This window comes from Thalassovita mediterranea (assembly GCA_019448215.1).
Taxonomy (GTDB): domain Bacteria; phylum Pseudomonadota; class Alphaproteobacteria; order Caulobacterales; family Hyphomonadaceae; genus Henriciella.
This window is the reverse complement of sequence record CP080408.1, coordinates 2,598,900-2,656,440: the sequence shown is the minus strand read 5'-3', so window position 1 is coordinate 2,656,440 and position 57,541 is coordinate 2,598,900. Positions and strand designations below refer to the sequence as shown.

At 60.0% G+C, this 57,541-nt stretch carries 51 protein-coding genes and 2 tRNA genes (2 of these 53 only partly in view); 33 read left to right on the top strand and 20 right to left on the bottom strand.

Features of this window, described 5'->3' with window-relative positions; genetic code table 11:
* From KUV46_12975 to mazG, 8 genes are all read left to right on the top strand, one after another.
* Positions 1-921: the 3' portion of a septal ring lytic transglycosylase RlpA family protein gene (locus tag KUV46_12975; GenBank protein ID QYJ00242.1), read on the top strand. 159 nt of this gene lie to the left of the window's left edge; only the last 921 of its 1,080 coding nucleotides appear in the window; its start codon lies off the left edge, out of view; it ends in the stop codon at positions 919-921.
* Between the two features lie 168 nt (positions 922-1,089).
* Entirely contained in the window at positions 1,090-2,040 is a 951-nt protein-coding gene (locus tag KUV46_12970; GenBank protein ID QYJ00241.1) for an SPOR domain-containing protein, read from the top strand.
* Between the two features lie 90 nt (positions 2,041-2,130).
* On the top strand, positions 2,131-3,288 hold the full coding sequence (locus KUV46_12965) for a D-alanyl-D-alanine carboxypeptidase (GenBank protein ID QYJ00240.1): 1,158 nt from the start codon (positions 2,131-2,133) through the stop codon (positions 3,286-3,288).
* Positions 3,285-3,908 carry a dTMP kinase gene (gene tmk, locus KUV46_12960; protein QYJ00239.1) on the top strand — a complete coding sequence of 208 codons (624 nt, stop codon included), beginning with the start codon at positions 3,285-3,287 and terminating at the stop codon, positions 3,906-3,908. Before KUV46_12965 ends, tmk begins: the two co-directional genes overlap by 4 nt.
* Entirely contained in the window at positions 3,905-4,855 is a 951-nt protein-coding gene (locus KUV46_12955; protein QYJ00238.1) for a hypothetical protein, read from the top strand. The genes tmk and KUV46_12955 overlap by 4 nt, the downstream gene beginning before the upstream one ends.
* A gap of 10 nt (positions 4,856-4,865) precedes the next feature.
* A complete protein-coding gene (locus KUV46_12950) occupies positions 4,866-5,639 on the top strand; it encodes a TatD family hydrolase (GenBank protein ID QYJ00237.1) in 774 nt (257 codons plus the stop codon).
* On the top strand, positions 5,636-6,448 hold the full coding sequence (locus KUV46_12945) for an MBL fold metallo-hydrolase (protein QYJ00236.1): 813 nt from the start codon (positions 5,636-5,638) through the stop codon (positions 6,446-6,448). The genes KUV46_12950 and KUV46_12945 overlap by 4 nt, the downstream gene beginning before the upstream one ends.
* A gap of 282 nt (positions 6,449-6,730) precedes the next feature.
* Entirely contained in the window at positions 6,731-7,540 is an 810-nt protein-coding gene (gene mazG, locus KUV46_12940) for a nucleoside triphosphate pyrophosphohydrolase (GenBank protein ID QYJ00235.1), read from the top strand.
* 12 nt (positions 7,541-7,552) lie between these two features.
* Here the strand turns inward: mazG and KUV46_12935 are convergent, their stop codons facing one another.
* Positions 7,553-10,972, bottom strand: coding sequence for a DUF3971 domain-containing protein (locus tag KUV46_12935; GenBank protein QYJ00234.1), 3,420 nt, complete (start codon positions 10,970-10,972; stop codon positions 7,553-7,555).
* An 80-nt stretch (positions 10,973-11,052) separates the two neighbouring features.
* On the opposite strand from KUV46_12935, the gene KUV46_12930 reads away from it, so the two are divergent.
* The 3 genes from KUV46_12930 to KUV46_12920 all read left to right on the top strand — a co-directional run bounded on the left by KUV46_12930 (position 11,053) and on the right by KUV46_12920 (position 13,444).
* Positions 11,053-11,511: a peroxiredoxin gene (locus KUV46_12930; protein QYJ00233.1), complete on the top strand. Its 459-nt coding sequence runs from the start codon at positions 11,053-11,055 to the stop codon at positions 11,509-11,511.
* Between the two features lie 192 nt (positions 11,512-11,703).
* Positions 11,704-12,921 (top strand): M23 family metallopeptidase, encoded by a 1,218-nt coding sequence (locus tag KUV46_12925; protein QYJ00232.1) that lies wholly within the window; start codon positions 11,704-11,706, stop codon positions 12,919-12,921.
* Positions 12,905-13,444 (top strand): polymer-forming cytoskeletal protein, encoded by a 540-nt coding sequence (locus tag KUV46_12920; GenBank protein ID QYJ00231.1) that lies wholly within the window; start codon positions 12,905-12,907, stop codon positions 13,442-13,444. Before KUV46_12925 ends, KUV46_12920 begins: the two co-directional genes overlap by 17 nt.
* Before the next feature lie 54 nt (positions 13,445-13,498).
* Here KUV46_12920 and prfB read toward each other — a convergent pair.
* The 3 genes from prfB to KUV46_12905 form a co-directional block, all read right to left on the bottom strand.
* Positions 13,499-14,612, bottom strand: a protein-coding gene (prfB, locus tag KUV46_12915; protein ID QYJ00230.1) for a peptide chain release factor 2 whose coding sequence is annotated in 2 segments (ribosomal slippage) — positions 13,499-14,542 and positions 14,544-14,612 — 1,113 coding nt in all. Because the reading frame shifts where the segments join, the coding sequence is not laid out codon by codon here.
* A 62-nt stretch (positions 14,613-14,674) separates the two neighbouring features.
* Positions 14,675-17,257, bottom strand: coding sequence for a penicillin-binding protein 1A (locus tag KUV46_12910; protein QYJ00229.1), 2,583 nt, complete (start codon positions 17,255-17,257; stop codon positions 14,675-14,677).
* A gap of 104 nt (positions 17,258-17,361) precedes the next feature.
* Positions 17,362-18,537: an N-acetylmuramoyl-L-alanine amidase gene (locus KUV46_12905; GenBank protein ID QYJ00228.1), complete on the bottom strand. Its 1,176-nt coding sequence runs from the start codon at positions 18,535-18,537 to the stop codon at positions 17,362-17,364.
* A gap of 400 nt (positions 18,538-18,937) precedes the next feature.
* Here KUV46_12905 and KUV46_12900 point away from each other — a divergent pair, with 400 nt between their 5' ends.
* On the top strand, positions 18,938-21,478 hold the full coding sequence (locus KUV46_12900) for a ribonuclease E/G (protein ID QYJ00227.1): 2,541 nt from the start codon (positions 18,938-18,940) through the stop codon (positions 21,476-21,478).
* A gap of 89 nt (positions 21,479-21,567) precedes the next feature.
* On the opposite strand, the gene KUV46_12895 is transcribed toward KUV46_12900, so the two are convergent.
* The 3 genes from KUV46_12895 to KUV46_12885 form a co-directional block, all read right to left on the bottom strand.
* The gene (locus KUV46_12895; GenBank protein ID QYJ00226.1) at positions 21,568-22,614 is read right to left on the bottom strand and encodes an amino acid dehydrogenase; all 1,047 of its coding nucleotides are present in this window, start codon (positions 22,612-22,614) and stop codon (positions 21,568-21,570) included.
* Between the two features lie 64 nt (positions 22,615-22,678).
* Positions 22,679-23,668 (bottom strand): lysophospholipase, encoded by a 990-nt coding sequence (locus tag KUV46_12890; protein QYJ00225.1) that lies wholly within the window; start codon positions 23,666-23,668, stop codon positions 22,679-22,681.
* Positions 23,665-24,189 (bottom strand): uracil-DNA glycosylase family protein, encoded by a 525-nt coding sequence (locus KUV46_12885; GenBank protein QYJ02408.1) that lies wholly within the window; start codon positions 24,187-24,189, stop codon positions 23,665-23,667. Before KUV46_12885 ends, KUV46_12890 begins: the two co-directional genes overlap by 4 nt.
* Positions 24,190-24,299: 110 nt before the next feature.
* Here KUV46_12885 and KUV46_12880 point away from each other — a divergent pair, with 110 nt between their 5' ends.
* The 3 genes from KUV46_12880 to rlmJ all read left to right on the top strand — a co-directional run bounded on the left by KUV46_12880 (position 24,300) and on the right by rlmJ (position 27,878).
* Complete coding sequence (locus tag KUV46_12880) at positions 24,300-25,205, top strand: pirin family protein (protein QYJ00224.1); 906 nt, start codon at positions 24,300-24,302, stop codon at positions 25,203-25,205.
* 87 nt (positions 25,206-25,292) lie between these two features.
* On the top strand, positions 25,293-27,095 hold the full coding sequence (locus KUV46_12875; GenBank protein ID QYJ00223.1) for a M28 family peptidase: 1,803 nt from the start codon (positions 25,293-25,295) through the stop codon (positions 27,093-27,095).
* Between the two features lie 48 nt (positions 27,096-27,143).
* Positions 27,144-27,878 (top strand): 23S rRNA (adenine(2030)-N(6))-methyltransferase RlmJ, encoded by a 735-nt coding sequence (gene rlmJ, locus KUV46_12870; protein ID QYJ00222.1) that lies wholly within the window; start codon positions 27,144-27,146, stop codon positions 27,876-27,878.
* A 15-nt stretch (positions 27,879-27,893) separates the two neighbouring features.
* On the opposite strand, the gene KUV46_12865 is transcribed toward rlmJ, so the two are convergent.
* Entirely contained in the window at positions 27,894-29,522 is a 1,629-nt protein-coding gene (locus KUV46_12865) for a hypothetical protein (GenBank protein ID QYJ00221.1), read from the bottom strand.
* A 265-nt stretch (positions 29,523-29,787) separates the two neighbouring features.
* Between KUV46_12865 and KUV46_12860 the strand changes: the two genes are divergently transcribed.
* On the top strand, positions 29,788-31,050 hold the full coding sequence (locus KUV46_12860) for an FAD-dependent oxidoreductase (GenBank protein QYJ00220.1): 1,263 nt from the start codon (positions 29,788-29,790) through the stop codon (positions 31,048-31,050).
* Positions 31,051-31,069: 19 nt separating this feature from the next.
* The gene (locus tag KUV46_12855; protein ID QYJ00219.1) at positions 31,070-31,621 is read left to right on the top strand and encodes a thioesterase family protein; all 552 of its coding nucleotides are present in this window, start codon (positions 31,070-31,072) and stop codon (positions 31,619-31,621) included.
* A 180-nt stretch (positions 31,622-31,801) separates the two neighbouring features.
* Here KUV46_12855 and KUV46_12850 read toward each other — a convergent pair.
* The 6 genes from KUV46_12850 to KUV46_12825 all read right to left on the bottom strand — a co-directional run bounded on the left by KUV46_12850 (position 31,802) and on the right by KUV46_12825 (position 38,541).
* Positions 31,802-31,877, bottom strand: a tRNA-Val gene (locus tag KUV46_12850).
* Positions 31,878-31,977: 100 nt separating this feature from the next.
* Positions 31,978-34,386, bottom strand: coding sequence for an endopeptidase La (lon, locus tag KUV46_12845; protein QYJ00218.1), 2,409 nt, complete (start codon positions 34,384-34,386; stop codon positions 31,978-31,980).
* Between the two features lie 164 nt (positions 34,387-34,550).
* Complete coding sequence (clpX, locus tag KUV46_12840) at positions 34,551-35,816, bottom strand: ATP-dependent Clp protease ATP-binding subunit ClpX (protein QYJ00217.1); 1,266 nt, start codon at positions 35,814-35,816, stop codon at positions 34,551-34,553.
* A 120-nt stretch (positions 35,817-35,936) separates the two neighbouring features.
* Positions 35,937-36,563: an ATP-dependent Clp protease proteolytic subunit gene (locus tag KUV46_12835; protein QYJ00216.1), complete on the bottom strand. Its 627-nt coding sequence runs from the start codon at positions 36,561-36,563 to the stop codon at positions 35,937-35,939.
* A gap of 185 nt (positions 36,564-36,748) precedes the next feature.
* Positions 36,749-38,152, bottom strand: coding sequence for a type I glutamate--ammonia ligase (gene glnA, locus KUV46_12830; GenBank protein ID QYJ00215.1), 1,404 nt, complete (start codon positions 38,150-38,152; stop codon positions 36,749-36,751).
* 50 nt (positions 38,153-38,202) lie between these two features.
* Positions 38,203-38,541, bottom strand: coding sequence for a P-II family nitrogen regulator (locus KUV46_12825; GenBank protein QYJ00214.1), 339 nt, complete (start codon positions 38,539-38,541; stop codon positions 38,203-38,205).
* Positions 38,542-38,778: 237 nt separating this feature from the next.
* On the opposite strand from KUV46_12825, the gene KUV46_12820 reads away from it, so the two are divergent.
* The 5 genes from KUV46_12820 to tig all read left to right on the top strand — a co-directional run bounded on the left by KUV46_12820 (position 38,779) and on the right by tig (position 42,774).
* Entirely contained in the window at positions 38,779-39,549 is a 771-nt protein-coding gene (locus KUV46_12820; protein QYJ00213.1) for a hypothetical protein, read from the top strand.
* Positions 39,550-39,650: 101 nt separating this feature from the next.
* On the top strand, positions 39,651-40,190 hold the full coding sequence (locus KUV46_12815; GenBank protein QYJ00212.1) for a histidine phosphatase family protein: 540 nt from the start codon (positions 39,651-39,653) through the stop codon (positions 40,188-40,190).
* A 100-nt stretch (positions 40,191-40,290) separates the two neighbouring features.
* The gene (locus KUV46_12810; protein ID QYJ00211.1) at positions 40,291-41,136 is read left to right on the top strand and encodes an NAD(P)H-hydrate dehydratase; all 846 of its coding nucleotides are present in this window, start codon (positions 40,291-40,293) and stop codon (positions 41,134-41,136) included.
* A gap of 49 nt (positions 41,137-41,185) precedes the next feature.
* Positions 41,186-41,270, top strand: a tRNA-Leu gene (locus KUV46_12805).
* Positions 41,271-41,439: 169 nt separating this feature from the next.
* A complete protein-coding gene (tig, locus tag KUV46_12800) occupies positions 41,440-42,774 on the top strand; it encodes a trigger factor (protein QYJ00210.1) in 1,335 nt (444 codons plus the stop codon).
* A gap of 65 nt (positions 42,775-42,839) precedes the next feature.
* Here tig and KUV46_12795 read toward each other — a convergent pair whose 3' ends face one another.
* Complete coding sequence (locus KUV46_12795; GenBank protein ID QYJ00209.1) at positions 42,840-43,877, bottom strand: hypothetical protein; 1,038 nt, start codon at positions 43,875-43,877, stop codon at positions 42,840-42,842.
* 237 nt (positions 43,878-44,114) lie between these two features.
* On the opposite strand from KUV46_12795, the gene KUV46_12790 reads away from it, so the two are divergent.
* On the top strand, positions 44,115-44,681 hold the full coding sequence (locus KUV46_12790; GenBank protein QYJ00208.1) for a cytochrome c family protein: 567 nt from the start codon (positions 44,115-44,117) through the stop codon (positions 44,679-44,681).
* Here the strand turns inward: KUV46_12790 and KUV46_12785 are convergent.
* Complete coding sequence (locus tag KUV46_12785; protein QYJ00207.1) at positions 44,652-45,350, bottom strand: hypothetical protein; 699 nt, start codon at positions 45,348-45,350, stop codon at positions 44,652-44,654. The genes KUV46_12790 and KUV46_12785 overlap by 30 nt on opposite strands.
* A gap of 44 nt (positions 45,351-45,394) precedes the next feature.
* Positions 45,395-45,889, bottom strand: coding sequence for a MarR family transcriptional regulator (locus tag KUV46_12780; protein QYJ00206.1), 495 nt, complete (start codon positions 45,887-45,889; stop codon positions 45,395-45,397).
* 266 nt (positions 45,890-46,155) lie between these two features.
* Here KUV46_12780 and KUV46_12775 point away from each other — a divergent pair, with 266 nt between their 5' ends.
* The 4 genes from KUV46_12775 to dacB are packed head-to-tail and all read left to right on the top strand — an operon-like array spanning position 46,156 to position 49,537.
* Complete coding sequence (locus tag KUV46_12775) at positions 46,156-46,467, top strand: PilZ domain-containing protein (GenBank protein QYJ00205.1); 312 nt, start codon at positions 46,156-46,158, stop codon at positions 46,465-46,467.
* Positions 46,468-46,503: 36 nt separating this feature from the next.
* Positions 46,504-47,055 (top strand): GNAT family N-acetyltransferase, encoded by a 552-nt coding sequence (locus tag KUV46_12770; GenBank protein ID QYJ00204.1) that lies wholly within the window; start codon positions 46,504-46,506, stop codon positions 47,053-47,055.
* Between the two features lie 6 nt (positions 47,056-47,061).
* The gene (gene hemB, locus KUV46_12765; GenBank protein ID QYJ00203.1) at positions 47,062-48,066 is read left to right on the top strand and encodes a porphobilinogen synthase; all 1,005 of its coding nucleotides are present in this window, start codon (positions 47,062-47,064) and stop codon (positions 48,064-48,066) included.
* Positions 48,059-49,537, top strand: a complete 1,479-nt coding sequence (dacB, locus tag KUV46_12760) for a D-alanyl-D-alanine carboxypeptidase/D-alanyl-D-alanine-endopeptidase (GenBank protein QYJ00202.1) — start codon at positions 48,059-48,061, stop codon at positions 49,535-49,537. The genes hemB and dacB overlap by 8 nt, the downstream gene beginning before the upstream one ends.
* 30 nt (positions 49,538-49,567) lie before the next feature.
* Here the strand turns inward: dacB and KUV46_12755 are convergent, their stop codons facing one another.
* Genes KUV46_12755 through KUV46_12745 form a run of 3 tightly spaced genes read right to left on the bottom strand, consistent with a single transcriptional unit; the run spans position 49,568 to position 51,933 of the window.
* Positions 49,568-50,002, bottom strand: a complete 435-nt coding sequence (locus tag KUV46_12755) for a DUF1801 domain-containing protein (protein QYJ00201.1) — start codon at positions 50,000-50,002, stop codon at positions 49,568-49,570.
* 58 nt (positions 50,003-50,060) lie between these two features.
* The gene (locus tag KUV46_12750; GenBank protein QYJ00200.1) at positions 50,061-51,062 is read right to left on the bottom strand and encodes a TIGR00341 family protein; all 1,002 of its coding nucleotides are present in this window, start codon (positions 51,060-51,062) and stop codon (positions 50,061-50,063) included.
* A 1-nt stretch (position 51,063) separates the two neighbouring features.
* On the bottom strand, positions 51,064-51,933 hold the full coding sequence (locus KUV46_12745) for an NAD(P)-dependent oxidoreductase (protein QYJ00199.1): 870 nt from the start codon (positions 51,931-51,933) through the stop codon (positions 51,064-51,066).
* A 169-nt stretch (positions 51,934-52,102) separates the two neighbouring features.
* On the opposite strand from KUV46_12745, the gene KUV46_12740 reads away from it, so the two are divergent.
* The 6 genes in view from KUV46_12740 to KUV46_12715 are tightly spaced (at most 57 nt apart) and all read left to right on the top strand, a layout consistent with a single transcriptional unit that may run on beyond the window.
* Entirely contained in the window at positions 52,103-52,795 is a 693-nt protein-coding gene (locus KUV46_12740; protein ID QYJ00198.1) for a flagellar motor protein MotB, read from the top strand.
* A gap of 45 nt (positions 52,796-52,840) precedes the next feature.
* Positions 52,841-54,676 carry a TRAP transporter large permease subunit gene (locus KUV46_12735; protein QYJ00197.1) on the top strand — a complete coding sequence of 612 codons (1,836 nt, stop codon included), beginning with the start codon at positions 52,841-52,843 and terminating at the stop codon, positions 54,674-54,676.
* A 12-nt stretch (positions 54,677-54,688) separates the two neighbouring features.
* Positions 54,689-55,453, top strand: coding sequence for an arginyltransferase (locus tag KUV46_12730; GenBank protein QYJ00196.1), 765 nt, complete (start codon positions 54,689-54,691; stop codon positions 55,451-55,453).
* Positions 55,454-55,510: 57 nt separating this feature from the next.
* Entirely contained in the window at positions 55,511-56,632 is a 1,122-nt protein-coding gene (locus tag KUV46_12725) for a TRAP transporter substrate-binding protein (GenBank protein ID QYJ00195.1), read from the top strand.
* A gap of 9 nt (positions 56,633-56,641) precedes the next feature.
* The gene (locus KUV46_12720; GenBank protein QYJ00194.1) at positions 56,642-57,307 is read left to right on the top strand and encodes a TRAP transporter small permease subunit; all 666 of its coding nucleotides are present in this window, start codon (positions 56,642-56,644) and stop codon (positions 57,305-57,307) included.
* Positions 57,297-57,541 carry the 5' portion of a TRAP transporter large permease subunit gene (locus tag KUV46_12715; GenBank protein QYJ00193.1) on the top strand. Its footprint extends 1,336 nt past the window's final position, so 245 of the gene's 1,581 nt are visible here — the first part of the coding sequence; the start codon lies at positions 57,297-57,299; its stop codon lies off the right edge, out of view. Before KUV46_12720 ends, KUV46_12715 begins: the two co-directional genes overlap by 11 nt.

The following is a 57,541-nucleotide window of genomic DNA, read 5'->3' as shown; positions in this document are numbered from 1 at the left end:
ACCTCATTCGTGGCTGCCAAGGAAAGCGGCAAGGCATCCTGGTACGGCCGCGCGTTCAATGGTCGCCCAACGGCGAGCGGTGAAATCTTCGATGCTGCGCAACTGACAGCGGCCCATCCAAGCCTGCCGCTGCCAAGCCTCGTAAAGGTCACGAACCAGTCCAATGGCCGGGAGATCGTCGTCCGCGTCAATGATCGCGGACCTTTCACGGGCGGCCGCATCATCGATCTGTCGCGCGGCGCAGCTGAAACACTGGGTATGATAGAGCAGGGGGTTGCAACGGTTACGCTGGACTATCTCGGCCCAGCACCTGCGAAACAGACGGTTCAATACGACACCACAAATCAGTACGCGGCGAACACCGAGACGAACACTTGGCCAGAGCCAGAGAGCAGGGGAGCTCACCCGACCCTCTATGACGACACGCTTCTTGGCGGTGTCGAGCCGTCGCTCGGCGTGCCTGATCCCGGCAAGTCCACTCCAACGCCGGCGCAACTTGGCAATCCGGCCCCTCTCGCAGCGCCAGTGACGCCGCCAGTGACCCCGACCGTCAGCGCCGCGCCTGATCAGGTCGCAAGCTATCAGCCGCGCCCGAATGATCTTCGCCCGGTTGTAGCGAGTGATCTCGCCGCCATTCCGGAAGCGCCTCAATCGCCTCCAGAGCAACCTGTCGTACAGGCAGTCGCAAGCGGCCCTCAGCTCTACGTGCAGGTCGGCTCATTCACGCGCATCAACAATGCGCAGGACGTCTCGCAACGTCTCGCCTCGAGCTTCCAGACCGATATCGAAGCCGTGCGCATCAACGATGCCGACTATTTCCGCGTGTTTGCAGGTCCCTTTTCGACACGCGAAGCCGGCGAGCGCGCGCGCCAGGATCTCAAATTGCTGGGTCTCGGCGAGGGCTTCATCGTAAGCCGCTAGAGCAGGGGCCAATTCGTAATCAAAAGCCTACCGCAATAGGCCAGAACTTTCAGTTAGCCTTCAACAGACCTTTCCCTTGTTGAGCTAGCGTCATCCATGACCGAATAAATCGGTCCGTGCGTCGGCAGAATGTCGGACACGAAAACATGACTTCAGAACGAGGTTACCATGGTCTTGAATGCCAATACTGGTCTGCGCGCGCTTGCGGCCACAACACTTTTAGCTTCCATCGTTCCAGTATTTGCACAAGCAGGGCCGCGCGAAGCTGCCCCGATTGATTTCGTGCGTCTCACGTCTGTAGAGCAGTCGAGACGAGCGCCGGTGACAGCGCGCGTCGGCACGACAACGCCCCGGTTGAACCCCAAAGCCGTCCAGGACACCTGGCGCGGGCCTGTCACCAACACGGGGTCCGGGTCCTTGCCGCAGGTCCGGCGCAGGATCGAATTTGCCTACCCCGGCAGCGTTCGAACGCCCGTATCAGTTCGCCCGACTTCGCCAACGAGCACGCCTCTACCGGAACTTGGCGGTGCGGTCATGAATGAGGTCGCAATTTCCTCTGCACTTTCCCGTTCTGGTGAACGAATGGTCGCCGGCCATCCGAGTTTGCCGTTGAACAGCCTCGCCCATGTTCGTAACCCGCAGAACAATGCCGAACTCGTCGTCCACATTACCAGCCGCACATCGGCCCGGCGTGAAGAGACTTTGACCCTGTCTCCCGACGCTGCCGAGCTACTCGGCATTTCGAGGCCCTTTGGCGCCCAGGTCATGGTCGAGAACCTCGGTCCCGGAGCGCCAGCCCGCGCAGAGGCCGAGCCCGCTCCGCAGGTTCTGCAAGCCAGCTTTGACCGTGAAATCCCGGTCGAGCGTCAAACCTCACCACCCCCCGCATCTGGCTCGCTCTTCGTCCAGATTGGCTCTTTCACAGAGCGAAACAAGGCGAGTGACGTTGCTAGCCGTATTGGCGGCGGACTATCGAGCGAGTTGCAGGCGGCGAATGTGAGAGGCCAGACATATCACAGGGTCATGGTCGGCCCGTTCCAGTCGCGCGATGCGGCGGACAGAGCCCGCGCCAGCCTGCGTCAGCTCGGCTTTCGAGACGGCTTCGTCACGTCTGGCTGATACAGCCTCCTGCATTGACCCGGGTTCCAAAACGCCGTCTGTGGTCTAGGTTATCGCTTCACCGCGTTACCTATTCCCGGAGACCCGAAAATGCTTCGCCCGAACCTGCTTGCCGCCCTCTCTGTCCTCGCAGCTGCGGCGCTGCCGGCATCTGCCCAGTATATCGACACTGAAGCAGAATACGCCGTCATCATGGACTATGAGACCGGCGACATCCTGTTCTCCAAGCGCGGCTCTGAGGCCATGATTCCGGCCTCCATGACCAAGATCATGACGGCGCACGTGGTCTATGACGCCATTGAGCGCGGCGAGATCTCGCTCGACGACGAACTGGTCGTCAGCGAACGCGCCTGGCGCGAAGGTGGCTGGGCCACGGGCGGCTCCACCATGGGCCTCAAGATCGGCGAAACGCCAACGGTTGAACAGCTCCTTCGCGGCGTGATCGTGCTATCGGGCAATGACGCGTGCATCGTTCTGGCCGAAGGCCTCGCAGGTTCTGAAGAGGCATTCGCCGACCGGATGACCGACCTCGCTCATGAGCTCGGTCTGTCTTCAGCCAACTTCAAGAACGCCAGCGGCCTTCCCGCCGACGGCCATGTCATCTCGGCAGCAGACCTCGCAAAACTCGCCGCCCTCGAAATCCGCAAATACCCGGAATACTACAAATACTATTCCGAGCTGGAGATGACCTGGAATGGCATCACCCAAGGCAACCGCAACCCGCTCCTCTATTCGATGGAAGGCGCAGACGGCCTCAAGACCGGCCACCTCGAAGTCTCCGGCTACGGCCTTACCGCGTCTGCTGAGCGCGACGGCCAGAGAATGATTATGGTGCTGAACGGTCTTCCAAGCTCGCAGGCCCGCGCGGAAGAGTCCGAGCGCCTAATGCGTCTTGCCTTCACCGCTTTCGACACGCGCACCGTCGAACCTTCGGAAGAGGCATTTGCCGAACTTCCAGTCTGGAGTGGCGAGGCCAGCACTGTTGGCGTCCGCCTCGAGCAGCCGCTTCGCGTCGCAGGGCACAAGCGCGCCTTCGATGAGGCGTCGACCGAAATCGTCTATGATGGTCCGCTCTCGGCACCGATCGAAGAGGGCCAGCAGGTCGCCACGCTGGTGATCACCATGGAAGGCCGCGACGAACCAGTCACTGCGCCCCTAATCGCAACGTCTTCTGTCGAGAAGCTCGGCTTCATGGGTAAGGCGATTGCCGGGCTCAGCCTTAAAATGGGCGGCGCTGCTGACCAATGAGCCGTCGCGGGCGGTTCATAACGATTGAGGGCGGCGAAGGGACGGGTAAGTCCACGCTGATTGCAGGCCTAGAAACGCATTTCCTTGAAAGCGGCCAGCCGGTCACCGTCACACGGGAGCCGGGCGGCACGCCGCTTGCGGAAACGCTGCGCGGTCTTGTCCTGTCGCCCCCATCCGACACGCGCTGGAGCGCTATGAGCGAAGCCTTGCTCGTCTATGCTGCTCGACGTGATCACCTAGAGAAGCTGATCGAACCGGCGCTCGCAAAAGGCGAGAACGTCATCTGTGACCGGTTCGCTGACTCCACGCGCGTCTACCAACGGCTTGGCGGTCTGGCGCCAGCCGTCATCGAAATGCTGGACGACCTTGTGGTGGGCGAGCAGCAGCCTGACCTCACCCTCGTTCTGGACGGTCCCGTCGAAGAACTGATGGCGCGGCGCAAGGCGCGCGGCGGGTCAGACGTCTTCGAGGCCATGCCGCTCGATTTCCACAAGGATGTTCGGCAAGGCTTTCTTGATCTAGCCGCGGCTCATCCAGACCGCTGCAAGGTCATCGATGCAACGCAGCCGGAAGCCGCAGTTCTCTCCGACGCGCTCAAAGCGATTGAAGACGCCTCATGAGCGGAGAGGTCGCGCTCCCATTGTTCGGCCACAAGGCCGCGCAGGACAAGTTCCTGAAGGCGATGGATGGCGGGCGCCTTCACCACGCCTGGATCATTGAAGGGCCGTCAGGCATCGGCAAGGCGCGCTTTGCGCTTCGTCTGGCCGCCATGCTGCTCGGCGCCAAACCAGCAGATGAGGATGACAGGGCCGGTGCGGCGACATCTGACCCCGTCATGCAGAAGGTGCTCTCATCCGGACATCCGGACCTGAAGCACGTCCAGCGCGCGGTCGGCGACAATGGCAAGCTGAAGCAGGACATTGCGGTCGACCAGATCCGCGAGCTCAACCAGTTCTTTTCTCTGAAGCCTGCGCTTGGGGGCTGGCGCATCGGCATTCTCGATTCCCTTGATGAGATGAATGCCAATGGCCGCAATGCGCTGCTCAAGACGCTGGAAGAGCCACCGCCACGCGCGATGCTGTTCCTGATCTCTCACGCGACAGTACCCGTGCTTGCGACGATCCGGTCACGCTGTCAGTCACTTCGGCTGACCAGTCTTTCCAAGGAGGAGACGCTGCAGGCCTTGCAGGCGCAGGAGGTTGAATCGCCGCAGCAGGTCGCGGACCTCGTGGCCGGCCGGCCGGGGCGCGCAGAGGCGCTGACCGGCCCCAAAGTGCTGGCAGCCTCACACGCCGCACGAAGCTTTCTGAAAGCCCTGCCAAAGCCTGCCGACGCCGTTCTCTCCACAACGATACAGGCCGCTGCAGAGGACGAAGCCGCTTTCGGCGTGTTCGCAGAAGAGCTTATGAGCTGGGTCAGCGAAAAGGCTGAGGCATCGCCAGCCTGGTCGGATATCTGGTTCCAGCTCCACAATATCGTCGCCTCGCAGCGCAATCTGCACATGACACCCGTTCAGGCCGCATCAAAGCTCGTCTCGACCCTTCAAACCGGAACCGGGAAGGTCTAAGTCGCAGCCCATGTTCGATACGCATGTAAACCTGCACGCCGAGGCGTTCGAAGAGGACCGCGAAGAGGTGCTTGCGCGCGCGCGGGAAGCTGGCATCCGGCGCTTCCTCGCGATTTGCGATCGCTTCGATAATTATCCGGCCGTGAAGGCTATCGCAGATGCGAATGACGACATCTGGAACACGGTAGGCGTCCACCCACATCACGCCAAGGACTTTCAGGATCTCACCGTCGAAGACCTCATCCGCGCGGCAGGGGACCCGTGCACGGTCGCCATCGGGGAGACCGGCCTCGATTTCCACTATGGCTATTCGGCAGAGGCCGAGCAGGTCGCGAACTTCCGGCGCCACATCGCAGCGGCGCGCGAAACCGGACTGCCTCTGGTGGTTCATACGCGCGAGGCCGACAGCCTGACGGCAGATATTCTGGAGGATGAATATAAGAACGGACCGTGCGGTATCCTTCTTCATTGCTATACGGGCGGCCAGGAGCTTGCGGACCGCGGCCTGGCGCTCGGCGCATATTTTTCGGTGTCCGGCATTCTGTCCTTCAAGAATGCGAAGGATGTTCGCGCCGTCATCTCCACCATTCCGCTGGACCGCATTATTCTTGAGACGGACTGTCCGTATCTAGCGCCTGTGCCTTATCGCGGGCGGCGCAATGAGCCTGCCTATTTGCCATATGTCGCCGATGCTCTGGCGGCACTTCACGACAAGTCGCGCGAAGAAATAACTTCAATATGCGAAGATAATGCATTGACTTTATTCAATAAAGTGACTACATGAGCAGAACCGGGCGCTTCACATTCCTCGGAACAGGTTCCTCCGGCGGCGTACCACGCGTCGGGAATGACTGGGGCGCATGTGACCCGAATGAGCCGCGCAACAGGCGCAGACGTTGCTGCGTTCTCGTCGATGCAGGCCCTTTGGATACACCTGACAATTGCACACGCATCCTGATCGACTCATCACCGGAACTCCGTGATCAGTTGCTTGACGCCGAGGTCCGTCATCTGGACGCGCTGGTCTACACGCACGACCATGCAGACCAATCCCATGGCATTGACGACGTCCGGGCGCTGGCACTGCGCATGCGCAAGCGCGTGCCGACCTATCTCGATGCTCGCACCGCTGCGACGCTGACGAAGCGCTTCGGCTATTGTTTCGAGGGGCATGGCGGCTATCCACCCATCCTTGACCGCCAGGACGATATCGTTCCGCTTCAGCCATTCAGTATCGACGGAGAAGGGGGGCCGGTAACCCTCCTGCCAGTTGAACAGATGCACGGACGGATCATGAGCCTCGGTTTTCGCATCGGGAACCTCGCTTACTGCAACGACCTGCACGATTTTCCGCCTGAAAGCCTCGAAGCGATCGCTGGCGTCGATAATCTGATCCTCGACGCGCTACGCTACACCGAACATCCGAGCCACGCGCATCTGGACCGCGCACTCGGTTGGATCGAACAGCTCGCGCCGAAGAAAGCATGGCTCACAAATCTTCATATCGATCTTGATTACCAGACGCTCTGTAATGAGCTGCCTGCGCACGTACGGCCTGCCTATGACGGCCTCGCCGTCGATTTCGAGCTCTGACCGCATCTCGCAATTTCCCATAATATTGATTATACGATTTTTGTTATGAGCGGCGCGACCACATCCCCGGCCAGCTTATCCTAAGCCTTAAGCGAGATGTTGAACGACGCTCATGCTGGCGCCAACAGCGTCTCGCGCAGCTATGATTGACGCGTGCGGCGCAGCGCCGTCTCATATAGAAACCGCCCTATCGGGCTTTGAACCGAGCGGTCCAACTGGGCCTGTTAACGTCTCGGATATTCGTACGAACCGCCAATCATCAAACCGGAGCGCCAGCTTTTCATGACAAAACACTCCGACAGCGAGTTTGAACGCCTCAAATCCATCATGCAGCAATTGCGTAATCCTGATGGTGGTTGCCCCTGGGATCTGGAGCAGACTTTTGAGACCATCGCGCCTTACACGATCGAGGAAGCTTATGAAGTCGCCGATGCGATCGAACGTGAGGATTTCGGCGACCTAAAAGACGAGCTCGGCGACCTTCTCCTGCAGGTCGTTTTCCACAGTCAGATCGCTCAGGATTCCGGACTTTTCGACGTCGAGGACGTCGCCCGGAGCGTCAATGACAAGATGGTCCGGCGCCATCCCCATGTCTTCGGAGATGCCGAGGAACGCGACGCCGATACGCAGACCGAAGCGTGGGAAGCCATCAAGGCGCGTGAAAGGGCCGCCAAGGGCGCCGTCACTGAAGACACGTCTGCACTTGCTGGCGTCGCCAAGGCACTTCCAGCGCTCATGCGCGCCGAGAAGATCCAGAAACGCGCCGCCCGCACGGGCTTTGACTGGACCGAGCCGCGCGACATCCTGTTAAAGCTTGATGAGGAATGCGACGAAGTTCGGGAAGCCATCGATAGCGGCGACCTGGATGCTATCGAGGACGAGATCGGCGACCTTCTCTTCGTGGCGGCCAATCTCGCGCGGCGCTTCAAGCTTGATCCGGAAATTGCGCTTCGCCGGTCCAACGCCAAGTTCGAACGCCGGTTTCGCGCAATGGAGCAGCTGGCGACCGATCAGGGAAAAATATTCAGCGAGCTGTCACTCGACGATCAGGGCGCGCTCTGGGACGACGTCAAACGCCTCGAGAAAGGCTGAGCCGAGGCCCGTCTAGTTCGTCTCTGAACCAGGTGCCGGCGCGATAAATTCTGCGTCCGGCATCGGCGGCGCTGGCGGTGTCTTGTCTGGATCGACAGGAATCCCCTCCGGGATCGATGTGTCGGCCGGGTTTTCGAAGATACGGCGCAGGATACCTGGCGTCACGGCTGACAGCGGGTTCACAGCGACCTGCGCGCGGTCAGTCGTACCGCGCACCGAATAGGTCAGCGAGAAGATCCCCTCGCCTTCGCGGCCCACGAACAGATCACCGATGACTGGCACGCCGCCCAGCATGGAATTCATGCCAAAGCTCGGCACCAGAACGCCGCTTAGGCGGATTTCATCGCTCTCCTGCTCGAACCAGCCATTGAGTGTCAGGCCTAGCGCCGGACCGTTAGCACGCGCGCCTTCGATCACAAACCGTCCGGACTGGATGGCGACCGGCACGCTGATATCGGTGAACAACACCCCTTCCCCGCTCAACGTATCGGCAAGGCCACGCAATGATGCCAGCGAGAGCACCTGAGTCAGGAATGGGGCATCGCGCATCCGCACGTCGGAGAGCTCCAGCCGAAGCCGTGCTGGGTCTGATCCGCGCGCGAGGTCGCCGTTTAGGCTGAGAGAACCCCCAGTCAGGAAGTCCTGACGCAGCAAGGCCCGCATGAAAAAGCCCGCATCATCGCTGTCGAGACTGATGCGCGCAGGCTCTTCGGCGGTCGGGCCGATATAGACGGCGCTCATCTTGCCGCCGGACTCGATTGTGCCGTCAGCACGCACTTCACGTACGCCCGTTTCTGCGCTCACAAAGCTCAAGGAAGCCTCTTCGAGGTCGAGACCGCGACGAAGGCGCAGCGTGTCGAGGTTTGCAGTCAGCGTGACCGGCAGGCTAATGCCAGACGCATTGCCGCCCATGGACGCAAAGTCCCCAAAGAAGGCACTCGCATCAAGGAACGCACCGTTCAGTTCGCTGACGAGCTTTCCATTCGGCTCAACCCGGACGCTGCCGCTCACATCCATGAAGCCATCATGATAGGCCTCGCGAACCTCCAGCGACTGCAGCCGCCCGGCCTTGGACAGGACAACATCACCATCAAAGCGGGCCTTCTCGCTTAGAAAGCGGAAGGTCGATGCGTTCGTGTCCGATTTCGCGTCATAGGAGAGTGTCGCGCGCGCCGGTTCTCCCACTGGCTTGATGTAGCCGATCTCGGAGATATCGATGCGCGACTGCTGGAGTTCGAAACCGACCTCGACGCCGGCGATACCGTCCGCGGCTACCTGGGCCTGAAGCTCGACCGGGATGTCCTCAGACACATAGGCCCTGCCGACCACACCAAAACGGTTCAGGAAGTCAGGCGAAACGAACGCGCTCGCTGAAAGATCAGCCGTGTCGCCGCCATCATTGAACTCATCTCGCCATGTAAACTGCACCGGCGCCGGGCCGAGATCGCCAAAACCTGTCATGACGAGACGCATATTCTCAAGTGACACATCTACGCGCATATTTGTGAGGTCGAGCCCCGGAAGCGCCTCAGCGAGCGTGCCGTCAGTCACTTCGGCCTCGACAGATATCTGCATGTCCTCAACTGGGACATCATCCAGCGCCGGGCGCAGCAATTCGATGCTCGCCGTGGCGTCACCGGAAAAGCGCTCCGGATCCAAAGCGTCCGGATTGTCGCGCATGAGGCGGGATTCCGCGATATTGCGCATCACATTGACGAGCGGCCCCTGCCCTCTGGCCGAAACACGGAACAGCTCCCCCTTCGGATTGAAACGCGGAAAGTGAACGCTGCCCTCGCTGAGAACCCAGCCATCATAACTGCCTTCGCTCAGCTGCACCTGGAAGCCATTTCCCGTCAGGCGGCCGCTACCGGTCGCATCGGTGACGGGCGGCAGATCATTTAAAAACTTCACAGCAGCGTCTTCGATGAAAAACCGGACAGCCAGATCCTCGTCCCGCAGGAAGCCTTCCTCGAAACTGTCCCGCTGCAGCTTCAGCTGATAGCTCGCCGCAGTTACACGGCCGTCCAGCACCCGGTTACGGGCAAAATCCCTCGCGCCCCTGCCAAGTGTTTCAGGCCAGAAGGCCAGAACCTGGTCCTTGGTGATCGTACCGACCGCTTCGCCTTCCGAGGTGATTTGAAAGGGCAGCTCGCCCTCTTCCGGCTCACTGACTGGCGCGATATCCGCGGTGCCGACAAATTCTATGCCGCGCGTCTCGACATCATAAGCCGACAGCGAAACGGCTGTCGTTTCCATGTCGAGCGTGCCCTGCAAGGCGACGCGGTCAAGCTGCCAGACGTCAGGAAAATATGGCGTGAAATCAAGAGACGTGCTGTCGGAAACGAGATCGAACGCGATCGTGCCGTCCTGACGAACCAGCCCGTCAATCCAGCCGCTGAAGACGCCGTTAGCCCGCTCGGTCTCGATCCCGAGATCGCTGAAGGCCAACCGATCCTCTGCCGGCGCATAGGCGGCATCGAAGCGCAGCGCCTCGAAATCGAGATCGCGCCCAGCGAGCGTCACCCTGCCCTCTTCGGCGTCGGCTGCAAGGCTCAGCCCCGCAATGCCTTCGTCCTCGATATAGGTCAGACCAATCGTGATATCGGCCGGAAAGCCGGTCACCAGCGTCTCGCCAGCCCCGAACCGGCTCGCGAGATCGCCAATGCTCCAATTCGTTATGCCGACCTTGAAGTCGAGGTCAGTGTATCCATCAGGCACACTAAGCGACGTGGTGAGGTCACCTGGAAGCCCGATCCCTTCCCCGCTTCCGGACAGGGACGCCTCAAGTCCGGAACCAGTCTGATCGAAACGGCCGCTCGCCTCGTCCATGACAGCGATGACGCCGCCTTCCTGGTCGAAAAAGCGGAGCTCCATGTTCTCGAATGCAGCAACCTCGAGCGACGTCGACGTCTTGCTGGCTTTCAGGCCCTCGAGAAGGCTCGCAAGCGTTGTGTTGGAGAGCGTCAGCCACCCTTCAGGCGTTGTCGGCAGCTCGCGCGCTTCGAATTCCGGCAGCGGTTCGCCAGCAAACGTCCATTCAGTTGGTGAGATATTGCGCACATCTGCCCAACCATTGCGCAATTGTGTTTCTGTCACCTCGACCCGGCCAAAGATGAGCGAACCCGCATCAAGCGTAATGACGGCCTGCTCTGCTTCGCCTGCGAGCTGCCCGTCATTATCTGCGAGCTTGAGCCCGCTGGCTGCAAAGATCATCCGCCGGTCGGCGGGCGACCATTGAAGCGCCAGACGCTCAATATCGACGTCCCTGCCATCACGTGCGGCAACAAGGGCTTTTTCGACTTCATCCTTGAAAAGACTGAGTTCTACCGGCCCCCGCGACAGCATATATGCAAGCGCCACAGCCCCCGCGATCGCCAGCAATAGAATGCCGCCAATGATCTCGAGTGTAACTACAGCTGCAGTCTGTCGCACCAAGGCCCGATTGTCTCCTTTACGTCAGCCGGTAGGCTCGACTTAATCTTTCAATACAGCAGAAATAGGACAATCCAGCGATGTCATCAGTAATATCTGCAGGCGATGCAGCTCCGAAAGTTCACCTTGAAACCACCAGCGGCAAGGTTTCAATTCTAACTGACAGCGGGCGCGGCCTGATCCTTTTCTTCTATCCGAAAGACAACACGCCCGGATGCACGAATGAGGCCAAGGATTTTACAGCGATGAAAGACGCCTTCGACAAGAAGGGCTTCGACATAATCGGGGTTTCGCGCGACAGCCTCTCGTCTCACGAGAAGTTCATTGAGAAACAGGAGCTTAGCATTCCGCTTGCGACCGATGATGACGGATCCGTTTGCGAAGCCTTCGGCGTCTGGAAGGAAAAGAATATGTATGGCCGCAAATTCATGGGTATCGAACGCTCTACTTTCGCTATTGGCGCCGATGGCATGATTATTGAAAGCTGGCGGAAGGTACGTGTGAAAGGACACGCAGAAGAAGTGCTGTCTGTACTTTAACCATTTGTGCATCGAAGCAGTCAAAGTTCAGGTGAACTTGGTAAAATTTTTTATCAATTGTGAGAAAAATGCGGCAGCTTTCGGGATTTGCCCTTTTCGGGCGCGAACAAATTGCGTTAAACATTTGCGTGAGGGTGAGCTGTGGATAAATTCACGGCCAGTGTAAAAGTACCAACAGAGGCGGGGCCGTCTATGAAGCGAAAGACGATGAAAATCGGGGAGCTTTTCAGTCGCCTGTTTCCGGAACGGCAAATTTACCATCGCAGCGGCGGCACCGTCCGCTACTTCACCGTCTCTCCTCTCCAGCAATCTGTCCTTTCCATAGCGATCGCCGCCGTTGTCGGCTGGACGCTCTACGCAACGGCCAGTCTCGTCTTTATCCCGAACAGCACGCTTTCTGCCCAAGGCCAGCAACAGATCGACAAATATGAGCGCTGGGTGCAGGAACTTCGCGCCCGGGACGCGCTATCCCGCTCGCAGCTCGTTGAGCGCACCGAAGCCTTCCAGGAAGCCACGGTCAGCTTTGAACAACGCCATCGCACGCTCGAAGTGATGCTGGATTCCCTTCGCAATGGCGGTGAGCTTGAAGTCGCTGCCCTTCGCGGCGATGGCAGCGCGCTTCTCGTAAATGCATCAATTGAAGAAGCGGACCGTCGCCAGGCCCGCACCAGCGGCGAATATGAAGAAGCCAGCGCCTCCAATTCCGGTGTTCGTGGCCAGATCGCAGAACTCCAGCGGGAACAGCAGGCCTTCCTCGATGAAGTCGAGGACATTGCCATTGAGCGCGCTGAGGCCGCACGCGGCGTTCTTCGCCTGACCGCTGTCGGCACCAACCGCATTGCTGAGACCCGCGAAATGGGCGGACCGCTCGTCCCATTCGCCAATCTTGCTTCAGGCAACTTCGATACACCTGAAGAAGCAATGTTTGCCGAGCGCGTCGCACAGGTCGCCGCCCGCATGGAAGAAGCCCGTTTTTATCAGTCCGTCGTGTCCACCCTGCCGCTGGCCGATCCGGTTGGCGTTCCGTCGCGTCTGACCTCTGATTATGGCCTTCGCGTCGATCCGTTCAATCAACGTCCAGGCTGGCACAACGGCGTGGATGTCGGTGCGTACTGGAATGCGCCGATCACGGCGACCGGCCCCGGCGTGGTCAGCTTTGCTGGCACAAAATCGGGCTATGGTCGCATCGTGGAGATCGATCACGGCCACGGCTTCAAGTCACGTTACGCACACTTAAGACGCATCAATGTCGATAAAGGTGATACAGTCGCAATTGGCGATGTTGTGGGTGCCATGGGCTCCACAGGCCGGAGCACCGGCCCGCACCTTCACTACGAAGTCTGGTTTAACAACAAACCATACGATCCAGTTGAGTTTCTGAGGGCAGGTAAACATGTTTACGAAGAATAAGGACGGCGCATCCGCACAGAGCTATGTGCCACCAGCGGATACGAGCAAGACAGCTCCAAGCCGGACCGGTACCCGCTCTACAGGCGTCGCTTCCATTATTTGCAACGATATGGAAATCAAAGGCTCCATCAATTCCGAAGGCGCCCTGCACATTGACGGCGTTGTCGATGGCGATGTGACCGCTGGCGACATCACGATTGGCGCCACCGGCAAGGTCATCGGCGAAGTCAAAGGCGAAGCGGTCAAGGTCAAAGGCGAAGTGCTCGGCTCCATCCGCGGTCGCCGCGTTGAGCTTGAGACCGGCGCCCGTGTTGAAGGCGACATCCTTCACGCCTCTCTCAGCATCCAGCCGAACGCCATCTTCGAAGGCCAGGTCAAGCACGCTGAGGACCCACTGAAGACGTCCGCGCCAAAGGCAGCACGTCCAGCTGGTAGCGATACGTCATCGTCCGCAGCGAAACCGGCTTCGGCGGAAAGCAAGCCAGCCAGCACCACCAGCGCACACGGCTCTGCCCTGTCCTGATCTGGAAATGAATTGAGAAGTTTAGGCGGCCGCGCAGATTGCGCGGCCGTTTTCTTATGCGTCTTCGCTGCTTCCGGCAGACACATTGTGAGCAAGTGACGCACTCAGGAAGCCATCAAGATCGCCGTCCAGCACACCACCCGTATCCGACGTTTCATGCCCCGTGCGTAGATCCTTGATCAGCTGATAAGGCTGCAGGACGTAGGACCGGATCTGGTGCCCCCAGCCGATGTCCGACTTGGAGTCGTGGCTATCCTGCGCAGCTTCGCGGCGCTTCTGGAGCTCCAGCTCGTATAGCTTTGAGCGCAGCATCTCCCACGCCTTCGCGCGGTTCTGGTGCTGCGAGCGGCCTGCCTGACACGCGACGACGATCCCCGTCGGCTCATGCGTCAGGCGGACAGCCGAGTCCGTCTTGTTGACATGCTGACCACCAGCTCCGGAGGAACGGTAAGTGTCAGTCCGCACATCTGACGGATCAATGTCGACCTCGATCGTCTCGTCGATGACCGGTGACACCGTGACAGAGGCAAATGATGTGTGACGGCGCGCGGAAGAGTCGTAGGGCGAGATCCGCACGAGGCGGTGAACCCCGGACTCCGACTTCAGCCATCCATAGGCGTTGAGGCCAGAGATCAGCAGGGTCGCCGACTTGATGCCGGCTTCTTCACCGTCATGCGCGTCGACTTCCTCAACCTTGTAGCCGCTGCCTTCTGACCAGCGCACATACATGCGCCGCAGCATGGACGCCCAATCCTGGCTTTCCGTGCCCCCTGCCCCGGCGTTGATCTGCAGGTAGCAATCATTGGAATCGGCTTCACCAGACAGCAGCGCCTGAAGCTCAGCTTTCGCCGCGCGCTCACGCGCCCGCTTCATATTGGCAGAGATGTCGTTAATGAGATCATCGTCGCCATCGGCAAGCTCGAGCAGTTCGCGGCCGTCGGCGGCCTCCTGCTCCAGCTCCTGAACCGTATTGATCCCGGTCTCCAGCTGCTGGCGCTCAGCCATCAGCTTTCGGGCCTTTTCAGGATCATTCCAGAAGTCTGGTTGTTCCGACAGCGCGTTGAGCTCGTCTAGGCGTTTCTGGGCGACGTCCCAGTCAAAGACGCCTCCTCAGCAGCGCGGAGGACTGCTCAATTTCGTCAATAAGCGAGAGAATTTCTGTCGACATAAGATTTTCTATGTTTTCAGTTCGTTACAGGGTGGCCGGAATGCACAAATCTGTCACCCCGGTCAATAAATCCCACCCAGATTTTCATCGGCGACATCATCGCGGTCCTGCGCATCCGATATGCCATTCTGGCCAAAGCCTTCTGATGAAGGATCTGCAAGATCACCAAACACGCCGCTGGTCGCACCCTGATTGCCAGAGATGGAGAAGCCGTCCTCTTCATCGAACACCGCGCCCGGCTCAGTGCCTGGCCGGAAGGCCTCGACGATAATCTCACCCGATCCGGATGTCGGCAGACCGCCCGTGTCGTGATCGACCGAAACAAGCCGCACGCCCGGTGGAATACGGAACGGCATGGCCGGTGCATCCTTCAGCACTTCTTCCATGAAGCTGACGAAAACTGGCAGCGCCGTGGAGCCGCCAGACTCACCATTGCCGAGCGTCTGCGGCTGGTCAAAGCCGACCCAGACACCCACCACGAGGTCAGGCGAGAAGCCATAGAAGAGCGCGTCGAAATAGTCGTTCGTCGTACCGGTCTTGCCAGCAAGCGGCTTGTTGAGGGCCGCAGCACGGCGAGCGGTACCACGCTCCACGACGCCTTCCAGCATGTGCACGATCTGGTAAGCGATCACCGGATCAATCAGCTGCTCGCGATTATCTTCAAGCTCAGGCGGCGGCTGGCCCTCCCAGCTTTCTGCAAGGCAGTCTTCGCAGGCACGCTGATCATTGCGGTAAAGCGTGTCACCATAGCGGTCCTGAACCCGGTCCAGCATGGTCGGCGTCACTTCCTTGCCGCCATTCACGAAAGCCGCGTAGCCCGCCGCCATACGCCATGGCGTCGTCTCACCGGAGCCAAGCGCCATGGCCGGGAAGCGCGGCAGGTTCTCATAAAGCCCGAAGCGCTCAGCCAGGCCAGAAATGTCGTCCATGCCAATATCGACGGCGATACGCGCGGTCACCTGGTTGAATGAGCGCTCGAGCGCGGTCCGCATGGTGACTTCACCATAGCTGCGACCCGCCGAATAGTTTTGCGGTTTCCACGTTGTGCCGGAGCCTTCATCATAATAGACGAATGGCGAATCCAGCATCTGCGTCGAAGGCGTATAGCCGTTTTCCAGCGCCGCCGCATAGACGAACGGTTTGAAGGACGAACCCGGCTGGCGCATGCCCTGCGTCACCCGGTTGAATGGGCTCTTGAAGAAGGAATAGCCGCCAACCATCGCCATCACCCGGCCCGTATGCGGGTCGAGTGCGATGATTGCGCCTTCAACTTCTGGCACCTGCTTCAGGCGGGCGGACTCAGACGGTACCGAGATCCAGTCTTCTTCATTGCGGCGCTCACCCTCCGCGGCAGGCTCAGCGCCTTCGCGCAGCGTTTCAGTGCGCTCGACATCGACGAGGATTACGTCGCCGCGGGCAAGGCCTTCGCCGCCATCCGGGCGGTCCCACCCACGGGCCCAGCGCACATCTTCTTCAGGGATACGTGTTGTGCGGCCGTCATTGAGAATGATGGTCGCCGCATCGCTGGAGATTTCACGCACCATGCCAGCTTCCCAGTCACCATAGCCGGCAGGACGTTCGACTTCCTGCAGCTGGGCAGGCACATCACCAGATGCGTCAATCGACGTGAATGGGCCGCGATAGGAGTGGCGGCGGTCATACGCCTCAAGCCCTGACTGAAGCGCGGTCTGGGCGGCCAGCTGCATCTGCGTATCCAGCGTCGTGCGGATGGAAAGGCCGCCGCGTTCCAGGGCTTCCTCGCCATACTCATCAATGAGTTCCCGGCGAAGCTCCTGCACGAAATAGGTTGCGGCCGCATATTCGGGGCCACGCAGGCGCTCGACGACTTCAAGCGGCTCAGCCTTGGCCTCTTCGGCCTGTTCTTCGGTGATGTAACCGTCCTCGACCATGCGGTTGAGAACATAGTCGCGGCGCGCCAGTAGCCTTTGCGGGCGCCGGTACGGGTTCACCGTCGATGGTGCCTTGGCCAGAGAGGCGAGGATCGCAGCCTCTGAGAGGTTCAGCTCAGGCAGCGACTTGTTGAAATAGATGAGCGCAGCAGAGCCAACACCATAGGCGCGCACGCCGAGATAGATCTCGTTGAGATAAAGCTCGAGGATCTCGTCCTTGGTGAAGGTGTTTTCCATGCGGCGGGCGATGATCGCCTCTTTCACCTTGCGCTCAATGCGCTGGTCGCGCGTCAGCAGCATGTTCTTGGCGACCTGCTGGGTGATTGTCGAGCCGCCCTGAAGGTTGCCATCGCTCCCCGACAGCTTGATCTGCGCGGAATTGATCGCGCCGCGCATGATGCCGACATAGTCGAGGCCGCCATGCTCGAAGAACTTCTTGTCCTCAGCGGCGACGAAGGCCTGCTTCACATGGTCAGGTATGGATTCGATGGGCACGAAGACGCGGTGTTCGTCTGCAAACTCGGCTATGAGCGTGCCGTCACCCGCATGGACGCGCGACGTGATGGGCGGCTCATAATCAGCAAGACGCTCATGCGATGGCAGGTCGCGCGCAAGCGATCCAACCCAGATCATCAGGGCAATGAAGATTAGGGCGCCAATGATGAAGAGGCCGATCGCGACACGGCGCGCCAGCTTCCAGGTCAGATAGCGTCTCCAGACCGGCTGTTCACTCATACAGTTTTCCGTCCCTGCCCAGTATTGGATTTGCGATAGCCTCGCTTCGCACCATTAATTGTCGAGAGTAAGGCGTGCTGGCGGCAGACGGAAGCCGAAAGACGCTAATTTACTGCAGTGTGCGCGGCTGGGCGGTCGAAATAGGCGTCGATTGCGCGTGCAATCGCCTTCGCAGAGCGCTCCCGCCCATCAGCTGAGGCTAGACGCGCTGCATCCGCGCGATTCGTCAGGAAGCCGACTTCGATCAGCACGGCAGGCACGTCTGGCGCGAGCAGGACAAAGAAATTCTCCTGTCGGTGACTATTGCGGACAATCGGGCCGGCAGAGGCAAGCTCCGGAATAAGGATTTCGGCAAAGATGGATGAATTGGTCTTCGTCTCGCGCTTGGTGAGATCGGTGAGGATGCTCGCTACTTCGCGAGAGGTGCCATCCTCGACAGGCAGACGCCAGCCATACTTGCTGGACACGGGATCGACGCGGCTCTGCCCCCGCGTATTGAGCGTATAAACGGTTGCGCCAGCCACGGAATGGTTTGCGGCGGCATCGGCATGGATCGAGATGAAGAGATCGGCGCCCCAGTTGCGGGCCATCGTCACGCGGTCTTCGTGCTCAATATAGGTGTCGCCCTCGCGGGTCAGGTGCACCGTATATCGCCCGCTTGTTTCCAGAGCCGCTTTGAGCGCCAGCGCGGTTTTCAAGACGACATCTTTCTCACGCGTTTTGTCGGCGGCCAGAGCGCCCGGGTCGTGACCACCGTGGCCGGGATCGATAACGATGACCTGCTTTTCTGGTGGCAGCGATGCCACGGCCATCTCGCCCGCCTCTGGCACTTGCCCTACCCCGAAAGCGGCGCGGCGGTCGACATCAATCGCTGCGTCCCGGTCGAAACGGTCGGGCGAGACGCGAACAAGGTCGATGACAAGCCGGTGGCGTGGATCGGAAACGGTCGGCCCGATATTCAGGGCGCGCGACACAGTCACAGCGTGGGAAAGATGAAACGCGACCCCTTTCGAGGAGACCTCATAGGTCGTCACAGCCCCAGCCGGCGGCGGCGTATTGGCGGCATCGCTGATCCGGAAATCATGAAGATCGACCGCAACGGACCGCATGCCTGTATCACTGAGCGAAAAAATGCCATGCGCCAGTTCGCCGTCGGCGGCCAGCGTAATTCTGGTATACTCGCCTGCGCCCTCGACGCGGATCTCGTTGATCTCGGTCGCAAAGGCGTGGCCGACCACGCCCGCAAGAAAGCCGATGATGAGAAAAAGTGTTCGAAACATCTCGCCCACAGCCTGCTGGAAATTGGATTAATCGCGTAACCCAGAGTCTGCACAGCCTTCATTAATCAAGCGTTTACTGTCGCTGCTTGCGATGCCTATTTTGGCATTCTCTGATTTTATAGCTTTTCTTTAGCGTCGGCTTTCGGCATGGTCAGACGGACCTCTATTTGGAGGCCAAGACCATTTCCCAGATGGTATGCGAACGGAACCACTCCGCGCATGGCCTGATCGGACACGGAACAACTTGTAATGTATCTTTCGCCACTGAAAGCATCGTCGAGACTAGCGCCTACTGGCGCGCAGACGCGCTGGCGCAGGATATCCCGTCACAACTTAACTGGCGTTCGCTGCAGCACGGTCCATTACCGCGCCGCGCCGCCAGATCACAAGGCGATAAGCTATGAGCAAATTGATGCTGATCGATGCGGTCCACCCGGAAGAGACCCGGGTGGCGCTCGTTTCGGACGGACGCGTAGACGACTTTGACTTCGAAACCGCAGGTAAGGAACAGCTAAGGGGCAATATCTATCTCGCGAAAGTCACGCGCGTAGAGCCATCCCTTCAGGCCTGTTTTGTCGAATATGGCGGTAACCGCCACGGCTTCCTGGCCTTCAGCGAAATCCATCCCGACTATTATCAGCTTCCCCAGGAAGACCGCGAAGCGCTGCTGCAGGATGCCGCCCGCGCCGCCGCTGAGCAAGACGAAGACGATGTCGACGATGAGCGCGACACCGACGAAGATGATGACGACAATGGCGAAGGCGACTCCGACGCCGATGAAGCCGCAGCCGAAGCCGCTGCCGCCAAGCCAAAGCCACAGTCGAGTTCGAAGCGCTACAAGATCCAGGAAGTGATCCGCCGCCGGCAGGTCATGCTGGTGCAGGTCGTCAAGGAAGAGCGCGGCAACAAGGGCGCAGCGCTGACCACTTTCCTTTCGCTTGCTGGCCGCTACAGCGTCCTCATGCCGAACACGCCGCGCGGCGGCGGCATCTCCCGCAAGATCACCAATGGCGCTGACCGCAAGCGCCTGAAGGAAATCATGTCCAGCCTCGACGTGCCGAACGGCATGGGGCTGATCGTGCGCACGGCTGGCGCCAAGCGCACCAAGACCGACATCCGGCGCGATTATGAATACCTCCAGAAGCTCTGGGACAATATCCGTCACCGGACCATGGAATCGATTGCGCCTTGCATCATCCACGAAGAAGGCGGCCTCGTTCACCGCGCCATGCGCGACATGTTCGACAAGGACATCGAGGAAGTCGTCATCCAGGGCCCGTCAGCCTATCGCGAGGCAAAAGACCTCTCGAAAATGATCATGCCGACGCAGGCGCGCAAAGTGAAACAGTGGAAGTCCGCTGCCCCGCTTTTCGTCTCTGAATCGGTCGAAGACCAGCTCGACTCCATCTTCTCCCCGACAGTGCAGATGAAGTCCGGTGGCTATCTCGTCATCAACCAGACCGAAGCGCTGGTCGCCATCGACGTGAACTCGGGCAAGGCGACCAAGGAACGCAATATCGAGCAGACCGCTCTGCGCACCAATCTGGAAGCGGCCGAAGAAGCCTGCCGCCAGATGCGCCTGCGCGACCTCGCCGGCCTGATTGTCATCGACTTCATCGATATGGAGGAGAACAAGAACAACCGGGCAGTCGAGAAGAAGCTCAAGGATTGCCTCAAGATCGACCGCGCGCGTGTCCAATGCGGAAAGATCTCACAGTTCGGCCTGATGGAAATTTCGCGCCAGCGCCGCCGCGCCGGTGTGCTCCAGGCAACATCTGATCCGTGCGAAGCCTGTAACGGCACCGGCCGTCGCCGCTCCGTGCCGTCTGCGGCGCTGCAACTGCTACGCGCCCTCGAAGCCCGTGCGGCTGGCGGTGGTCTTTCCTCCATCACGGTGCACGCACCGACCGAAGTTGCGCTCTACCTGCTCAACAATAAGCGCGAAGCCGTCACCGATATCGAGGATGTCGCCGGTTTCGCGATCTCGATCAGCTCGTCTGACGAACTTCTGCCGGGCGACTTCCGCATCGATGCGGAAAAAGACCCGAACCAGAAGTCACGCCGCAATCGCAAGCAGGATCGCAGTCGCCATATCATCGGCGATGAGGATGACGATCAGCTGCCAGACGAGGCAGATGACGAGGCCGCCGAGGACGAAGCCGATGAGGCTGACGAGTCCGAAAGCGATAACGATAGCGACAATGACGCTGCCTCTGACGATCAGTCGGACAATGACGACCAGTCTGGCGGCTCGCGCAAACGCCGTCGCCGTGGCCGCCGCGGCGGTCGCCGCAGACGCCGTGAGCCAAACCCGATCGTGCCACTCGATGGCGGCGCGCTCCTTGATGGTCTCGCCCACAGCGCACATGCCATGCTGGACGAAACCCCGCCTGCCCTGCCCGATCCAGACGAGGCAAGCCGCGCCACGGCCTCCCAGCCGCAGCTCGCAAAGACCGTCGCGCTCGACGCCGTCAAGCAGGACGCAAGCGACAGCGACGGCTCGTCAGATGAGAACAGCAATGACGCAGAAGCCTCTGACAGCAAGCAGGACGAGAAGCCTCGCCCGCGCCGGTCGCGCTCACGCCGCAGAGGCGGCAAGCGCAATGGGAAGCCAAAGAATACTGAGGCAGAGGCCGATACAGCGGCCGAAGCGTCTGGCAGTGACGAGCAGGCGGCCGAATCTGAGGCCACGCCTGAAGCAACGCCAGCTCCGGCTGAGGTAAAGGCCGAAACGCCTGAGCCTGTCGCCGAAGCGCCTGCTGCCGAAGAAAAAGCTGAAGAGCCAGCGCCCGCGAAGACCTCAGCTGTTTTCGAGGAAGACAAGCCGATCGCAAGCGAGCCTGTCCTGGTCACCGATGACAAGTCGGACGACCAGAAGGAAGAGGCGTCCAAGAAGGACGAGAAGCCAAAGCGGCGCGGCTGGTGGTCCCTTCGTCGTTAGGGCGAAACCGGCCCGGCAAAAATCACCGCCCAATAAAAAAAGCGTCAGTCCCCGGACTGACGCTTTTCTTTTTATATTGAGTAATTTGATCAGGCAGGCTTTGCGTTCGCGATCCGCGTGCGCGCAATCTGCTCGGCCACTTCATTGGTCGGCGCATTCTGCTTCAGCGCTTCATCAAGCACTTCTTCGAGCGTCTCGATCAGCACGTTCAGCTTGCCCATCACCCAGTTGCGCGAATAGGCGCCCGAGATTTCGGCGGCGACATTGATGATACCGCCGCCATTGATGACATAGTCAGGCGCATAGAGAATGCCCCGGTCACGCAGCGCCACGTCCATTTCAGCGATCGAAAGCTGGTTGTTCGCGCCGCCGGCAACGACACGGGCCTTCAGGCGCGGCAGCGTCTCCGGGTTGATGACGGCGCCGAGCGCGTTCGGGGAGAAAATATCGACATGCTGGTCGTAGATTTCGTCCGTCGCGACAATCTTCGCGCCTGTCCGCGCGCTCACCTCTTTCAGAAGCGCCTCATCGATGTCGGTGATGATCAGCTCCGCGCCTTCCTTGGCGAGGTGGTCACATAGATACCCGCCGACATGGCCGACGCCTTGCACCGCAATACGGCGGCCAGAGAGGTCATCGCTGCCGAAGGCGCGCTTTGCGCTGGCCTTGATGCCACGATAGACGCCGAGCGCCGTAATCGGGGACGGGTCACCGCTGGCGGCCTCACCCTGGTCCAGACCGGCGACGTACTTGGTCTGCGTCGCGACGATCTCCATGTCCTTGGTGCTGATGCCGACATCCTCAGCGGTATAGTACGTTCCGTTCAGGGACTGGATGGCGCGCCCAAATGCTTCAAACAGCGCAGGCGACTTGTCGGTTTTGGAGTTGCCCCAGATCACAGCCTTGCCACCGCCGAGCGGAAGGCCAGCCATCGCATTCTTGAAGCTCATCCCCTTGGAGAGGCGCAGCGCATCGCGCAGCGCTTCCTCGCCGGTCGCATAGTTCCACATCCGGCACCCACCTGCGGCAGGGCCAAGCGCCGTCGAGTGGACGGCGATAGTGGCCTTCAGACCGCTCGCCTTGTCCTCGAACATGTGGACACTCTCATGGCCGTCGAAGGAAGGATGGTCGAACATGGATACTCTCCTGACTGTCTCGTCCCGGCCTTAGCGTGCTGGCATGCACGGTCAACTGCTTCGTTCACTTGGCAGGTATGCTTGAAACGCCGGACGGCAGCTGCGCAGAAGGATCTTGCATGAAAGCCCACATATCCGCGTAAACTGTTTCGGCCTGCAGGTCTCTCAGCAGCATATGATACCCATTCGGGTAATAGGCCGTGCGCACATGCGGCGGCAGCACCTTCATTGTACGCTTCACCCCCGCAGGCGGGATGACGATATCCTTGGCCCCATAGGTGAGCAGCGTCGGCATATCGGCTGGAAGCTGCGGTGCAGCAAGATGCGCCTCCTCCATCAGCGCGACGACGCCATAGACCTGATCAATCCGGTTGTCGGTCATCCGCAGCGGGTCTGCCATCATCCGGCGCAGCATTTCGATATTGTCCGACGGCTCGATCTTCACGCCGCGCGGCGGCCGCACGACCCAGCCCGGCCGGCTATGGGCCGAGACCCAGAGCGCGCCGCGATAGAGCCAGTTCATGGATCCCCAACCGCGCAGCCCCGGCCCGGACAGAATCAGCCGGTCAGCACCAACCGGCGGGTTGTCCCCGGCGAAAGCCGTCATCGACATTGCGCCGCCCATGGACACGCCCACAATGGTCAGTGTCGCATCCGGATGGCGCTGCCGCACCAGACGCACAGCCTGGCGCAAATCCTCGCGCATCAGTTCCGGTTCAGGCCATATCCCCCGCTTCAGGGACCGGCCGAAGCCGCGCTGGTCGTATGCATAGGTCGTGACGCCGCGCTGTGCGAACCATGGCGCCGCCATATGGAAGGCCTCGGCATAGTCATTCATGCCGTGAACGCCGACGATCACATGATCTACCTCCTCCGCGTCCGCCTTCCCCGGCCAGACGGTCAGCCCCAGCTGCGCACCATCAAAGCTGACAAAGGTCGATTCGCCGGGGACCAGTTTTGCTTCAACAGGCTGATCAGGCATAAGCGCGCCCTGCATCTTCGGCGTCGCGCAGGCACATAGTCCAAGCAGGAGAAGATAGGTCAGCCATTTCAAAGCAGGTCTCTCACTTTCTGTCGGAGGACAGGCAGGATGTCCGTCTCGAACCAGGGGTTTTTCTTCAGCCACGCATTGTTGCGCCAGCTTGGATGCGGTGTCGGCAGGATACCGGCCTCAAGATGGGTACGCCAGTTACGAACCGTTTCGGTAAGTGTCTTTGAGGCCGCCTGCCCAAGATGCCACTTCTGCGCATAGCCGCCGATCGCGAGGACCAGCTCAAGATCAGGAAGACGCTCCAGCAATCCGGCCCGCCAGGTCGGCGCGCAGACCTTCATCGGCGGCAGGTCACCGCCATTCTTGTCATAGCCCGGAAAACAGAAGCCCATCGGTGCGATGACGATCCGCGACTCGTCGTAGAATTCGTCTTCGCTCACCCCCATCCAGTTGCGCAGGCGCACACCGGACGGGTCCGCGAATGGCTTTGACGAGCGGTCAGCCAGATTGCCCGGTGCCTGACTGGCGATAAGGATACGCGCACCCGGCGCTGCCCTGACAATCGGGTTTGGAAAGCGCTGCATCTGGCCCGCGCATATGCGGCAGGCCCGTAATTCCTCAAGATAGCTATTCAGGTCAGCGCTCACTTGGGCCAAGATGGACACTCAACGTCCCAAGACAAGGAAAAGCGCGCATGTCCGACCCGGTAGACCTCGTAATCGATGCCCGCCCCCGTGATCTTGGCGGCGGCTTCAAGGTTCGCCGCGTCCTCCCCTTCCATAAGCGGCGCATGGTCGGGCCTTTCATCTTCTTCGATCATTTCGGGCCAGTAGACTATCCGCCCGGCAAGGGCTTCGACGTTCGCTCCCACCCGCACATCGGCCTCGCGACGGTCACCTATCTCTTCGAAGGTGCCATCGCCCACAGGGACACGGTTGGCTCTGATATTACCATCCGGCCGGGCGCAGTGAACTGGATGGTCGCTGGCCGCGGCATCGTCCATTCCGAACGCACCCCCGACGAAGAGCGCGCCGCTGGCATGCGTATGCACGGCATCCAGACCTGGGTCGCCCTGCCGAAAACGCATGAGGATTGCCCTCCATCCTTCACCCATCATCCGAAGGACACGCTGCCTGAATTCGACTTGGGCGGCGCCCGCGCGCAGCTCCTCGCCGGAGAAGCCTGGGGCCATCGCTCGCCGGTCGAGTTCCCATGGGGCATCTGGTATCTCGGCCTGACCGCGCCGGACGGCGCAGACTTCGAGATCCCAGGCGATGCAGCTGATGAACGCGCCATCTATGTCGCCGGTGGCTCCGTCCAGATTGCCGGAACAAGCTATGGCGACGGCGCGATGATCATCCTGAAGCCCGGACAGACGGTGCAAGTGACCGCCGCCCCCAACAGCCATCTCATGCTGGCGGGCGGGCAGACCATGGACGGGCCGCGCCTCATCAACTGGAACCTCGTCGCGAGCCGTCAGGACCTGATCGACGAGGCACGCGAGGGCTGGACCGCATCGATCGCGGGCAATTGGCAGAATACCCGTTTCTCACTGCCTGATGGCGAAGACGAATACATTCCCCTGCCCGGCTCTGGCTGACACGAGGACAGCGGCCTCCACCCGCTTTCTTGTGAGGCTCGCACGCCTGTGTCACAACACCGCCAGATATTGAATCAGGAGTCTTTCATGATGCGTACATTCTGGCCCGCCGTTTCCTTGCTCGCCCTGGCCGCCTGTTCCGATCCGGCCACCCCTGTCGATGAGGCGGACACCAGCCAACCAGACGCAAATGTCGAGGCAGAAACCGAAGACATGGATCAGACCGCGTCTTTCGAAGACTCCGAGCTGATCCTGCCACTGCCAGAAAGCACGTCCACTGAGATCACCGCTGAAGATATCGGTACACGCGTCGCGACGCTCGCCGATGACGCCTATGAGGGCCGCGGCCCCGGCAGCGAAGCCGGTGAGAACTCTGCGCTCTGGATTGCCCGTGAAATGGAACGCGTCGGCCTTGAGCCAGGCGGCGAAGATGGCGGCTGGTTCCAGACCGTCGGCATGGTCGAGCAGACGTTGGACGAGTCCGCCTCCGGCCTGACGATCAACGGTCTTTCCTCCGGTGAGCCGATGGAGCTCACTCTGAAAGAAGACGCGGTTCTCTGGACCAAGCATCAGGACGAGACAGAGCTTTCCTTCAACGATTCCGAACTTGTCTTCGTGGGCTATGGCGTCGTCGCCCCGGAGTATGACTGGAACGACTATGAAGGCCTCGACGTCGAGGGCAAAACCGTCGTCATGCTGGTCAACGATCCGGGCTTCGCGCGCGGTACCGATGACCTCTTCAATGGCCGCGCCATGACGTATTATGGCCGCTGGACCTACAAGTTCGAGGAAGCCGCACGTCAGGGCGCGACAGGCGCCATCGTGATCCACGAAACAGAGCCTGCGTCCTATCCATGGGAAGTGGTCCGCAACTCATGGTCCGGCGCACAGGCCGACCTCGTTCGCGGCGATGGCGGCGCAAGCCGCACGACGTTCGAATCCTGGATCACGCGCGACGTCGCTGAAACCCTCTTCTCTGACGCGGGTCTCGACTTCGAGGAGCAGAAAGCTGCCGCCATGGAACCGGGCTTCGAGCCGGTCGACATGGGTGACCTCACCGTGTCCGGTAACATCGTCCAGACCGTGGACACGATGGACTCCCGCAACGTCGTGGGCGTCCTGCCAGGCACTGAGCGTCCAGACGAATACGTCCTCTTCACCGCGCACTGGGATCACCTCGGCAAGAAGAGCGGCGAGCGCACTGGCGCACCAACCGAAGATTTCTATCAGGATGACATCTTCAACGGTGCTGTCGACAATGCGACCGGCTCTGCTGCGCTTCTCGAAATCGCCGAAGCCATGGCTGCTGGCGAGCATCCGCGCTCTGGTCTTTTCGTCTCCGTCACGCTGGAAGAATCAGGCCTGCTCGGCTCGGCTTACTATGCTGACAACCCGACCGTACCGCTGAACCAGATCGTCGCTGGTATCAATATGGACGGCATGCTGCCTGTCGGCCGCACCAAGGAAATGGTCGTCGTCGGCTATGGCGCGTCCGAGCTTGAGGACATTCTCGAAGCGAAGCTCGAGGCACAGGACCGCGTGGTCGAGCCAGATCCGCGTCCGGAAGCCGGCTCCTTCTATCGCTCGGACCACATCTCCTTCGCCAAAAAGGGCGTGCCGATGCTCTACGCTGATGGCGGCATCGACAAGCGTGATGGCGGGGTTGCTGCTGGCCGCGCCGCTGCCGACACCTATACCGCGCAGCGCTACCACAAGCCGATGGACGAGTACTCCGAGGACTGGAACCTCGAAGGCATGGTGGAAGACGTCACCGCTCTCTACGAGGTCGGGCTTGAAATCATCAATTCCGATGAATGGCCGACCTGGTATGAAGGCAATGAGTTCGAGGCGGCCCGTCAGGCCTCCCTCGCAGAAGCAGACGGCGAGTAAGTCTTGCTTTCCTACCAGCATGGCTATCATGCCGGAAACAGGGCTGACGTGTTCAAGCACGCAGTCCTGTTTTCAATTCTGAACATCGCCCGGCAAGCGACCCATCCATGGCTCTACATGGAAACCCATTCGGCTGCCGGGACATATGACCTCTTCGACAAGCAGTCCCGCAAGACAGCAGAGGCCGACGAGGGCGTGCTGCGCCTCCTCGCAGACAAGAACCCGCCATCGCTGATCAAGCCGTGGCTCGACCATGTGCGTGCCGCGACGCCCGCAGCCTATCCCGGCTCCCCTGCGATTGCCCGGCATTGCCTTGGCGAGAATGACCGTATGGTCTTCTTTGAGCGCCATCCTGCTGAGTATGAAAAGCTCGTGGCGAGCCTTGGCGACGACAAGCGCACCCGCGCCATCAAGGATGATGGCTATAATGGCGCGCTTCGGCTCCAGCCGCGCAGCCGCGAGCGTGCCTTTGTCTTCCTCGACCCGAGCTATGAGACAGAGCGCGACATGGAAGAACTCGCCGGATGGCTACCCCGCGCCATGAAACGCTGGCCCAAGGCAGTCTTTCTTGTCTGGCTGCCGCTCTTCAAGGATGAGCGCGAGCTTGAGTTCGGCCAGTTCCTCTCCAGCCTTGATTTCGGCTTTGTGGCCGGTACGCGCTGGAATGAAGACAGCGACAACGACTCCGCCCTCGACGGCTCTGCCATGATCGGGCTTCGGACCTCACCGGCTATGGGCCGACCTGCTTTCGAAATTGCTGAACAGCTGGACGCCTACTGGTAGGCGGCGTCAGGACGATCAGGCGACGTCGCGCTCGATCGGACCGATCCACTCATCATCATCGCTTGGCGCTGCACGCGACGAGTTCTTGCCGATCGCCGATGGCGGAAGGCTGAGAATCGCCGTCGTGCCGACGCCGACGCGCGATTTAAGGACGACGTCGCCAGACATGAGGCGCGCCAGATGGCGGCACAGCGTCAGGCCAAGACCGGTGCCGCCATGGTCACGGTCAAACTGGCTGTCTGCCTGGTAGAAAGCCTCGAACACTTTTTCGAGCTTGCCTTCCGGGATGCCGTGACCGAAGTCGCGTACCGCAATAAATGGCGCCCCGTCAGCATCGACACCAGCCCGGATAACGATCTTCTTGCCCGGCTCATTAAAGCGGATCGCATTGGTCACGAGGTTGATCAGGATCCGCTTGGTGGCCGTTTCATCAGCGTAGAGCGTACTCAGCTTGGCCGAGACACTGACATCGAAACCGTCAGTGGACGCCTTGTCCTCAAAGCCGGCCGCGAGCGTGATAGCCTCTGACAGAAGCGATCGTGTGTCGAGCTCCACAGAATGGACCGGCATACGCTCAAGGCCCACTTTGGAATAATCGATGATATCATTGATGAGCTTCAGAAGGTGCGTACCGCTCGCATGGATATTGTCGGCGTATTCGCGCACATCATCCGGTGACAGCGAGATCTTGGATTCGCCCGTCATGAGCTTCGAGAAGCCCAGAATGATGTTCATCGGCGTGCGCAGCTCATGGCTCATCGTCGACAGGAAGCGGCTCTTGGCTTCGTCTGCCTCAACCGCCTCACGTTGCGCCTCGATCAGCTCACGTTCGCGCGTCTTGAGCGCGGTAATGTCGTTGTGAACCACAACCGCGCCGCCCTTGCCCGTCTTGCGGGTAGATCGCATCAGCCAGCGGCCGCTATCGAGCAGGACAGGCACGCTGTCCTCGCCCTCTTTCGAATAATCAGGCTTCTCGCTTGCAAACCAGTCACGATGACGCGCATTCGCAATCAGAAGCTCATCATTGGCGTCGTAGAACGCAAAGGCGTCATTAGAGGATTCAATCGCATCTGCGAGGCGCTCACGCGCCCATTCGCTATCGATGCTCTGCTCAACCATCTCGAAGATGTGGCGATAGTTTCTAAGACCGCCAACGATAAGCGCCGCCATGAAAGACAATGCCAGCAGCGTGACTTCCAGCGCGAAGGGCGAGCCAAGCGCGATGTTGCAGGCGAGCATGACCGTCACGCTGCCCAGCAGGAAACGGCTTCCAACGCGCGCGACAGGGCCGAGGATCGACATCGTGCCCGCGCTCATGCCAGCGATGACAATACAGATGAACAGGTTGGCGAGATCGTTCTCGGAGTGGAAGGCAAGTGCCGATGCGCCCCAGATCACGCCCAGGATCAGCGATGACCATTCAGCCTTGCGAAGTAGCTTGACGGAAACGCGCGTCAGCCCGCCGCGCTTGTTGATGCTGCGCGCGCCCAGCCACTGCATCGATGAAAACAGAAGGACGGGCGTGAGCCAAACAGCGACGCGCCAGGCTTCGACATATTGCAGAAAGGCAACCGAATAGATGAGGCCATTCACGAGGTTGATAATGGCCATCGGGATAAGCAGGCGCACCATAAGGCGCTGCATCTCAGCATACACTCTCTCTTCCGATGCCGAGCTGGGCTTTGGCAACGTCTTGAAGAGGGTTTTCGCCCAACTGGAAGACTGAGACGATTTATCCATTAGACTGTCTGGCTATCAGAATTGTCTTAACCATCGGCAAACACCCGGTTTCTAATCATAGATTGCTCCGTGAATGCTGATCACCGGTGGATTAGCGGCTGAATCACTGCAATCTCGGCAGTAATGGGCGCGCAGCCTCTTGTAGACTTCCCGCGAATTCGGGGCGTGAATGACAGAACGCATTGCAATCATCGGTGGTGGACCAGCCGGGCTAAGCCTTGCCCGGCTACTGACGGCCAGGTCAGATGCAAACGTCACAGTTTTCGAGGCTGCCCCCCGACCGGGCGGGAAATCCTTCTCCTTTGTGCAGGGCGATGCCGTCGTGGAAATGGGCACCTGCTATACCACCCGGGCCCATCGCGTTGTGCTCGACTGGATGAAGGAAGCGGGTATCGGCCTGAAACCTTTGCGCGAGCAAAGCTTCGATGATGAAGACTTCCTCGACTACGTGAAGCGCGGCGCGGGGCCATCCCTGCCCGCCCAGATCCTTCGCTTCCTCGCTGACCGGCGCAAGCTGATGAACAAGCTGAAGCGCAAGCCGATCCCGGAGGCTGCCGCCGCCGAAGCCGCACAGACGACTTCAGAATGGCTGCGCGCACGCAACCTGCACAAGATCGAGCGCTTCATGTATCGCTCTATGACAAATCTCGGCTACGGCTTCGTGGATGAGACCCCCATCGTGCAGGCGATGCGCTGGAATGATCTCGACCTCATCCTCACTGGCCTCCTCAAGCAGCTACAGATGCCGGTCGAGGGCTGGACCGCATTCTGGGAACGCATCGCTGCGCCACTAGACGTGCGCACGGCCACATCCATCACCCGCGTCGAAAGGGGCAATGGCACCGCCCGGCTTCATACGCATACCGGTGAAAGCTTCGAAGCCGACCAGGTTGTCTGCGCCATTCCGATAGACGATTTTGTAAGGCTCACTGACACGCCGCTTGAAGATGAGTCATTCGCCGCCAACGCCATCGACTGGAACGGGTACACCACAACGCTGGTCGCGGTGCCGGAAAAATTCACCGCCAGCGACGTCGCCGCGTGGAGCCGCGCACTCACGCCGGGCGCGCGCACAGGCCAGATGATGTCGGCCCGTTATGACGGCTATGAGGCGGACCTTGGCGGCCACCTCTACCTCACCGGCCAGCTCAGCGGCGACTATACCGACCCGGAACTTGAGGAATTGCTGCGAGAGGAAATCGCGCGCGAAGGCGGCGAGGTTGCAAACATAGTCCTGCAGCGGACCTGGAAATACTTTGCCCGCTATAAACCCGATGCGGTGCGCGCCGGGCTTCTATCCCGGCTGGAAGATATGCAGGGCAAACACAACACCTGGTACACCGGGGCGACTTTCTCCCACGAAGCAGTCTCGAATATTGTCAATTACAATGCCCGTCTGGCGCGCAAAATGCAGGCTGCACTGAAATCGTGACCCAGGCGGAGAATGCGCCATGAACCTTTTCTTTCGACTCGTTTTCGTTTTCCTGCGTGCCAGTCTTTCCGGCGCGCGCGTCAGCCTCTTCGACACCACCCGTTTGCGCTCGCGGGTCATGCTGACCGATCAGGACATGTTCGCCCACATGACCAACAGTCGGTACTTCTCGTTCAGTGATCTCGCCGTCATCAATTACATCGTCAGAACCGGCACATGGCCCAAGCTGAGAAAACGCGGATGGTTTCCCGTCGTCTGCGCTGAATCTGTTACGTTTTCCAGAATGCTGAGCTGGCGCGACCGCTTTGAGATCGAGACACATCTTGTTGGCTGGACGGACACCTACATGTGCCTCCAGCACGACTTCATCCGCAACGGCAAGACTGGCGCGACGGTGCGGATCATCTCACGTTTTGCCAGCCGCAAGCGCGACCGAGTGACCATGGATGACGTTGTTGCCTATCTTGGCGTAGAGCGCAGCTCGCCTGCCCTGCCGGCAGAGTTTCAGAACATGGTGACAGACGTCGAGGCGGCGCGTCAGCACCGGGCCGGCGATAGCGCTGCTGCCTGACAGGATCGTTGCGGCACAATTGCCGCGGCAAAGCGCCGATCATCGTCCTATATTGATGAATTGCAGCCTTGGCCCGGAGAACAGATATGCACCTACTCGCCCTCGCCGCACTTGGACTCGGCATTGCCTGCCTCATCGCCGCCTACCGCGCCTGGCGCCGCCAGAAGTAATCAGGGAAAATGGTGGGCGGTAACGGGCTCGAACCGCTGACCCTCTCGGTGTAAACGAGATGCTCTACCAACTGAGCTAACCGCCCCTCGCGCGACTTTTGCTTCACCCTTGCCAGAAATGCAAGACGGCCCCTGTAGCATCTCTGCAGGGGCCGTCTCTTCATGTGTTATTTTGGGCGCTGGAGCCTAGTGGCGGACAGTTGCCTCGCCGTCGCTGTCGCCAGACTTGCCCGAAAGCGAAGCCTGCAGCGCAGCCTCATCAGCATCCGACCACTCGATCTCTGACAGCGGCTGTACGAGGGCATGTGAGAACACCTCATTGATGTCCGTCACCGGAATGATCTCCAGCCCTTCCTTCACCACGTCCGGGATCTCATCGAGGTCCTTCTCATTCTCCTGCGGGATCAGCACCGTCTTGATGCCGCCGCGCAGGGCCGCGAGAAGTTTCTCCTTGAGACCGCCGATCGGCAGGACGCGTCCACGCAGGGACACTTCGCCCGTCATCGCCACATCGCGGCGAACCGGGTTGCCGGTCAGCAGTGACACGATCGCCGTCGTCATGGCGATACCTGCAGACGGACCGTCCTTCGGCGTCGCACCATCCGGCACGTGCACGTGGATGTCGGTCGTGTTGAACTGGCTCGGCTTGATGCCGACCATGACCGCACGCGAGCGCACCAGCGAGCTTGCCGCCTGAATGGACTCCTTCATGACGTCGCGGAGGTTACCCGTGACCTTCATGCTGCCCCGGCCAGGCATCTTGACCGCTTCGATGGTCAGAAGATCACCGCCAGCTTCAGTCCAGGCAAGGCCCGTCACAGCACCGATCTGGTCCTCATCATCTGCGAGGCCGTAGCGGTGCTTGCGCACGCCCGAGTACTCGCTGAGGTTTTCAGACGTGATGGTGATCACCGTCTTGTCGCTCTGCGCGATCTGCCTCACCGCCTTGCGGGCAAGCTTGGCAAGTTCACGCTCAAGGCTACGGACACCGGCCTCACGCGTGTAATAGCGGATAAGGTCGCGGATCGCACTGTCGTCCACCTGCCACTCGCTGTCTGCGAGGCCATGATCCTTGCGGATCTTCGGGAAAAGGTGACGCTTAGCGATCTCCAGCTTCTCGTCCTCGGTGTAACCGGCGATACGGATCACTTCCATACGGTCGAGAAGCGGCTGCGGCATGTTGAGCGAGTTCGCCGTCGTCACGAACATCACGTCCGAAAGGTCGTAATCGACTTCCAGATAGTGGTCGTTGAACGTCGAGTTCTGCGCCGGATCCAGCACTTCGAGAAGCGCCGATGCCGGGTCGCCGCGATGGTCCATACCCATCTTGTCGATCTCATCGAGCAGGAAGAGCGGATTGCCCGTCTTTGCCTTCTTCATCGACTGGATGATCCGGCCCGGCATGGAGCCGATATAGGTCCGGCGGTGGCCACGGATCTCGCTTTCATCCCGCACGCCGCCGAGCGACACGCGAACGAATTCACGTCCCGTCGCCTCGGCAATCGACTTGCCGAGCGAGGTCTTACCGACACCCGGAGGGCCGACGAGGCAGAGGATCGGGCCCTTGAGCTTCTTCGTGCGCTTCTGCACGGCGAGATACTCAATGATCCGTTCCTTGACCTTCTCGAGACCGTAATGGTCTTCGTCGAGCTGGTTCTCGGCCTTGTCGAGATCGGTCGAGATGTCCGTGCGCTTGCCCCAGGGCAGCGACACCATCCAGTCGAGATAGTTCCGCACCACAGTGGACTCAGCCGACATCGGGCTCATCTGGCGAAGCTTCTTCAGCTCCTGATCAGCCTTGGTGCGGGCTTCCTCACTAAGCGGGGCTTCGCGCAACTTGTCTTCAAGCTCTGCGATCTCATCGCGCTCGCCTTCAGGGGAATCGCCGAGCTCACGCTGAATGGCCTTCATCTGCTCATTCAGGTAATACTCGCGCTGGGTCTTCTCCATCTGACGCTTCACGCGGTTTTTGATCTTCCGCTCCATCTGCATCATGCCCATCTCGCCCTCCATGAGAGCGAAGACCTTTTCGAGGCGCTCGCGCGCGTTGGAAAGCTCGAGCAATTCCTGCTTGTCGGAGAGTTTGACCTGAAGCTGTGACGCGACCGCGTCAGCCAGCTTGCCGGCTTCGGTGATCTGCGAAACCGTCGCCACAGACTCTGGCGGAATCTTGCGGTTCAGCTTTGCATAGTTCTCGAACTGGTCGATCACAGCACGGGCCAGCGCCTGCACTTCACCCGTATCGCCCTCTTCCGGCTCAACGAGTTCGACATCGGCGTCGAAATAGGTGTCACGGTCATTGAACGACACGATACGCGCGCGCGACGAGCCTTCGACCAGCACTTTCACCGTGCCGTCAGGCAGCTTCAGGAGCTGCAGGATCGTTGCGACCGTACCGAGCGAATGTACGTCATCGCCGGTCGGCTCATCGGTGGATGGGTCTTTTTGCGCAACGAGCATGATCTCGTTCTCGCCTTCATCGACCATTTCCAGCGCGGCAACCGACTTGTCCCTGCCGACAAAAAGCGGGGCGACCATGTCTGGAAAGACCACGATATCCCGGAGCGGCAATACTGGGAGGGTTTTCTTGGGCATTCATGCCTCCTCTAAAGAAAATGGATCCTGCTCAGCAGCGATCCGGCCGGGCGTCACTTTACGTTCTGACGATTCCGGCCTTCTGAGAATGATGTGGCAACAAAAACGGCCTGTTCAAGCAGTGTTGAACAGGCCGTCGTGTCGCATTTCCTGTGACTTTAACGTCAGGAAGCTTCGCTTGGCTTGGCCTGCTTGGCGTGGACGTAGAGCGGCGCGGCGTGGCCCTCCACAACTTCGCCATTGACGACAACCTCTTCGACACCGCGCAGCGTCGGCAGGTCGAACATCGTGTCGAGCAGAATGCCCTCCATGATGGACCGCAGGCCGCGTGCACCTGTCTTGCGGGCAATCGCCTTGCGGGCAACGGCCGTGAGGGCTTCCTCGGTGAAGGTCAGCTCAACGTCTTCCATGTCGAAGAGGCGCTGATACTGTTTTAGCAGGGCGTTCTTCGGCTGGGTCAGGATCTCGATCAGTGCATCCTCATCGAGGTCTTCCAGCGTCGCGATGACAGGAAGACGGCCGATGAACTCTGGAATGAGGCCATAGCGCTGAAGGTCTTCAGGCTCTGTCTCACGCAGCACTTCGCCGACACCGCGGGCATCCGGGTCCTTCACATCGGCGCCAAAGCCGATGCGGGTGCCTTCACCGCGCGAGGAGATGATCTTGTCGAGACCGGCAAACGCGCCGCCCACGATGAACAGGATGTTCGTCGTATCGACCTGAAGGAATTCCTGCTGCGGATGCTTGCGGCCACCTTGCGGCGGCACAGCGGCAACCGTGCCTTCCATGATCTTCAGAAGCGCTTGCTGGACACCCTCGCCCGACACGTCGCGCGTGATGGACGGGTTGTCGGACTTGCGCGAAATCTTGTCGATCTCATCGATATAGACGATGCCGCGCTGGGCCCGCTCGACATTATAGTCGGCAGACTGAAGCAGCTTCAGCACAATGTTCTCGACGTCCTCACCGACATAGCCGGCTTCGGTCAGCGTCGTTGCATCGGCCATGGTAAATGGCACATCCAGGATACGCGCCAGCGTCTGCGCCAGCAGCGTCTTGCCGCAACCCGTCGGGCCGACAAGCAGGATGTTCGACTTCGCCAGCTCCACCCCGTCAGACGAGGAAGCGTGCGAGAGACGCTTGTAATGGTTGTGAACGGCGACCGAGAGGATGCGCTTTGCGTACTTCTGGCCGATCACATAATCGTCCAGCACGTCGCAGATTTCGCGCGGGCTCGGGACACCCTCTTTCGATTTGAAGCCTGCCGCTTTGCTCTCTTCACGGATGATGTCCATGCAGAGCTCCACGCATTCATCACAGATGAATACGGTGGGGCCAGCGATCAGTTTTTTGACTTCGTGCTGGCTCTTTCCACAGAAAGAGCAATAGAGCGTATTCTTTGAATCGCCGGAGCCGTTTTGCTTTGTCATGGCTACCTCTTAGCTTGGGAGCCTTTAACGCACGATTTATGCCGCGCGAGAAATCCCTCTAGGCAATGATCTTATTTGGTGAACTAGGTTGCGCAAGTGCGGATGCACATGCGGCCTGTCCTACTTCTTTTCTTCGTCCTTGCGGCGCTCATAGACCTGATCGATGAGGCCGAATTCCTTGGCTTCCTCAGCCGTCATGAACGTGTCGCGGTCCAGCTTGCGCTCGATCGTGTCATAGTCCTGGCCGGTATGCTTCACATAGATGTTGTTGAGGCGGCGCTTCAGCTCGAGGATTTCCTCTGCATGACGCTCAATGTCGGTCGCGACACCGCGGAAGCCGCCAGATGGCTGGTGAACCATGACGCGCGCATTCGGAAGCGCGATCCGCATATCCTTCTCACCTGCCGCCAGAAGCAGTGAGCCCATGCTGGCCGCCTGACCGATACACACGGTCGAGATCGGGCAGCGGATGTATTGCATCGTGTCATAGATCGCGAGACCGGAGGAAACGTATCCACCCGGGCTGTTGATATACATGGCGATGTCCTTCTTCGGGCTCTCGGACTCAAGGAACAGGAGCTGCGAAGTGATCAGCGCGGCCATGCCGTCGTCGATGCCGCCCGTCACGAAGATGATCCGCTCTTTCAGCAGCCTCGAGAAAATGTCGAAAGCGCGCTCGCCGCGGCTTGTCTGTTCGACAACCATCGGGACGAGATTGAGAGCGGTGTTGTAAGGGTCGGTGTTCATATAACGCGTTCCAGCCTGGCTATAGTCTGTCGAATTTTCCGGACTCTGTGGTCGCAGAGAGTCCCATATTTGTCCATTGCACTCTACACACAAGAGCTTTGCGAGACTGTAAACAGCTCGGCGGACAGAAATGAAAATGCCGGGACATTTCTGCCCCGGCATGATCGCGTCGCTACAAGTTCGTCCTAGACCTTGTAGTACATGTCGAATTCGACCGGGTGCGGGTGCAGCTGGAGACGCTCAACATCTTCCATCTTCAGGTCGATATAGGCATCGAGCTGATCGTCATCGAAGACGTTGCCCTTCTTGAGGAAGTCGCGGTCTGCATCGAGGCTTTCGAGCGCCTCACGCAGCGAGCCGCAGACCTGTGGAATGGACTTCGCCTCTTCTGGCGGCAGGTCGTACAGGTCCTTGTCCATGGCATCGCCCGGATGGATCTTGTTCTCGATACCGTCGAGGCCAGCCATGAGCAGGGCCGCGAAGGCGAGGTACGGGTTTGCGGTCGGATCCGGGAAGCGGGTCTCGATGCGCTTTGCCTTCGGGTTGGAGCCGAAAGGAATACGGATCGATGCTGAACGGTTGCGGGCAGAATAAGCCAGCATGACCGGTGCCTCGTAACCAGGGACCAGACGCTTGTAGGAATTGGTCGACGGGTTGGTCAGCGCGTTCAGGGCTTTTGCGTGCTTGATGATACCGCCAATGTAGAAAAGGCAGGTTTCAGAAAGCCCGGCATAGCCGTCGCCTGCGAACATCGGCTTATCGCCGTCCCAGATGGACTGGTGGACGTGCATGCCCGAGCCGTTGTCCTTGAAGTAAGGCTTCGGCATGAAGGTCGCCGACTTGCCATACTGGTGCGCCACATTGTGGATGACGTACTTATAGAGCTGCAGGCGGTCTGCCATCTTGGTCAGCGTCGAGAATTTCATGCCAAGCTCATGCTGGGCAGGCGCCACTTCGTGGTGGTGCTTTTCCGGCTCGAGGCCGATTTCACCCATGACGGCGAGCATTTCCGAACGCATGTCCTGCTCGGAATCGATTGGCGGAACCGGGAAGTAACCACCCTTGGTATGTGGGCGGTGGCCCATATTGCCTGTCGGGTATTCCTTGCCGGTGTTGAACGGCAGCTCGGTCGAGTCGAAGGAATAGCCCGTCTTGTTCGGCGCGGTGTCCCAGCGAACATCGTCGAAGACGAAGAACTCTGCTTCCGGGCCGAAGTAAGCGGTCGTGCCGACGCCGGCCTGGTTCAGATAGGCTTCTGCCTTCTTGGCGGTCGTGCGCGGGTCGCGGCCATAGGCCTGCATCGAAACCGGGTCGAGAATGTCACAGAAGACCGCAAGCGTGGTCTGCTGGAAGAACGGGTCGATGATCGCGGTGCTGGTGTCCGGCTTGAGCAGCATGTCGGACTCGTTGATCGTCTTCCAGCCAGCCACGGACGAGCCGTCGAACATCTGGCCTTCTTCGAAGAAATCCTCGTCGACCATGCCTTTGTCAAAGGTGACGTGCTGCATCTTGCCGCGCGGGTCGGTGAAACGGAGATCGACGAACTCGACGTCCTTTTCCTTCATCATTTTAACGAGATTGTCGGCCATTGAGCCCTCCTGTTGATTTGTTTGTCTTTTGTATCGAAACGCGCGCCTGGCTAGAGAGCGCCGTCGCCCGTTTCACCCGTACGAATGCGAACTGCTTCTGTCACGTCAGAAACGAAAATCTTGCCGTCGCCGATCTTGCCCGTTTGCGCAGCCTTCGTGATGGCTTCGATAGCGTTGGGAACGCTCGCATCGGAGACGACGAGTTCAAGCTTCAGCTTTGGAAGGAAGTCGACGACATATTCTGCGCCCCGATAGAGTTCGGTATGCCCCCGCTGGCGACCGAAACCCTTGGCTTCTGTAACAGTCATCCCCTGCATGCCGACACCGTGGAGCGCTTCTTTTACGTCATCGAGCTTGAAGGGCTTGATGATCGCTTCGATCTTTTTCATCGCCTTGCCTTATCCTTCCTGTCAGGTGTTCGCGCCACACCTATCAGCGTGGCCGCCAAGGTCGATTGCTTGAGCGCGTCGAAGCCGCTTCGCAACCCCCTGCTGCCTATTTTTTTGGCGGGGCTGCACAGAAATCGGTCGCGCGTCAAAGATCGAAAGTGACGCCTGCGTCATTGTTTTTTTAAGGCTTAGATATTATGCTCGTATATCATCATCATTAGCGACCTATCCTGATCCATGACGACGACCACCTTTTATATCGACCCGGCCCGCGAAGTTCCCCGCCTGCAGCCCCTGAAAGCCTGGCGGCACATGAAAAAGCTCATCGCGAACAAGGAAGACACCGAACAGGTTTTCGAGATCATCGAAGCCCTGAACGGCAAGGCGACGTACAAGGATTTCGAGCGCTTCATGGCGACGCCCGCGGGTCAGGCCGAATACGCAAAGCGCATTCATCTGCCGCCGATTCTGGATAACCACGAGCCACTGCATGAGCTCCCGGAAGGCAGCGTTGGACGCACCTATGTCGAGTTCATGGAGCGCGAAGGCCTGTCGGCCGCGGGCCTCGTCGCCGAGAGCGAGAAACGCCCCGGCGCCCTACGCCGCCACAAGGACGACTTGCTCTGGTATGGCAATCGCCTCCGCGACACCCATGACATGTACCATATCCTGACCGGCTATGGCCGCGACGCACTTGGCGAAGCGACCCTGCTCGGCTTCACCCACAGCCAGCATGGCGGGCTTGGTGTCAGCTTCATCTGCTTCATGGGCGGGCGTCAGATCGCAAAGCGCGTTCCAAAAGAGGCCGATATACCAGGCGTCATCAAGGAAGGCCGGCGCAACGGCAAGACCGCCAAGCGCCTGATCGAGCAGGACATCATCTCCCTCCTGCCCCGCCCTCTCGAGGAGGTCCGCGAGGAGTTGAACATCAAGCCTCCGGTGGCCTACCAGCGCGCCCACGAAGTGATGCGCGCCCACGGCATCGACCCTTATTCAGACGGTCTCTAGCCGGGCGCCTATCTGGCTGGTTGTTCTGGAACTGATTTCATTGGATGCTGGTTGCCCTATCTGGCAGCCTGCCAGTTCAATCAATCAGTCCGGGGCAATTCATGATCTATTTCGTCAGACACGGTGAAGCAGAAGCTGGGTGGGGCACCGCGCCCGATCCGGGTCTCTCTGCGCTCGGCCTCAAGCAGGCCGAAGCGGTCGCTGCCGAACTGGACAAGCATTCTGTCAGCCAGATTATCGCCAGCCCGATGCGCCGCTGCCAGGAAACCTCACGCCCGTTCGCGAACATCTCCGGCCTGCCCGTTGCGACCGACCCGGCCGTCAGCGAAATCCCGACCCCCGAAGGTCTCAGCGACCGGGTCGAATGGCTCCGCGGCTTCATGGGCGGCACATGGGACGCCGCGCCCTCTGTCGTTGCCGACTGGCGCAGCGATCTCATTTCGCGTCTCGCCTCGATTGAAGACGAAACGGTCGTCTTCTCTCACTTCATCGCCATCAACACGATTGTCGGCCACCTCGAAGGCAGCGACCTCGTGACGAGCTTCCGTCCGGGCCATTGCTCGGTGACAATCCTCAAGCGGGACGGGGACACGCTCAGCGTTGAGCGGCGCGGCAGTGAGGCGGCAACAAAAGTGCTCTGAAAAACACTGTCAGAAACACCGCCAGTACACCGTCACTGCACCATGATTTTCCGGGAATGCCGCTGCACTTTTCCGGAGGAAAGTATCAAGAAGGGCAAAGATGACGTCCTCCACCCCCGAGACCAATCACCCCGACCTCTGGCTGCCAGACTGGCCTTGGCCAGAAGCCGACAGCCATAAGCACAAGCGCGGCTCACTTGGCGTTGTGACAGGCCCAGCCGCCTCAACAGGCGCAGCCCGCCTCGCCGCGCGCGCCGGCCTTCGCATTGGCGCAGGCCTCGCCACCCTCTTCTGTCCACCCTCTGCAACGCTCGTGAACGCCGCCCACGAGACGGCTGTCATGATCAAGCCATTCAACACGCCAGACGCCCTTGCAGAACTCGCATCGAGCTCAAAATGTGTCCTGATTGGCCCTGCTGCTGGCGTCGATTCGGCGACGCGCGAGAACACGCTCGAAGTCCTCAAACATGCAGGCTCCAGCGTCCTCGACGCCGACGCCCTGACCGTTTTCAAGGACCAGCCCGAAGCCCTGTTCAACGCCATTAAGCTCCCAACTGTCATGACGCCGCATGATGGCGAATTCAGCCGTATCTTCCCGGGCCTTCTGGACCAGTATACGCGCGCCGAGGCCGCCGCCATTGCAGCTGCGCGCTCAGGCGCTGTCGTCCTTCTGAAGGGCAACGAGACGCTCATAGCTGCACCAGATGGCCGCCTCACTGTGAACAGACACGCCTCGCCCTTTCTCGCCACAGCTGGCAGCGGCGACGTGCTCGCTGGCATGATTGCGGGCCTCATGGCGCAGGGCATGGAGGCGCACCGCGCGGCCTGCGCTGGCGCCTGGTGCCACGGAGAGGTCGCGCGCCGCATTGGCCCCGGCCTCATTTCAGAGGACCTTCCGGACGCCCTGCCCGGCCTGCTCAGCGAATTTTATGCAAGACGCGCTTGATAGGCCCAGCCTGCCCCAGTAGGAGACCACCTCTGGCCGAGGCCCACATGCGGATGTGGCGAAATTGGTAGACGCACCAGATTTAGGTTCTGGCGCCGCGAGGCGTGGGGGTTCAAGTCCCTCCATCCGCACCACTTCACAGCGCGCGACGAAGCCGCTTCCGGGGCAGCTTCAGCGCATGTGAAATTGCTTCAGCGCCATGCATGGACAGTCCAGACACGCTGTGACATACACCGCCGCTTCTAGGAAAAACCAACGCCAAAGCCTGAAGCCACAGGGCTAGACGGCATAAGGAATGACAAAATGGAATGCACCGAAACGTCTGATGGCCTGAGCCGCATGTACAAGGTCAAGGTGCCTGCCAGCGAGCTCAAGGCACGCCTGGATGCGCGGATCGAGGAAATCCGCCCGCAGATGCGCCTCAAGGGCTTCCGCCCAGGCAAGGTGCCTGCCTCCCACGTCCGCAAGATGTTCGGCCAGTCCCTCATGGGCGAAGTCATTGAAGCTGTGATGAAAGAGACGAGCGAGAAAGCGATCACCGACGCTGACGTCCGCCCGGCCTCGCAGCCTGACATGCACATGGAAAGCGACATGGAAAAGGTGATCGAGGGCGAAGAGGACCTCGCCTATCACATGCATGTCGACATCATGCCGGACTTTGAGCCAGCAGACATGTCCGGCATCACCATCAAGAAGCCAGTCGCTGAAGTCGACGACGCGCAGCTTGAAGAAACGCTCGACCAGGTCGCAGAAAACAACATGAAGTACGAGCCACGCGGCAAGACCGCGAAGGCAAAAGACGGCGACGCAGTCGTCATCGACTTCGTTGGCAAGATTGACGGCGAGCCGTTCGAAGGCGGCGCCGCCGAAGGCCACACGCTGGTGCTCGGTTCCGGCAGCTTCATTCCGGGCTTCGAGGAACAGCTGGTCGGCACGAAGACCGGCGAGCAAAAAGACGTCGAAGTCACCTTCCCTGAGCAGTACCAGGCAGAGCACCTTGCCGGCAAAGCGGCTGTCTTCGAAGTGAAGGTCAACGAAGTTCGCGCCCCGAAAAAGCCGGACATCGACGAAGAGTTCGCCAAGGGCCTCGGCATCGACTCGCTCGAAGAGCTGAAGACCATGCTGAAAACGCAGCTCCAGCAAGAGCTGGACAATGCGTCACGCGCCAAGGCGAAGCGTCACCTCCTCGACGCCCTCGACGAGAAGCATGACTTCGACCTGCCGCCGAAAATGGTCGACATGGAATTCGACCAGATCTGGCAGCAGCTGCAGTCCGAAATGGATGCTGGCCGCGTCAGCGACGAGGACAAGGAAAAGTCCGAAGACGAGCTGAAAGAAGAGTATCGCAAGATCGCAGAGCGCCGCGTGCGCCTCGGTCTCGTGCTCGCCGAAATCGGCCGCATCCAGGAGATCAAGATCTCCGAACAGGAAGTCCAGCAAGCTCTCATCCGCGAAGCCCAGCGCTATCCGGGTCAGGAGCGTCAGGTGCTCGAATTCTTCCAGAAGAATGAAGGCGCGATGGCACAGCTGCGCGCGCCAATCTACGAGGACAAGGTGGTCGACCACCTGCTCGAGACCGTGAAGGTCAAAGAGGAAAAAGTGTCCCGCGAAGAGCTGCTGAGCGACGACGAGGAATAGTCCTCGCAAGCGCGTAAAATTTGAGAAGCCCGGTCCTTAAAGGCCGGGCTTTTTCTTTGGGGCGATTAGCCGGTCGGACGGTAACTGTTTTCGGCCACGAGACTGCCAGACGCAGGCGCAGCCAGATTTGGCGGCACAGCGATATCGACCCGCTGGCTCCAGGTACCCGGCGCGATCTCTACCGGTACAGAGATTTCATCCCAGCCAATTGTAACGGTCAGCAGATACGCACCCGGCTCCAGTGCATCGAAGCCGAACTGCCCGAAGGCGGCGGTCCGGTGCTCAACTGGCATCAGGGCAACATGCAACGGCGTTAGCGACACAGGCTGGGCCTCGAGCCGGACATCGCCCCTGCCCGGCTGGCCATCGCCGTCGCGGTCGATGAAGACACTGCCGGTAATCTGGCCTGACAGGCCCATGCCCAAGCCGCGCCGTGACTGGTCGGCAGAGCCTGATTGGCGACCGGCAGGCGCAATCATCTCAATGGCCCTAACCTCGACAGACGACGCGCTGACGCGAACGATCGCGCCCTCATTTTGCTGTGGCTCTTCAGGCCGGTGGTCTGCCAGCTGAACAGCGCGCCGCGAGATATCAGGCTGGTCGGGCTGCAAATCAGGAAGGGGCGCACCTTTTCGCGGAGCGGCCGCGACACGAGCATCCGGCATGGATACCACCTGGAGCTTCACAGCGTCGACACTGCCCTCTCTCCGCCCTGCTGCTGTCTGCTGCTGCGCTTCAAGCAGAAACGCGCCCCATGCTTTCTGACTTCTCCAGTCGGCTGGCTGGCGCAGACCGGCAAGGCTGGCCAAAGCGCGCGGGCGGTGAACGGTAGGCGCTCCAGAACGGATCGAAAGTTCACCCGCGAAAAGATCCGACATCGCTTCGTCTATCAAAGCGCCCTTGCTCGACAGGTCGTCAGATTGTCGAAGCGCGGAGACTGCCTTTGAATTGAGAACGAGGGCGTCGACGCGCCCCACTTCGTTCCCAAACACGTGACGCGCTTCCGGCTCCGCAGGCCTCGCCATGGCGGGCGCATGCACGGTTGCCGCAAGAACAACGAGCATCGTCACGAGGTTTTTGAGAAGCCGAAGCTGCATATCCATCCGCACGTCCAAAGTGGCCGGATGAAGCTTGGTGCGCACTGGTGCACATGCCTCAATCTGTCCCACTTCAGGGACGACCGGCCGCCTGTTATCAGCAATTGGTAGATTAAGAAGATTAAAACCGCGCTTCGAAAAAGATTGAATTCAAGGGATGAGGCAATCGGTTATCGTTGACTGGCAGCATCGTGCTTTTGCACGAACGCGGCCCTGCATCTCTGATGATTAGGCTACAACCACATGATTATGCTTATATTTTTAGCTTTGAGCGCAATTCTAACTGCGGCCTCGTGCGATCGCACGGCATCGACAGACAATCAGCAAGCTCCGCAAGAAGAAGCAGAGTCGCGCCCTGACGCAATCGTGCCCGCCACATCCTATCAAGCCGCGTTTGATGTGCTGCCGGCACCCTATTCGCAGGCCGACTACAGTCTGGGACGGCGCACCTTCAAGAATTGCCAGTCCTGCCATACGATCACTGAAGGCGGCCGCCATCTGGTGGGGCCGAACCTGCATGGCATCTTTGGACGCACCGTCGGCACCGCTGAAGGCTTTCAGTACTCAAAAGCGCTCGAAGCCGAAGACTTCACGTGGACTCCAGAGCGGCTCGAGGAATGGCTGGACAATCCACGCGACTACCTGCCCGGCAACCGTATGACGTTTGCTGGCGTACACCGGCCTGCTGATCGCCATGCAGTCATCGCCTATCTCATGGTCGAGAGCGGGTATGCGGCTCAACTGGAAGAAGCCAGCGAACCGCAAGAGGATGTGCCTGCGTTAGAACCGGCGAGCAACGGAAACGAATAGGCCAGCTTCTTCGAACTCTCCGCCAAGCTCGATGAGTGAGCCCGCCGAAAAGTCAAAGGCACCGCGGCGCAAGACGTATTCAAACTGATGTTTGAGCGAGCGCGCATTCTCTGAGCCCTGGTCTAGCCAGAGCTGGTTCACGAGCCAGATGTTGCGCGCGACTTCTCGGCCATAGCCTGCCTCAAGCCGATAGCGCTGGCAGCCATCCGAATGGGCCCGCACCGCCGCTTCCGCAAACCAGAAACCGTATCTCTTACGGTCATCACTCTTACGGGAAAAGGAATGGGCGAGACCCGCGCGCGCTTCGCCGCCCGTTGACTGACAGCCAGACGCGCCGCCGATCGCTTCACCCTCCAGAATACCTGCCTCAGCTGACGCGACCCATGTGTCGGACAGGGCAAAGCTCCGCCGAACCGTCGTTCGCCAGCCGCTTGCTTCGAATTGCGAGAAATCATCGAATGTGACGCGCTCATACTTGGCGGTCACGGTCCATCGGTCTGATAGGCCGTATTCGGCGTAGAGATCGGTGCGCCAGCCCTGCAGCCCCTCAACCTCAGTACGGTTGAGCGCCGCGCGGGTATAGGCTGCCTTCTCAGGCTGCCCCCAAGGCGCGGCTTCGGCGCTCGCCACAAGAACGAGCGCCGCAAGACAAGGCGTAAATCGAACCATTCGCGGAGAGCTATAACGCCCTCCGCCAAAGGTTGAAGTAATTTCTAGAGACGGAAGCGGATCTGGTCGGACCAGAAGCGCTCAAGGCGCGAAACCGTCTTGTTGAGCTGCGTCAGGTCCATCGGACGGACGCTTGCCGTTGGCTCGAGAGCATCTGCCTGCTTGGCAAAGAGACCCTCAACACGCTTGCGGACCTTGTGACCACGATCGGTCAGGCGCAGGTGAACGGTGCGCTTGTCAGCTTCCGAACGAGTCTGGACGAGGTAGCCGCCTTCCTGGAGTTTCTTAATATTGTAGGAAAGGCTGGTGCCAGCAAAGGCGCCGCGAGCACGCAGCACGGAAGCCGGGGTTTCGTTCTCGCCAATCTCATAGAGAAGGAGAGCCTGAACGCCCGTCAGGTGACGCTCACCGCCACGCTCAAGGTCGTCCTTGACCACGTCGTGCAGCCGGCGATGCGCCTGCTCCAGCAGCGAAAGGGATTTCAGGAAAGATTCTGCGACCGTATCTTCACCGGCCACTGCTTGTGCAGCGTTGTTCATTGTAACCACCATCATCACTCAACTTTTGTTGTAGTTTGAACAGAGTTACGCCCTTCTCCCTGATATTTCGTTAATCATGGCCTCGCGAGGGGTCGTGTTCGTTAACAAAACACGGTCATATGGTTAATATCCGGCAATCGAGAGGATCCGACGACTTATTTCAATGATTGGTAAACTCTTGTCCGGCAGGCTTTTCACTTGCCTGCGCACAACCTGCGAAGGTGAATGCAGGAGAAGTTAAGAGTATAACCGCTTTAGAAGTCACGATGATGCACTCGAACCTCGAAATGCCCATGTCGGAACATTCAGATAAACGCGACTTCCCGCGCTTTGAGGTGAACACCTCAGGCACGCTTATCCTTGAGACGGGCTTCAAGATGAATTTCGTCGTAAAGGACATGTCCCAGCGTGGCGCGAAGATCCTGCTCAACAAAACGTCTATCCTGCCCGAAGCGTTTACCGTCGAGATCGTCAGCCCGGACCGCACCAAGCTGAAACGCTGTGAAGCCAAGCGCCAGTGGCAGCGCGGCCCACTGGTTGGCATCCGCCTGCTGAGCGCCAAGACGATTACGCTTTAGACTGGGCGGCGTCGTGCGATAGAAACTGGTCGCTCAATGACCACCTCGCGCCCTCCCCTTATCATCAGACCTGCCCGCCCGGATGATGTGGAAGCGATCATCCTTGCGGACATTGCAGCGTCAGAACTCTTTGCGCCAACAGGCCTCTTGTCGGCAGAAGCGCTCGCGGAGCACGTCCTCGAAGAAGATTTACTGGCGTCGATAGAGGCAGGCCAGCTCGATGTCGCGGACCTCAATAGCGACGGCGTTGTTGGCTTCTGTCAGTTCACGAGAATGGGCGACGATCTCTATCTGCAGCAGATCTCAGTGCACCCCGCCTTCGGCAAACGCGGGATCGGACGCAAACTGATGTCGGAGCTCGATATTCACGCAGAAAAATCAGGGGCTCAGCAGATTACGCTGTCTACTTTTAGGGACCTTGCCTGGAATGCGCCTTTCTATGCATCGCTCGGCTTCACGCAGCTGCCCCGAAGCGCCTACGCCCCATACATGACGGCGATCGAGACCTCGCAGGCGCCCTTCATGGACGTTTCGAAACGCGTTTTCATGAGAAAACCCGTTCGCAAAAGCACAAAGCGCGCTAAGTAGCGCGGTATGACTTCGCCATTCCCGCAAAGCTATCCGTCCACCCGGCTCCGCAGGCTTCGTCAATCGGCCTGGGTCCGCAATCTTTCATCAGAAAACCATCTGACACCGGATGACCTTATCTGGTCGATGGTCGTGCATGACGGCGATGAGCCGACAATTCCAGTCGGGTCCATGCCGGGCCTGTTCAGGCTGAATGTGGAGGAGGCGGCCAAGGCGGCCAGACGCGCAAGCGACCTTGGCATTCCGGCCATTGCGATTTTCCCGCACATCAATCCTGAGCGGAAGGATGAGGCAGGCTCTGAAGCGTTGAACCCGGACGGGCTGGTGCCGACAGTCATCAAGGCCATGAAGGACGCTGCGCCTGATATCGGTATTATCTGCGATGTGGCACTCGACCCGTTCACCGTGCACGGACATGACGGCGTCATTGATGCCGATGGCTATGTGCTCAACGACCAGACGGTTGACCTGCTTCGCCGTCAGGCCGTGATGCAGGCAGAAGCTGGCGCTGACATCGTTGCCCCATCCGACATGATGGACGGCCGCGTCGGCGCGATCCGTGATGCACTGGAGTCAGCGGGCAAGGTCAATACGATGATCATGTCCTACGCGGCGAAATATGCGAGCGGCTTTTATGGCCCTTACCGGGATGCCATCGGCTCTGCCTCGGCATTGAAGGGCGACAAGAAGACCTATCAGCAGAATCCGGCCAATAGCGACGAAGCCCTGCGCGAAGTTGCCATGGACATTGATGAGGGCGCTGACCTTGTGATGGTGAAGCCGGGCCTTCCCTATCTCGACATCATCCGGCGGGTGTCGGACACGTTCGCTGTGCCGACCATCGCCTTCCAGGTGTCTGGCGAGTATGCGCAGATCAAGGCGGCGGGCGAACGCGGCTGGATCGATGAAGAGCGCGTGATGATGGAGACGCTGCTCTGCTTCAAGCGCGCTGGCGCGTGCGGCGTAATCACCTATTTCGCCGAAGCGGCGGCGCAGATCCTGAATGAGTAATCGCGCTTTCGGTCTTACCACGTTTTTCCGCTCCATCGCTGCTGGCGCTGGCATGCTGGCCGCTACGTGCCTTGCTGTACCGGCGGCCGCACAGCAGATCTCAGCCGAAGAAATAGAGCTGCCTGACCTCGAAGGTGGGCGGTGGGGCGTGTCCGTCGTCTCTCTCGATGGCGAGGAAGTGTTTTCGGTGGCCGCAAATCAGAGGTTCGCGCCAGCTTCGACGCTGAAAGTGGTGACCACTGCGGCAGCGTTCAGAATGCTTGGCGACTTCGACTCCGGGCGATGGCCGGGGGGCACGTCTGCGCGTCTGGAAACGACCGCTGACTCTGTTCATCCAAACATCGTTCTCATTGGCGCTGGCGACCCGACCTTGTCGGCAAGCTCACGGTGCACGTCGAACTGCTTGCAGGATCTCGCCGATGCGATCGCGGCAAGCGGCGTCACCGATCTCAACGCCGTCGACGTAGACGACTCCCTCTTCCAGCCTCCTCACTGGCCGGCTGGATGGACGCATGAAGATTTCCGCTTTGGATATGCGACGTCGATTTCTGCACTCAGCATTGATGGCGGTGTCGCACGCGCGCGTCTCACACCGGGCAATCGCCGTGGCCTGCCACCTGAAGTGTCGTGGGAATGGGTGCCATTCTTCACGATCAATACCGATGAGGCGGAGACCGTCTCGACGCGCCAGTTCAGTGTCGACCTCATCCGCCGTCCCGGCGCAGAGGAGGCTTACCTACTTGGCCGACTGCCGCTCGCCTCACCGCCCGTCCATCTCCAGTTCGGTCTTGATGATCCTTCGCTCTATGCCGGCGAAGTCCTGAAAGCGATGCTGGAGGAACGCGGCGTCACGGTTCACGGCCCTGTCTTCCGCGGCACGGTCATCCATGAGCCGGAAGCTGATGCCGACGATACAGGCCCCGCGCCGGATTTCGTCCTGCCTGGGCCCGACACCACAATGCTGCTCGAGGAAGTCCTTCACGAGAGCAACAACTTCTACACTGAAGTCCTGCTCCACCACATCTCGCTGTCTGTGCGGGACCGCTCTCAGGATGCCGGCCTTGAGCTCATGGGCGATATGCTGGTCGATGCAGGCGCGTCGCGAAGCGAGTTCAGCCTCTCCGATGGCTCTGGCCTTTCGGTCTATAACCGCCTCACCCCGTCCGCGATGACAGACCTGCTTGTCTGGGCGAGCCGCCAGAGCTGGTTCGACACCTGGTATGGCTTTTTCTCGCAAGCGGGCGTCGACGGCACACTTAAGTACAGGTTCACCGAGCTCGGCCGTGACGACCGATTCCGCGCCAAGACAGGCAGCCTGACCGGGACAGGCTCTCTGGCGGGCTATTTCACAGCCCGAAGCGGCAAGCGCTATGCATTTGCGGTGTTCGCAAACGACTCCTCGCTGCGCTCATCGGCGACACGCAGGCGGATCGACGAACTTCTTGAGGATGTCATCGAGAGGATCGACTGATCGGATACGCTATGCGTCGACGCTTAGGCGCTACTCGTTCCAGGTTTCGTACTTGCCGCGCATATATTGAAGCCCGAAGTCGATGATCTCGGCCAGAACCGCTTCATCCACGTCGGCCAGCTTGTTGATGTAGAGACACGACTTGCCGAGCTTGTATTTGCCAAGGCGCGCAAGCTTTTCCTCAAGGTCGAGATATCCGGGCATGATGTAGATCACGAGGTTCGCCTTGCGCGGTGAGAAGCCGGTCATAAAGAACTCGCCCTCGCGCCCGCTCTCATACTTGTAGGCGTAACGCCCATAGCCGATCAGCGACGGCCTCCACATCCGCGGCGCGAGGTTTGTGGTCTTTGCGAAAATCTCGAGCAAGCGTTCGGCGTCGGCCCTGCGGACTGGGTGTTCGACAGACGCCACAAAATCCTGTGGCGACTGGGTCGTCTGCTTCGTCTTGTTTTCAGCTTTTGCCATTGCTCCCCCCCCATTGGCTTCCATGGCATTCTAGAAGCGGCGAGGTTCAGCGGCAATCTCAGTCGCCGATCGTGACCTTCTCACCAAGGTCGAGCACGACGATGAGCACCATGAGCGCGATAAGTAGCGCCGCCGAGAGCAACACGTTTATCCAGAAAGCGCGTGTCGCGTTTTGCTGATCGACCCAGCCGCGGGGCTTGATACCCTTGAGACGGAAAACCGCCAGCGCCGATACGAGCAAGCACACGATGTTGAGAAAGAGCAGCATTCCCGAGCGGCCCGCAAACGTCCATTCCTGCGAACCGATAAAAAGGCCGAAGGCTGCGCCGGGCGGCAGGAGCGCGGCGGCGACCATGACGCCGACCAGTACTGCTGACTTGCCCTGAGCCATGGAGAGCGCGGCTGCACCTCCGGCTGCAAGCGCCAGCGCAACACTGTCCAGTCGCACCTGCGTACGCGACATCAGCTCCTCGCTCTGAAGATTGAGCGGCAAGACAAAGGAAATCAGAAAGGCGACCAGCAACGCGACACCGAGGCCGCCCGCCAAAGTGACGCCCGATTGACGGATGAGGGACATATTCCCAAGGCCTGCCCCGAGCGCGAAGCCCAGAATGGGCCCGAGCAAAGGCGCAATCACCATGGCACCGATCACCGCCGCGACACCGTCGGAATTCAGGCCAATCGCGGCCACCACCGTGGACAAGCCCGAAAGAATAAGGAAGTCACGCGTGAGTGTCGCATCCTTGACCACATCGTCGAGAAGCTCTTCGCGAAGAACGCGAAGATTGCTCGCCGCCTCATCCTGCTCGAGCTCGCGCGGCTCAGGCAGGCTTGCCTCAACCGGTATCATCGTCACGCGCCAGTCCCGGCAGTCTTCCAGCGCCTGCGAAACCGCATCTATGAGCACCTGACAGCGACCGTCATGCGCGAGCACGCGGATCATCTTCCGGTCTTCCTGCTCGATATCGAACTGGATCCAGTCGACAGGCTCAAACGCCTTGATGGCGCGGACGACGACCTCGCTGTCGCGCTTTTTCAGATGGATTTCGACCTGTTTCAAATCACTGCTTCCGTGAAGTGTCGAAGCGGGTGACGAGGCTGGAGGTGTCCCAACGCTGGCCGCCTTCGGCCTGCACGTCTGCGTAGAACTGATCCACGAGCGCCGTGACCGGCAGGCGTGCGCCGCTTTCGCCAGCCGCTTTCAGGGCAATGCGCAGATCCTTGCGCATCCAGTCCACAGCGAAGCCGTGCTCAAACTCGCGCGCAACCATCGTCTTCCAGCGGTTTTCCATCTGCCAGCTTTGGGCTGCACCGCCAGAAATGGCTTCCATGACCTTGGCAACGTCGAGACCATTGCTCTCGGCAAAGTGGATGCCCTCGGACAGCCCTTGCACGATGCCTGCGATACAAATCTGGTTCACCGACTTGGCGAGCTGGCCTGCGCCGCTTTCGCCGATATGGGTGATGCGGGCGCCATAAGCCTCCATGACAGGACGCGCCTTCGCCATCGCCTCATCATCGCCGCCGCACATGATCGTCAGCCGCCCAGCTTCTGCGCCGGCCTGCCCGCCGGAGATGGGCGCATCAACAAAGTGCGCACCGCGTGCGGCGCACCGCTCGTACAGGCTGCGAGCAAGGCCTGCGCTGGCTGTGGTATGGTCAATGACAATCGTGCCCTTCGCGAGCGCACCCTCGATCAGGTCGAAAACGGCTTCGACATCCGGGTCGTCACCAAGGCAGAGGCAGACATACTCAGCGCCCGCGACGGCGTCTTCCGGCGTGGCAGCGGCCTTGCCGTTATGCTTTGATGCCCAGTCTTCAGCCTTCGCCGTGGTACGGTTCCAGACAGTGACGTGATGGCCGTTCGACAAGAGATGGCCAGCCATCGGGAAACCCATGACACCGAGGCCCAGAAACGCACATTTGCTCATAATAATCTCTCCGCTGCCGCCACGGGCCACATAGCCCATTTGACTTCATCGCCAACTAGCCCGGCCCGCAGGGTCTGGCCAGATTTGATTAAAATTCAAAGGTTACCTCACACTTCACCCTAAGAACGATCATGTAGGCAGAGTGTACGGATCAGAAAGATCGGACACGATGGCTAATGTTAACGCCTTGTCGCGTGCTGGTGGCAGAATGCCGCTGGCGCCGATCCGCCAGACTGGCGGATGGAAGCTCGCTTATGCGGACTTCCTGACGGCGCTTTGTGCCCTCTTCCTCGTTCTCTGGCTTGTTCATGGCGCAACGCCTGAGCAGAAAGAGAGCGTTGCAGAGCAATTCGGCGCGCCCGGCCTTGCGAGCGCGCAGGCTGTTGAGCCACTCTCCCTCACCCCCGTCCAAAGCGACGTCGCCGTGCTTGCCGATACACTGCGGAGCTCCGCACTGCTCGCAGAACCTGCTGGCCATGTCGCGATCAGCGAGATTGAGAACGGCGTCCGGATCGACCTGCTCGACCCTGATCTTGCCCCGCTGTTCGAAAAAGGAGCGGCGTCACTCAACGCGCGCGGTGAAGATCTGATCGGCCTGACGGCTGCAGCGCTCAGCATGGTCGACATGCCCTTCTCAATCGAAGGCCATACCGACAGCGACCCGATCAACCGCGTCAATTATTCAAACTGGGACCTGTCCGCAGACCGTGCGAACGCCGCCCGCAGAGCCCTGCTGGCACAGGGCATCGCCCCATCGCGCGTGCGCAGCGTTGCAGGTCTTGCTGATACGCGTCCGCTGGATGCCAAATCTACCAACTTGCCTCAGAACCGTCGCTTGAGCATAGTCGTTCATATAGACTGATTTTCTGCTGGGAGCTGTCTGCTCCCGCCGCGGCCGGGAGACTTCATGGCAACAGAGCTTGTTGCAAACTGGCCCATGTGGGCCAGCCTGTTTGTGATCCTGTGCGCAATCGTGGCCTATGTGCTGGACCGCTGGTCGATGGAGTCTGTCTCCATTGGCGTGGTCGCGGCGCTGTTGCTGCTCTTCACGATACCGGGCGCAACCGCCTTTGATGGGACGGCGATCACGTCGGCAGACCTGCTGTCCGGTTTTGGCAACCCGGCCCTCATCACGATCATGGCACTGCTGGTTGTCGGTCAGGGTCTGTTCCAGACGGGCGCCATTGAAGGGCCGACCAAAGCGCTTGTGCGCTCTTATGGCAGGCGGCCAATCTACACGCTTTGCCTGACCTTCTTTGCGGTGTTCGCCATTAGCGCATTCACCAACAACACGCCTGTTGTGATCATGTTCCTGCCGATCATGAGCGCGATCGCGATGCGCATGAATGCGTCGCCGTCGCGCCTGATGATGCCGCTCAGCTTCGTGTCGATCCTGGCAGGCATGACGACACTTATTGGCACCTCGACTAACCTGCTGGCCGCCGATGCGTACCGGCGCACTGAAGGCATTTCACTCGATTTTTTCGAGCAGACCCCGATGGGCCTCATGCTGGCGGGGATTGGTCTTGCCTATATCGCGATCTTCTCACGCTACCTCCTGCCAAACCGGGATACGTTCGCGCAGGAGATCGTGCCCAGTGGCAAGCAGTTCGTCGCCCAGATCGAGGTCACACACGGCCACTTCCTTGTCGGGCAGTCTCCAGTGGCCGGCATGTTCCCTGACCTCAAGGATATGACCGTACGCCTGATCCAGCGCGGCGAGAAAGCAATGTTACCGCCCTTCGAAGATGTGGAGCTTCGCGTTGGCGATCTCGTCATTGTCGCCGCGACGCGCAAGGCCATCAGCGACCTCCTCGCCTCCAAGCCGGGCCTGCTGCAGCAGATCTGGCAGGGAGACGAGGACGAGAAGGTCGATACCAGCGTGCCGCAGCTCAGCCTGATCGAGGCCGTCATTGCCCCCGGCTCACGCATGGCCGGCCGGACCGTTGAGATGCTCGGCTTCCGGCGTCTCACCTCTGCGGTGGTTCTGGGTATCCAGCGGCGTTCGCGCATGATCCGGTCGAAACTTGGCGAGATCCGCCTGGAAGCAGGCGACACACTACTTCTCTGTGCGCCGCAGACCGTGTTTCAGGAACTCCGGACCAGCCGCGACATCCTGCTTCTGGAATGGTCCCAGAAAGAAATTCCGGTGACGGCGCACAGCCTCGCAGCGCGCCTTATCGCGCTCGGCATGGTCATACTGGCGGCGACAGGCATCACCAGCATCCTGGTCGCGTCCGTGCTTGCGGCCCTCGCAATGATCGTCACCCAGTGCCTGAATACGCGTCAGGCAAGCCGGGCGCTCGATCTTCGCATATTCCTCGTCATCGCTGCTGCGCTTTCAATGGGCACGGCACTGGAGAAGACTGGCGCGGCGACGCTGATCGCGAACGGCGTGGTGACCCTGGCGGAGCCTTTTGGCCCGGTCGTCATCCTCTCCACCATCTTCATCTGCGTGGCGCTGCTGACCAACATTCTCAGCAATGCGGCCACGGCCGTCCTGTTCGCGCCTGTGGCGCTGGAAGCGGCGCACACGGTCGGCAGCGACCCACTGCCCTATATCCTTGCAGTCATTTACGCCTCAAACTGCAGTTTCGCCTCGCCGATCGCCTATCAGACGAACATGTTGATCATGGCGCCCGGCCATTACCGGTTTTCAGACTTCATAAAGTTTGGTGGGCCACTTTTGGTTGTGATGTGGGTCGCATTCACCATAATGGCCCCTTGGCGTTTTGATCTATGAGTGCCTTAATCGATGACTATGAAACTGGATGAGTCGCTATTTACCGTACCGGGTGTCGGGCGCGGACTGCGTTTCTATGTCACCGGTGCAACCCCTTGCCCCTATCTGGACGGCCAGATGGAGCGCAAAGCCTTTACCCATCTCAACCAGTCGGCCCCTGATACGCTTCACAACCAGCTGAGCGAAGCAGGCTTCCGTCGCAGCCAGTCGGTCGCCTACCGTCCGGCCTGCCCGTCCTGCAATGCCTGCCGCAGTGTGCGCGTCGACGCCTCTCAGTTTTCGGCGAGCCGCAATCAGGACCGTATCCTGAAGCGGAATGCGGACCTTGTCCGCCGCCCGGTCGCGCCGAAAGCGACGCGTGAGCAGTTCCGCCTGCTGAAGCGCTATCTCGTGTCGCGCCATGAAGGCGGCGGCATGTCGGATATGGGCTTTCGCGAATTTGCCGGCATGGTGAACGAGACGCCGGTGCAAACCCTGATGTTCGAGTATCGCGAAGGCCCGGAAGAGGACGCACCGCTTGTCGGCGTGTCGCTGACCGATGTGCTGCGCGACGGTTTCTCGATGGTCTACACCTTCTTCGATACGCGCCAGCCCAAGCGCAGCCTCGGCACCTATATGATCCTCGATCATATCCGCAGCGCTGAAGACTACGGCCTACCGCACGTCTATCTTGGCTACTGGATCAAGCAGAGCCCGAAGATGGACTATAAACGCCGCTTCCAGCCGCTCGAAGTCCTTGACGGGGCCGTCTGGCGTCCGCTTGAAGAGGATAAATAGAACCCGGACTGTCAGAGGGGCAGAACCGGGCGATCCCTAGAGGATCCGGGGGAGGATATGATACGCAGACGTAACCTGCTTGGCGCAGGTCTTCTTGGCATAGGCGGTGCTGCCGCATCCTTTGGCAGCCCGGACCACGCGGCAAATCTTGCCGCGCCTGCGATCAGCCGCAACCGGCGGCGTCTCAACATGGTGACGACCTGGCCGAAGGGGCTGCCCGGCCTCGGGCGCGCGGCAGAGCGTGTGGCCGAACGCATCCTCGCCATGTCTGAAGGCCTGATCGAAGTGAAGGTCTATGCCGCGGGCGAGCTGGTGCCTGCTTTTGAAAGCTTCGACGCGGTCGCGAACGGCTCTGCCGATATTTATCACGGCGCCGAATATTACTGGACGGCCAAGTCCACCGCCTACCCATTCTTCACGGCCGTGCCGTTCGGCATGACGGCGCAGGAGATCATGGGCTGGATCGACTTTGGCGGTGGTCAGGAGCTCTGGGATGAGCTCTCGGCTGGCTTCGGCATCAAGCCGCTACAGGGCGCGAATACCGGTCACCAGATGGGAGGCTGGTTCCGGCGTGAGATCAACAGTCTCGATGACCTTGTCGGACTTCAGATGCGTATTCCTGGGCAAGGCGGTGATGTGCTGCGCGCCCTTGGCGGATCAGCAAAGTCCCTGCCCGGCGGCGAAATCTATCAGGCGCTCCAGACGGGCAATATCGACGCGACCGAATGGGTCGGGCCGTGGAATGACTACTCGCTCGGCTTCTACCGGGAAGCGCCATACTATTACGGACCCGGCTTCCATGAACCGGGCGCGAGCCTTGCCGTCGGCATCAATCTAAAGCTCTGGGAAAGCCTCACGGCAGGCGAACAGGCGCTGATCAAAGCGGCCTGCGAGTCCGTCAATCACCTCTCGCTGGGCGAGTTTACCTATCAGAACTCGGTATATCTCGACCTTCTGGTGCGCGAGCATGGCGTTCAGCTGCGTTCATTCCCGGATGAAGTTGTCGCCCGCATGGCAGAGGCGGCAAGAGACGTGCGCGCCGCATCTGGCCGCGATGGTCTGGAAAAGCGCATCTATGAGAGTTTCGAAGAGGCGCTGAACAAGATGGCGGGCTGGGCGGCGGTCTCTGACGGGCCGTATTATGCAGCCCGCGAACTTGGCCGGAAGACCGGAGGCTAGGCGCCCGTCATGGACCCGCAAGTCTTCCTGACCCTTGGCAGTTTCCTGAAGTGGATCGGGCTTGTTGCCTCGCCGCTGCTTCTTCTGCCTCTGCTTATCCTCGTGATACCGGGCCCGCTTCACAAAGCCGGGCAGACGCTTGCTGACGGGCTGGACCGCTCGCTCGATTGGGTGCTTCGCGCTGCCATGCTGGCGGCGGTGCTTCTGTTCATGCTCCAGCTTGTCGTCGTGATTGGCAGCTATGCGCTGGCGCTGACAGCGACCTGGCTGTCAGAGTCGGTCATCTACGCTTTCGCTGCCGTGTTCATGCTGGGCGCGGCGACCGCGCTTCGCGATGATGCGCATGTGCGTGTCGACATTCTTCGCCCACGCTTTGGCGAGACTGGCCGTAACTGGATCGAACTTGCAGGCACCTACCTCCTGCTCTTCCCGATCTGCATCCGCCTTCTCACGGCAGGCGAACAGGGGCTGACGCGCAGCTGGACGCTGTTCGAAGGCTCACGCGAAAGCGACGGCCTGCCGATCCTTTTCCTGTTCAAGACGCTTGTGCCGGTCTTCGCGGTGCTACTGATCCTTGCTGGCCTGTCGGTCGCCCTGAAAGCAGCGCTGAGACTGACTGGATTTGCAGCGTCTGCTGACGACGCCACACCGCAGGAGCGCCATTATGGAGCTTGAACTCCTGCTCGCGCTTCTGATGTTCCTGACGGCAATCGGCGCCCTGCTCGCGGGCTACCCCGTTGCGCTGACACTTGGCGGCGTCGCCCTGCTCTTTGCCCTGTTTGGCATCACGCTGGGCGTCTTCCCTGAACCACTTCTCCTGTCGCTGCCGAGCCGCATCCAGGGCGGCTCGATCATGCAGAATGAGACGCTGATTGCCGTCCCGCTCTTTGTGCTGATGGGCGTCATCCT

What these genes read in the sequence shown, in the direction of transcription:
- KUV46_12970 (QYJ00241.1), top strand. Translation starts at nt 1,090, where the DNA reads ATGGTCTTGAATGCCAATACTGGTCTGCGCGCGCTTGCGGCCACAACA.
- KUV46_12965 (QYJ00240.1), top strand. Translation starts at nt 2,131, where the DNA reads ATGCTTCGCCCGAACCTGCTTGCCGCCCTCTCTGTCCTCGCAGCTGCG.
- tmk (QYJ00239.1), top strand. Translation starts at nt 3,285, where the DNA reads ATGAGCCGTCGCGGGCGGTTCATAACGATTGAGGGCGGCGAAGGGACG.
- KUV46_12955 (QYJ00238.1), top strand. Translation starts at nt 3,905, where the DNA reads ATGAGCGGAGAGGTCGCGCTCCCATTGTTCGGCCACAAGGCCGCGCAG.
- KUV46_12950 (QYJ00237.1), top strand. Translation starts at nt 4,866, where the DNA reads ATGTTCGATACGCATGTAAACCTGCACGCCGAGGCGTTCGAAGAGGAC.
- KUV46_12945 (QYJ00236.1), top strand. Translation starts at nt 5,636, where the DNA reads ATGAGCAGAACCGGGCGCTTCACATTCCTCGGAACAGGTTCCTCCGGC.
- mazG (QYJ00235.1), top strand. Translation starts at nt 6,731, where the DNA reads ATGACAAAACACTCCGACAGCGAGTTTGAACGCCTCAAATCCATCATG.
- KUV46_12930 (QYJ00233.1), top strand. Translation starts at nt 11,053, where the DNA reads ATGTCATCAGTAATATCTGCAGGCGATGCAGCTCCGAAAGTTCACCTT.
- KUV46_12925 (QYJ00232.1), top strand. Translation starts at nt 11,704, where the DNA reads ATGAAGCGAAAGACGATGAAAATCGGGGAGCTTTTCAGTCGCCTGTTT.
- KUV46_12920 (QYJ00231.1), top strand. Translation starts at nt 12,905, where the DNA reads ATGTTTACGAAGAATAAGGACGGCGCATCCGCACAGAGCTATGTGCCA.
- KUV46_12910 (QYJ00229.1), bottom strand. Translation starts at nt 17,257, where the DNA reads ATGAGTGAACAGCCGGTCTGGAGACGCTATCTGACCTGGAAGCTGGCG.
- KUV46_12905 (QYJ00228.1), bottom strand. Translation starts at nt 18,537, where the DNA reads ATGTTTCGAACACTTTTTCTCATCATCGGCTTTCTTGCGGGCGTGGTC.
- KUV46_12900 (QYJ00227.1), top strand. Translation starts at nt 18,938, where the DNA reads ATGAGCAAATTGATGCTGATCGATGCGGTCCACCCGGAAGAGACCCGG.
- KUV46_12895 (QYJ00226.1), bottom strand. Translation starts at nt 22,614, where the DNA reads ATGTTCGACCATCCTTCCTTCGACGGCCATGAGAGTGTCCACATGTTC.
- KUV46_12885 (QYJ02408.1), bottom strand. Translation starts at nt 24,189, where the DNA reads ATGCAGCGCTTTCCAAACCCGATTGTCAGGGCAGCGCCGGGTGCGCGT.
- KUV46_12880 (QYJ00224.1), top strand. Translation starts at nt 24,300, where the DNA reads ATGTCCGACCCGGTAGACCTCGTAATCGATGCCCGCCCCCGTGATCTT.
- KUV46_12875 (QYJ00223.1), top strand. Translation starts at nt 25,293, where the DNA reads ATGATGCGTACATTCTGGCCCGCCGTTTCCTTGCTCGCCCTGGCCGCC.
- KUV46_12865 (QYJ00221.1), bottom strand. Translation starts at nt 29,522, where the DNA reads ATGCAGCGCCTTATGGTGCGCCTGCTTATCCCGATGGCCATTATCAAC.
- KUV46_12860 (QYJ00220.1), top strand. Translation starts at nt 29,788, where the DNA reads ATGACAGAACGCATTGCAATCATCGGTGGTGGACCAGCCGGGCTAAGC.
- KUV46_12855 (QYJ00219.1), top strand. Translation starts at nt 31,070, where the DNA reads ATGAACCTTTTCTTTCGACTCGTTTTCGTTTTCCTGCGTGCCAGTCTT.
- lon (QYJ00218.1), bottom strand. Translation starts at nt 34,386, where the DNA reads ATGCCCAAGAAAACCCTCCCAGTATTGCCGCTCCGGGATATCGTGGTC.
- clpX (QYJ00217.1), bottom strand. Translation starts at nt 35,816, where the DNA reads ATGACAAAGCAAAACGGCTCCGGCGATTCAAAGAATACGCTCTATTGC.
- KUV46_12835 (QYJ00216.1), bottom strand. Translation starts at nt 36,563, where the DNA reads ATGAACACCGACCCTTACAACACCGCTCTCAATCTCGTCCCGATGGTT.
- glnA (QYJ00215.1), bottom strand. Translation starts at nt 38,152, where the DNA reads ATGGCCGACAATCTCGTTAAAATGATGAAGGAAAAGGACGTCGAGTTC.
- KUV46_12825 (QYJ00214.1), bottom strand. Translation starts at nt 38,541, where the DNA reads ATGAAAAAGATCGAAGCGATCATCAAGCCCTTCAAGCTCGATGACGTA.
- KUV46_12820 (QYJ00213.1), top strand. Translation starts at nt 38,779, where the DNA reads ATGACGACGACCACCTTTTATATCGACCCGGCCCGCGAAGTTCCCCGC.
- KUV46_12815 (QYJ00212.1), top strand. Translation starts at nt 39,651, where the DNA reads ATGATCTATTTCGTCAGACACGGTGAAGCAGAAGCTGGGTGGGGCACC.
- KUV46_12810 (QYJ00211.1), top strand. Translation starts at nt 40,291, where the DNA reads ATGACGTCCTCCACCCCCGAGACCAATCACCCCGACCTCTGGCTGCCA.
- tig (QYJ00210.1), top strand. Translation starts at nt 41,440, where the DNA reads ATGGAATGCACCGAAACGTCTGATGGCCTGAGCCGCATGTACAAGGTC.
- KUV46_12795 (QYJ00209.1), bottom strand. Translation starts at nt 43,877, where the DNA reads ATGGATATGCAGCTTCGGCTTCTCAAAAACCTCGTGACGATGCTCGTT.
- KUV46_12790 (QYJ00208.1), top strand. Translation starts at nt 44,115, where the DNA reads ATGATTATGCTTATATTTTTAGCTTTGAGCGCAATTCTAACTGCGGCC.
- KUV46_12785 (QYJ00207.1), bottom strand. Translation starts at nt 45,350, where the DNA reads ATGGTTCGATTTACGCCTTGTCTTGCGGCGCTCGTTCTTGTGGCGAGC.
- KUV46_12780 (QYJ00206.1), bottom strand. Translation starts at nt 45,889, where the DNA reads ATGAACAACGCTGCACAAGCAGTGGCCGGTGAAGATACGGTCGCAGAA.
- KUV46_12775 (QYJ00205.1), top strand. Translation starts at nt 46,156, where the DNA reads ATGATGCACTCGAACCTCGAAATGCCCATGTCGGAACATTCAGATAAA.
- KUV46_12770 (QYJ00204.1), top strand. Translation starts at nt 46,504, where the DNA reads ATGACCACCTCGCGCCCTCCCCTTATCATCAGACCTGCCCGCCCGGAT.
- hemB (QYJ00203.1), top strand. Translation starts at nt 47,062, where the DNA reads ATGACTTCGCCATTCCCGCAAAGCTATCCGTCCACCCGGCTCCGCAGG.
- dacB (QYJ00202.1), top strand. Translation starts at nt 48,059, where the DNA reads ATGAGTAATCGCGCTTTCGGTCTTACCACGTTTTTCCGCTCCATCGCT.
- KUV46_12755 (QYJ00201.1), bottom strand. Translation starts at nt 50,002, where the DNA reads ATGGCAAAAGCTGAAAACAAGACGAAGCAGACGACCCAGTCGCCACAG.
- KUV46_12745 (QYJ00199.1), bottom strand. Translation starts at nt 51,933, where the DNA reads ATGAGCAAATGTGCGTTTCTGGGCCTCGGTGTCATGGGTTTCCCGATG.
- KUV46_12740 (QYJ00198.1), top strand. Translation starts at nt 52,103, where the DNA reads ATGGCTAATGTTAACGCCTTGTCGCGTGCTGGTGGCAGAATGCCGCTG.
- KUV46_12735 (QYJ00197.1), top strand. Translation starts at nt 52,841, where the DNA reads ATGGCAACAGAGCTTGTTGCAAACTGGCCCATGTGGGCCAGCCTGTTT.
- KUV46_12730 (QYJ00196.1), top strand. Translation starts at nt 54,689, where the DNA reads ATGACTATGAAACTGGATGAGTCGCTATTTACCGTACCGGGTGTCGGG.
- KUV46_12725 (QYJ00195.1), top strand. Translation starts at nt 55,511, where the DNA reads ATGATACGCAGACGTAACCTGCTTGGCGCAGGTCTTCTTGGCATAGGC.
- KUV46_12720 (QYJ00194.1), top strand. Translation starts at nt 56,642, where the DNA reads ATGGACCCGCAAGTCTTCCTGACCCTTGGCAGTTTCCTGAAGTGGATC.